Genomic DNA, 57,671 nt, shown 5'->3' with positions numbered 1-57,671 from the left:
TTCAGCACCTTTGGTTACTTCTCCGGTTTCAGTATCTACAACATAGATGTTTCCATTCTTACCTACAGGAGCTTGAGTTAGATAAATTTCGGTTCCGTGTACTACGAAGCCTTGGTATTGGAATAGGTAAAAATCTGCATCGTAAGGAATATCAGTGATTTTCTGTGCTGTTCTCGCCTCTAAATCAACTAAAGCAAAAAATCCTTGAGCTCCAGCCACGCCTTCTGCTGAACTTGCATCTCGATAAGCCACAACAGCTTTTCCATTTGCTGCTGGTCTCCAAGCTAGTATATAAGCATCATCTGTACCTAAAGCATTGTCCAAGCTGAAAACATAAGAATTATCATATTGATTGTCTGCACCGATTTTAAGGATATGAGAACCATTTGGATCTCCCTGATTTGCTTGATAGACGCTACCTTTGTATTCGAAAGAATTGATGCTACGGTAACCATTTGTATTTCCATGGCCTACAGTTGATGAAATTACAGTAGGATTCAATAAAGAAGGATAATCCAAAACAATGGTTTTAGAACCTAAAATCTCAGCATCACCATCACTTTCCACTGTTGCTGGATCCACCTTGCTTAGTCTAGCCCCGATATAAAGTTTATCTCCTGCTGCATTGAGAGTAGGCATATCAATGCGGGAAACATAATAGCCATTTGCCTCTTCTTCTTCACTTAATCGAACCACGCTCTCTTGGAAATCCACGATACTAGAATTGACCAAATCCAGAGTCACCACACCCATAGTCGCTTCTGTACGAATATAAGTGTCATCAGAGGTATCATCTGGAGTACCTTTGTCATCGAATAAATGCTCTGTATTTACGTAAACAGCAGATCCAGTTTTGTCTCCATCAAAAAGTTTGATCCATCTGGGAGCCGAACCTACATATGGTGCAATACTCACAGATGTACCTGATTGAGTGAAAGTTTGTCCTCCTTCGACGGTGTATTTGGAGTAATTTCCTCCAGTATCTCCAGCATAGCTGATATTAAAAATTGTGTTGCCATCTTCAGAAGATTGAAGCCTAGCGGTTCTGTTGGAAGGGACTATAAATCCGTTGTCAAATGGAGCAATAGAAAAGTTTGGATCTTTTGCTTCTTCGCTGGTTAGGGAATAAATTAATGTTCCACCGTTACCATCGCCAGGATTATCTCCCATTTTAGCAGCGGCAACCGTAATCCATCTGGTTTCCTCGACAGGATCTACTGGATCCGGAGTTGGATTTGGATCTGGATTTTCTGTACAAGCGGCCATAAACCCTCCTGCCAAAACGAGCGCAGTCAGTTTTCGGAAATTGATAAAACTTCGTTTCATTGTATTGGTTTTAAAATAAATGGTTAGTAATTGTTGATTCTGTAATTCAGTTTTAGATAAAATGCTCTTCCCGGTTTTTGCACGGATAGGTTATCGTAAACGGGTTTGTCAAAAATGTTTTTGATGTCAAAACTCATCACATGTCGATTGGAAGGAAAGACATAGCTAAGTCCTAAGTCCTGTGCTAGTTGCTGTGGAACTTCAAAAAACTCATCCCCAACAGTATTGGAACCCTGAGGTACCAAATAAGAAAATTCATCGGTGAAATAGAGCGTATAAAAGAGATTCAACCTTGAATCTTTTTGGATCAAATTCTCAAATGAATAGCGTAAACTGCCATTCATTGTGAAAAATGGTGTATTCGGTACATCTATTTCCACTCCTCTATTGACAATTTTCAGATCAAAGCGGGAAACATTGAAGTTGACTCCAAAATTGTTGTTGTATGTATAATCTAACTGAGCTTCAAATCCCTTGGAAGTGCCATTTCCTTGGTTTTCATAGAGAATAATTTCATCATTTACATTCAAAGAAGTCTCGATAGGCAATCCAATTCGGTCTTTGATATTCCTTGTAAAAAGGTTGGTAGAAACCGTGAAATCGTGTTTTTCCAATCGGAAAGTGCCAAATCGAAATCCTAAATTGAAATTATTGCTCAGTTCCGGTCTGATACTTGGATTGGCTACCACATTGTCACCATCGTTTCCAAAGACCTCACTTTCATTAGGTAATCTGATTGCTTTTTCTGCTGAAGTTAAAAGCGTGATGGTTGGTTTTAATGCATAGGAAAGAGTAAATCCATAGCCTTCGTCTTTAGTGCTGGCCTTCGTGATATCATCTATGATTTCATTGGTTTCGGGATCGATTTCTGGGTCGATATTGATAGTCTCCTGTTGGTAGTATTTTCCAAAAACATTGGCTTTGAGCCTTCCATCCAACGCATTGAGTTCATAGGTAAGAGAAAGGATGTTTTTTTGTAAATCCCTGGTTCCCCTAAATGTATTTTCCAAAACTGATCTCAAAACATCACTGTCTACTCGATCTATACTGCTATAGACATGATTAAGTAAAAGTTTGTGATGATTATTCAGAGTATAGGATAAGCCTGATCGTATAGATGCTACATCTCTATTGATGGTGGAAAGGGTCGGACCACCCTCCTGCTGAGATCTCCAAGGATACTGGTATTCATCTCCTCTGAAATCAATAGCTCTTTCACCATTCCAAGCATAGGCCCAGGAAAGAGTATCGCTGAGTATTCGGTTTCTTTTACCGTAAAGTCCATTTACATTGAGATCTAAGCCTTTTACAAACAGATCTCTCTTTTGATAAGTAAGGTTCATCAGTTTGGCATCAGATTCCATAAACCTCCCTTTATAGGGCATAATAGTCATAAAGGCTCCATGCTGAATTTCCTTGTAATCGCTGGATCCGGTAAATCCGATCAAAAATTGATCAGCCCATTTGACATCAGTATAGCCTATCTGAATCATTCCCCCGGTGGATCTATAAGCATCATTGAATCTTCTTGCTTCTATGGGAGTTTGCACCCCTCCCAGACCAGTCACAACCACGCTTCTTCCCGAGACTTTATAGTCATTGTCAGAATAATTATGAAAAAGAGATCCTTTTACCGTAAAACCTGATTCTTTGAAGCGATACTGTCCATTGACACTCGCTTGAAAAGTATTGAAAGAGCCGTAAGATACTGATGCGTTAAAATTCGATTGAGTCGAGTTTTGAAGGACAATATTAATAGCTCCTCCCAAGGCATCATCTGCCAAATGTCCTGGAACCACACCCTTATAGACTTCAATTTCTTTGATCATGGATGGGGGTATACTGTTCAGATTAAATGAATTTCCATAAGCAGAGATTGGAATACCATCAATAAAAATTCGAACTGCATTTCCAGATAGGCCATTCAAACTATAATTGACCTCAGAACCCAATCCACCATTTTGGCGGATTTTAACTCCTACTGTGGTGTTTAAAAGCTCATTTGTTTGAATGTTTCTCAAACTGGCTTCTTGTGTATCAATGACATTGACGGCAAAACCGGACTTTTCTATCTGTGTTTTATAAGATTCGCCATAGACCTGTACTTCCTCGAGATTGGTATCACCAGATCTTTTCAAGATAGTCGTGAGTGACTCGTTGTCAGCTCCTATTTCAACCTCAATTTCTTTTTTCTCGATCTCAATGCTTGAAATCTGAACACTATGTTTTCCAAAGGGAATATTTTGGATTGTATAATTTCCTTTTTCATCTGAAAGGCCATGCATTTTTACAGATTCGATATAGACGGTAGCAAACATGACAGGTTTGCCATCTTCGAATTTGAGTTGGCCAGATAAATTTCCTGTTTGAGAGAAAGAGTCTATAGAAATGCACAATGTCAATCCTAAAAAGCAAAATAGAAACCCCGTTTTCATCTATGTTGGATATTAATTCGATGTTTACGGATGTAAAAGTAAAGTTTATTTGGATTTAGTCTAAATAGTATTTAGAATTTATTTAAATAAGATGGAAATCGCAAAATGTTAGGAGTATTATTAAAAGGAACTAAATTATTGACCCTTAATGAGTTCTTAAGCAAAAAGAAAGGGTGAAAATTTTTAAAATAATTTTCACCCTTTTTGAATTTTTTATGAATCTGGTAAGTAAAACTTAGCAATTACCATCGATATCACAGGAATTATCATTTTTAATTTGGAGGATTTCAATCTCTTTTTCTTTTGAAAATTCATTCCACGCTTTCTCTAAAGTCTGATCAAAAACTTCATCCGCTTGAGCTCCAGAAATTCCGAATTTTCTGTCCAACACAAAGAAAGGAACACCTTGAACCCCAATTTGTCTTGACTCATAAATATCATAAGCTATAGCTTCGTCAAATTGGTCGGAGTTGAAAAGATTTTGAATCTTGATAGGATCTAAACCCACCTCTGAACCAAGTTTCACCAAAGTTTCTTGATCATCTACATTAAGTCCCTCTGTAAAATAAGCCTTCAAAAGACGTTCCTTCATTGCGCCTCCTTTTCCTGATTCCTTTGCGAGATGGATCAATCTGTGGGCATTCTTAGTATTTGCAACCACGGTTTTGTCCAACTGGTATTGAAGGCCTTCAGATTCAGCCATTTCTTCTACCTGCTTGGTGATCTGAATGGTTTGAGGCATTGACCAGCCTTTGGCTTTGGATAAATACTCCAAAGAATTAATGCTTGGATCAGTTTTTTGATCTGGATTCAACTGGAAGCTTTTCCATTCAATTTCTACTTGATCCTTATTTGGGAATTTGTCGAGTGCCTTTTCTAACTTCCTTTTGCCGATGTAGCAAAATGGACAAGCTACATCTGACCATATTTCGATTTTCATAAGATTTTCTTTAATTATGGTTCAAATACGATTTCTAACAAAAGAGTTCCTTCAACTTTGAAAACTAAAGAATGCCCGTCCTGTGCCATGCAAGTTGATGAAAAGGCAAAAGTCTGTCCCATTTGTCAATTTGAATTCCCAAAGCGTTCTCCTTGGATCATCTGGATGGCGATTTTCCTTTTGATAGTCTGGATTGTATCTTACATTTTATAAACCCCTCCAATTATGAAGAAAAGGTCTTTTATCAAATCATTGGCTTTATTAGGATTAAGCTCCCCCTCTATTTTTAATGCAAAAGCAAGTGTAAAGAGTATCCAAGACCTTGATTTTTCTGCTCCTGATATTTGGGATCAAATGCGGGCTGCCTATAAACTGAAACCTGATTACATTAATTTGGAAAATGGGTATTACTGTTTTTTGCCTGAGGAAACCCTTGAAAAGTACATTCAGCACTTACGTGATGTGAATTACCATGCGTCCAGTTACATGAGGACTGTTCAGTGGGATAATAAGGCAAAATCTGCAGCCAAAGTAGCCGAACTTGTAGGTGCAGAACCTGAGGAAGTGGTTTTGACAAGGAATACAACTGAATCGATAGACTTGATCATTTCAGGTTATCCTTGGAAGTCAGGCGATGAAGCCATTGTCTCCAATCAGGATTATGGAAGTCTTCTAAACATGTTTGAGTTGGCCGAAAGACGATATGGGATCAAAGTGAATCGGATAGATATCCCTATGCATCCTGAGAATGACGAAGAAATCGTTTCAGTTTATGAGCAAGCAATTACGCCGAAAACCAAACTGATGATGGTTCCACATATTGTGAATATTACAGGGCATATTTTGCCAGTAAGGAAAATTGCTGACATGGCTCATAGTCATGGAGTGGAAATTATGCTGGACGGAGCCCATGCAGTTGGCCATTTTGACTTTAATATCTCAGAATTGAACTGTGATTATTATGGTTCTAGTCTTCATAAATGGTTGAGTGTGCCTTTAGGTTGTGGAATGCTTTATGTGAAGAAAGGCAAAAGTCAAAACATTAGACCTTTATTGGCTCCTTATGAGTTGGATCAAAAGACGCTTTTGAATTTAAATCACACTGGAACACATCCAGTTTCTACAGATTTAGCTGTGATCGATGCGGTTAATTTCCATAATAAAATGGGAAGTAAGAGAAAAGAAGAGCGATTGAGATATATCCAGAAATATTGGTCAGATCAAGTCCGGGATTTGCCTGGAGTTACAGTGAATACTCCGATAGAGCCACATCGCTCCTGTGGAATAGCAAATGTTGGAGTTGATGCCCTTGAACCTGGGGATATGGCGAAGACTTTAATGGACAAATATAAGATCTATACAGTGGGTATAAATGGCGCAGGAGTCCGCGGTTGTAGGATTTCTCCTAATGTCTATACCTCAGAAAAAGAGATGGATCAATTTGTACGAGCAATAAAAGAGATGTCAGGAAATGCTTGACAAAATTATATTTGGAATGAAAAGTTTATGAGGAATTTTCAAGGGGATTAAATGGGATGGCAGAATAATTGCAATGAAGGCTAAAAAAAATAAAGAATTTACTTGCAATTAGGTTTCAAAGCTTTCAAATTTGCTCCCCGAAACGAATGAACTCAATTTCTCACATAACGCCATCTTCTATCATTGCACTTCCAGTAGCAATCGTAAAGGCTGTTGTGTCTTTTTTCACTCCTTTGAGGAGGTATAGGTTCTTTTTCAGGGTTTAACCCTTATTTGTATACTTCGTTTTCCTCCGTGGAAAACATTCTCGCCTAATTCTTCCTGTTCTATTAATTCCTTCCCCGACCATAATCGGGTAATCCTTCATGCATTCAATCATGGAAAACATATCATTTCAGATCATCATGGCCGAGCCATCCCACAAGAAATATTCTACCATCATTACTGATGAGATGGAAAATTCTGCTAAGGCCCGTGGAACTGGTATAGCCAAAAGATCACCTGCCTACATCGAAACTAAAATGGATGAAGGCAAAGCAGTGATTGCTTTGACCCAAGACGGAACTTGGGCAGGCTTCTGCTATATAGAAGCTTGGGGGCATGGTAAATATGTCGCCAATTCCGGTTTGATCGTAGCTCCTGAGTTTAGAAAGTACGGCTTGGCAAGAAAAATCAAGCAGGAAATCTTCAAATTGAGCCGTAAGAAATATCCAGAATCAAAAATCTTTGGTCTGACAACTGGTGCAGCAGTAATGAAAATCAACTCTGGACTGGGATATATTCCTGTTTCTTATGCTGATTTGACAGATGATAATGAGTTCTGGAAAGGGTGTCAAAGCTGTGTAAACTATGAGATTTTGATGAGTAAGCAGCGTCAAAACTGTCTTTGCACTGCCATGCTTTATGATCCTGAAGCGAAGAAAAATCATGTGGAAGACATCGCACTGAGGCAGGATTTCAAAAAAGAGATAAAATTATTTGACCGATGGGTCAGATTAAAAAAATATGTGATGCTAAAGATCAATAAGTCTAAAGACTCCCTTTCTAGCATCTTTTTATAATATTATTCAAACCGATTTTCTAAAATAGAGATATGAAAAAAATTGTTTTAGCCTATAGCGGTGGTTTGGACACCACATTCTGTGCACTTCACTTGTCCAAAGAGCTTGGATATGAAGTTCATGCTGTATTGGTCAATACAGGTGGTTTTTCCGAAGAAGAATTAGAAACAATCCAGTCCAGAGCCGAAAGCCTAGGAATAGCTTCTTTCAAAGTATTGGATGTGGTAGAGAAATATTATCAGGAAGTGATTAAATACCTGGTTTTCGGGAATGTGTTGAAAAACCAGACCTATCCCCTATCAGTTTCTGCAGAAAGAATTCTTCAGGCAAAATCCCTTGCTGAATACGCTAAACAAATTGGGGCGAAATCTGTGGCTCATGGTTCTACTGGTGCTGGAAATGATCAGGTTCGTTTTGATATGATTTTCCAGACTATCGTTCCGGATATTGAAATCATCACACCTATCCGTGATCTGAAGTTGAGTCGCCAGGAAGAAATCGATTATTTGAAAAAGCATGGAGTTTCGATGAATTTCGAAAAAGCGGCTTATTCTATCAATAAAGGAATCTGGGGAACTTCTGTAGGTGGAAAAGAAACCCTTACCTCCTCAGATTATTTACCAGAATCTGCTTGGCCTACTCAAGTGACTGAAAATGAGCCAAAGGAAATTACTTTGACTTTTGAAAAAGGTGAATTGACCGGTGTTAATGGCAAGTCTTACGAGCATTCTACGGATGCGATTTTAGAAGTTCAGGCTTTGGCAGCTCCTTATGGAATCGGTAGAGATATTCATGTAGGTGACACGATTATTGGTATAAAAGGACGGGTTGGCTTTGAAGCTGCTGCACCTTTGGTGATTATTAAAGGTCACCAGCTTTTGGAAAAGCATACTTTGACCAAATGGCAAATGTTCTGGAAAAACCAGCAGGCTGAATTCTACGGAAATCACCTGCATGAGGGACATTACCTAGATCCTGTGATGAGAAACTTGGAAGCTTTCCTTCAAAGCACTCAGGAATATGTTTCTGGAACCGTAAAAGTTCTTCTCCAGCCTTATAGATTTACCCTTTTGGGAATCATTTCTGATCATGATTTGATGTCCAATAAGTTTGGTAGCTACGGAGAAATGAACAAAGGATATACAGCGGATGATGTGAAAGGATTTACCCGAATTCTAGGCAATCAAACTGCGATCTTCCACAAGGTAAACAGTGAAAATGAATAAGATCAAAACCGCCATCATCGGTGCAGCTGGTTATACTGGAGGGGAATTACTTCGCCTTTTGGTTCATCACCCTGCCTGTGAACTGGTGTATGTGCATAGCAATAGTCAAAAAGGAAAGAAAGTAACAGAAGTACATCCAGATTTGATTGGAGATACTGATTTGGTATTTACAGATGAGGTTACAACGGATGGAATCGATGCGGTTTTTCTAGGTCTTCCCCACGGACAGACAAAATCCTTTTTGGAAGAACATCCATTTCCTTCAGAAACTGTAATTATTGATTTATCCACGGACTTCAGAGATGAATCCAATGGTTTTATCTATGGACTTCCTGAAGTAAACGCAACCAAGATCAAATCAGCAAAACGAATCGCAAATCCAGGTTGTTTTGCCACTGGAATTCAATTGGCTTTGCTTCCTGCGATCGCTAAAGGTTGGGTAAAAAATTCAATTCAGATTTCTGGTATTACCGGAAGTACAGGTGCTGGAAAGAAACTTGCTGAAACTTCGCACTTTAGCTATAGATCTTCAAACATGTCTGTATATAAGCTATTTACGCATCAGCACCTAAAGGAAATTAATCAAACTTTTACCCAGTTGAATTCTGATTTTAAGTTAGACATTCTGTTTGTCCCTTATCGTGGCAACTTCCCAAGAGGAATTTGGATTACAGCTTATTTCCCTTTTGAAGGAACGAAAGAAGAGGCTGTAAAAGCTTACAAGGAATTTTATAAAGATGCTGCATTTACCTTGGTTTCGGATGCTGATATTGATATGAAGCAAGCTGTAAATACCAATAAATGCATTGTTTATGTTCAAAAGGAAGCTGGACAATTGGTGATTTATTCTGCGATCGACAATTTGTTAAAAGGAGCGTCTGGCCAGGCAGTACAGAATTTTAATTTGGCCTTTGGATTAGAGGAGAGGATGGGCTTAAATCTAAAAAGTATAGCATTCTAAGAGATTAGAATCTAGACACAAAACTGAAAAGTAGGATCCATATTATTGTGTGTCTACCATTTCAGCATTCACTATTTCTCAAAACTAGGAATCAATTTACGAAGGACTAGATGATCTCGTAAATCGTATTTCGTAAATCAAATTTCGAAATGAAATTATTCGATGTTTATCCTCTGATCCCAGTTACTCCAGTAAAAGCTGAAGGAGCAAAACTTTGGGATGACCAAGGTCAAGAATATTTAGATTTATATGGTGGCCATGCCGTGATTTCTGTCGGCCACTCCCACCCACATTATGTCAAGAGAGTTCAAGATCAATTAAACCAAATCGGGTTCTATTCCAATTCAGTTCAGATTCCGATTCAGCAGTCATACGCTCAAAAACTTGGTGAATTATCGGGATATCCTGATTACAGCCTGTTTTTGTGTAATTCTGGTGCCGAAGCGAATGAGAATGCCATCAAATTGGCATCCTTTGCTACAGTAAAATCAGGGTTTATTGCTTTCTCTGGTGGTTTCCACGGCAGAACTTCTGCAGCAGTTGCTTTAACAGATAATTCAAAAATCATTGCTCCTTGTAATGCCAGAGAGGATTTCCAAATTCTTCCTTGGGGTGATTTGCAGGCAGTTGAACTTCGGGTAAAAGAAGGAAATATTGCTGGTATCATCATAGAAGGAATCCAAGGAGTTGGAGGGATTCAAGTGCCGTCTCCAGAATTTTTAACCGGTCTGGCGAATATTGCCAAGGACTTTGATGTCAAATTAATTCTAGATGAGGTACAATCAGGTTTTGGTCGTACTGGTAAATTCTTTGCTCATCAATGGGTGAAAGATATCAAGCCAGATATCATCAGCATGGCAAAAGGAATGGGAAATGGATTTCCTATTGGTGGGATTTTGATTTCTCCTGCTTTTGAGGCTAGTTATGGACTTCTAGGAACTACTTTTGGAGGCAATCATTTGGCCTGTGCGGCAGGAATGGGCGTTTTGGAAGTTATCGAGCAAGAAAACCTGATCCAGAATTCTGCTGATCTTGGTGCAAAAGTGATGGAAGAGTTAAAGAGAATTCCTGGAATCATCGATGTTCGTGGTCATGGCCTGATGATAGGCATCGATTTGGATCGTGATGCAGGACCTGTGAGATCAGAGTTGGTGAAGAAATACCATATTTTCACTGGAAGTGCAGCTTCTAAAAACACCATTAGATTGCTTCCTCCTTTAAATATCGAATGGAATCAGCTAAATTCGTTTATAATCGCCTTAAAGGAAATTTTAGCAACATCCCCTATTTTAAAGTAAATGGACTCAAGTTCCCCATTAATCCAACATTTTAGAAAGTTTGAATCGAAGGAAATTGGTCAGAAATTAATAGACCAAGCCATCAGTTATAAAGCCGATCCCAGAATCCATATTCACAAAGGAATGGGTAAAAGGGTCGGTTGTATTTTCCTCAATCCTTCCCTTCGAACTAGAGTTTCCACACAAATTGCCGCATCTAATTTAGGTGTAGAACCGATTGTCCTGAATATGGATAAAGAGGGTTGGGCATTGGAGATGAAAGAAGGTGCGATTATGAATAAAGGCACCGTTGAGCATATCAAGGACGCTGCTGGTGTTCTGGGGACTTATTTCGATCTTTTAGCGATACGAGCATTTCCATCATTGACAAACAAAGAAGAAGACATGAGTGATTTTGTCTTCAGCCAGTTTATCAAATATTCAGGAATTCCGGTAATCAGCCTTGAATCAGCTATTCGCCATCCACTTCAGAGTTTGGCAGATATGATTACGATTCAGGAGCATACCAAAGAAATCAAAAAGCCTAAAGTGGTTTTGACTTGGGGTCCACATATCAAAGCAATTCCGCACGCTGTTGCCAATAGTTTTGCAGAATGGACATTGGGAATGGAGCATGATTTGACCATCACCCACCCTGCAGGATATGAGTTGGATGAGAAATTCACCAAAGGTGCAACGATAGAATATAATCAAAGTAAAGCTCTGGAAGATGCTGATTTTGTGTATGTTAAGAATTGGTCAGGGTTTAATGATTATGGGAAAATCATTACGACTGATTCCAATTGGATGCTAACCGAAAGACATCTCTTGAAAGCACCTAATGCAAAAGTGATGCATTGTCTCCCAGTAAGAAGAAATTTGGAGTTATCGGATGAAATTCTGGATGGTTCCCGCTCTCTTGTACAAAAACAAGCTGAAAACAGGATTTATGCAGCTCAGTCTGTCATAAGCCACTTGATTTAAGCTTATTGCCTATTAAAGCCTAGACCTATGAAAATCAGTATTATCAAAATCGGTGGTAATGTCATCGACTTTCCTGAAAAATTAGACGAATTCCTGAAACTCTTTTCCAAATTTCCAGGTCATAAAATCCTTGTTCATGGAGGTGGAATTATGGCTTCTAGATTTGGAGAATCTTTAGGGGTAATGCCTGAAATGGTGGATGGAAGAAGAATCACCGATAAAGATACTTTGGACGTAGTTACCATGGTTTATGCTGGTCTGATCAATAAGCAAATTGTTGCAAAGCTTCAGGCATTAAAGGTAAACTCTATTGGGATGACAGGTGCAGATGGCAATTTGATCCGGTCCATCAAAAGACCAGTGAAAGACATCGATTATGGCTTCGTTGGAGACATTAAAGAGGTGAATACCAAACTGATAGATCACTTGTTGAAAGGAGATCTGCTTCCTGTTGTCAATGCCATCACACACGATCAAAAAGGACAATTGCTGAATACCAATGCAGATAGTATTGCATCTGCTTTGGCAACTTCTCTTGCTGCTGATCATCAGGTGAATCTTTATTTCTGCTTTAACAAAAGTGGTGTTTTGATTGATGAAAAAAATGAAAATTCAATTATTCCTTTGATCAATGAGGATATTTATCAGGAGCTTAAGAAAGAAAATGTAATTCATTCTGGAATGATTCCTAAGCTTGATAATGCCTTTGAAGCATTGATGAAAGGAGTAAATCACGTTTGGATTGGCAAGGCAGAAAATCTATTGCTGGCAACAAAAGGCAAATTGTCCGGAACAACGATTGAGAGACACCGATACGATCTATATTGATTGAATTAAAGAGATGGAGATCGATCAACTATATCAGGATGCTGTTCAGCTTTTAAAAAAGTTGATTTCAACACCTTCTTTTTCGATAGAAGAAAATACTACTGCTGAAATTATAGCATCATTTTTTGAGGAAAGAGGTATTCCATTTGAAAGATCTGGAAATAATATCTGGGCATTTTCAAAGAATTATGATCCTTCTTTACCCACTATTTGGCTGAATAGCCATCATGATACTGTAAAACCAAATGCTGGTTATACTCTTGACCCATTTACTCCAATTGAAAGAGAGGGGAAATTATTTGGCTTGGGAAGCAATGATGCCGGTGGTCCTTTGGTTAGCTTAATAGCTACATTTTGTCACTTTTATTCTCAGGAGCTTCCATTTAATCTCATTATGATTGCTTCTGCAGAGGAGGAAATTTCAGGTCCAAATGGGATTGCTTCTGTTATTTCAAAGATTCCTGCTTGTGAGCTAGCGATAGTAGGCGAACCCACACTGATGGATCTTGCTGTGGCCGAAAAAGGTTTAATGGTAATCGATGCAAAGTCTTATGGGAAAGCTGGCCATGCTGCACGAGAGGAAGGTGTGAATGCCCTTTATCTAGCTTTAGATGACTTGGTAAAAGTGAGGGATTTTTCTTTTAAGAGAGAATCTGAGTTTTTAGGAAAGACCAAAGTTTCCGCCACGGTAATTCAGGCTGGAAAGCAACATAATGTAGTTCCAGATGTTTGTGAATTCACGCTTGATGTACGAGTTACTGATTCGTATTCTTTAGAAGAAGCATTAGAAGAGTTAAAGTCCTCGTTAAAATCCGAATTGACTCCTAGATCGATGAGATTGCAATCTTCTCATGTTCCCAAAGGGCATTTGATTTTGGAAGTTGCAAAGGAATTGAAGTTAAAAACTTACGGTAGCCCTACCCTTTCTGATCAGGCTTTGATTCCATATCCATCGGTAAAAATAGGCCCTGGGGACTCTGCAAGGTCTCATACGGCTGATGAATTTATTTATTTGAACGAAATTCAAGAAGGGATTTCTGGCTATATCCAATTGCTGGAAACCTATAAAAAATTAGTAAAAAGCGCTTAGTAAACGATCTTATGAAACTTTGGCAAAAAGAAACTGGAAACAAGAAAGAGGTTGAAAACTTCACTATTGGTCGAGATCCGGAATTTGATATAATTCTGGCACCGTTCGATGTTTTAGGTTCTATGGCGCATGCACATATGCTTGCCAAAATGGGATTATTGACCAAGGAGGATAATGAAACTCTTCAGAAAGGGTTGAAAGAAATTTACTTTGAAATAGAAAAAGGACAGTTTCAGATTGCTCCAGGAGTTGAGGATGTACATTCTCAAGTTGAGTTTTTGTTGACAGAACGATATGGTGAAGTTGGTAAGAAGCTTCACAGTGGAAGAAGTAGAAATGACCAGGTTTTAGTGGATCTTAAACTGTATTACAGAGCTGCAATCCGAGAGTTGGTAGAAGAAGCTTCTACCCTATTTCAATTGCTTTTGGAACTATCCGAAAAGCACAAAAAAGACTTGATGCCAGGATACACACATACGCAATTGGCGATGCCTTCTTCCTTTGGTTTATGGTTTGGCTCTTTTGCCGAAAGCATCAGTGAAGATATGGGGCTTTTACAAGCTGCATTTGATTTAGCAAATAAAAACCCATTGGGTTCAGCAGCAGGTTACGGCTCGAGTTTCCCGTTAGATAGAACATATACGACCGAATTATTAGGCTTTGCTGATTTACATCACAATGTAATCAACGCTCAAAACAGCCGAGGAAAAGCAGAAAGAACCATTGCATTTGCTTTGGCAGGAATGGCAGGAACTCTGAATAAACTCGCAAGCGACGTTTGTTTGTTTATGAATCAGCATTTTGGATTTATTTCGTTTCCTGATGACTTGACAACTGGTAGCAGCATTATGCCGCACAAGAAAAACCCCGATGTTTTTGAATTGATGCGTGCAAAAACAAACCAGATTCAATCTGTTCCGAATTCTATCAGCCTAATTCTTACAAATACCACAACAGGTTATCATAGAGATTTGCAATTGCTGAAAGAGGAAATTTTCCCTGCGATTGAAACCATGAAAGACTGTCTTTCGATGTGCACCTTTATGCTCAAATCTATAAAGGTCAAAAAGGACATTCTTCAGGATTCATTTTTCAAGCATGTATTTTCTGTTGAAGTGGTAAATGAGTTGGTTTTGAAAGGACTTCCATTTAGAGATGCCTACAAAAAAGTGGGATTGGATATTGAATCAGACAATTTTGCTCCAGATCAAAGCGTCATAAACCATACCCATGAAGGAAGTATCGGAAATTTATGTTTGGCCGAGATTCAGGAGAAAATGGAAAAAGCCGTCATAGGATTCAATTTTGATAAGATTGATGGGGCGTTTTCCGCTCTTTTAAGATAAAATTTCATTAAAAGAGAAGAACTTAAAATTTTTAAGGCATAAAATGATATTTTAGAGAACAGTATTCCGTACACAACTTTTACAGTTTTCTAATATTTATTTATGACCAACCTATTTGGTGAGAATCTCAAATACGATTTAAAATCCAGTCTTGTGGTTTTTTTAGTGGCATTGCCATTATGCCTCGGGATTGCCATTGCCAGTGGAGCCCCTCCTATGTCCGGATTAATTGCTGGAATTGTAGGAGGTATAGTTGTTGGCGCATTTTCTGGTTCACATGTCAGTGTCAGCGGTCCAGCAGCAGGGCTTACAGTTGTCGTATTGGATTCTATTTCCTCCTTGGGCACATTTGAGCTTTTTTTAGCATGCGTAGTTGTAGCTGGTCTTATTCAATTTGGTTTGGGACTACTCAAAGCTGGAGTATTAGGCTACTATTTTCCTCATTCTGTGATCAAAGGAATGCTGACAGCCATTGGGTTGATTTTGATACTAAAACAGATTCCACATGCTTTAGGCTACGACAAAGATACCATGGGAGATGTAGCTTTTCAGCAAGCCGATTCTCAAAACACTTTTAGTGAAATTTGGAATGCTATTCTAAATTTCAGTCCTGGAGCAATTCCTATTGTCCTTATTGCGCTTGGTTTCATTTTACTTTTTGAGAAGCCGAAAATTAAAAATCATAGGATTTTTGGTTTGGTGCCTGGAGCACTTTTGGCGGTTGTTAGTGGTATTATTATTAATCAGATGTATGGATTATGGATTCCATCGTGGCAATTAAATGGAGATCATTTGGTATCAATTCCAGTTGTAGATCAAATTTCTGATCTAAAAGGATTAATTACATTTCCTGAATTTGGACTTATTATGACTTCTGAATTTTGGATCATTGCTGTCACCATTGCGGTTATAGCAAGCATTGAAACATTACTATGTTTGGATGCAGGAGATAAAATGGATCCATTTAAAAGAATTTCCCCATCATCTAAGGAGTTAATGGCTCAAGGGATTGGTAATACTGTTTCAGGATTAATTGGAGGACTTCCTATTACAGCGGTTATAGTTAGGACTTCCGCTAATATTAATTCGGGAGCCCGAACCAAATTATCAGCAATTCTGCATGGAATATTACTTTTGGTTTTAGTGGTTGGAATAGCGAATATTTTGAATTTAATTCCTTTGAGCTGCCTTGCAGCAGTTCTTTTTGTGGTAGGATATAAATTAGCCAAGCCCAGTTTATTTATTAATGAATACCAAAAAGGTTGGAACCAGTTTATTCCATTTCTTGCAACTGTGCTAGCTATCCTTTTTACAGACTTATTAATAGGTATTGGCATTGGTATGGTGATTGGAATTTTCTTTGTCATTCGAACCAATTATCAAAAGGCTGTTTTGGTTACAGAAATGGGAGGAAATTATTTAGTTAAGCTTCAAAAAGATGTTTCTTTTTTAAATAAAGCGCCATTAATGAAAGAGTTAGCAGAAATACCTTCGGGAAGTACAGTAATACTCAATGCTTTAAAAGTGCGATTTATAGATCATGATATTAGAGAGGTATTAAATGATTTTATAGAATCCGCTGATGAAAAAAATATAACTATAATATTAGAAGGGTTTAATTATAACTTAAAAAGAGTTTTATGAATGCATACGAAAGACTTCAGCTTCAAAATAAAGCTTGGTCAGAAGAGAAGACCGAAATTGATAAGGATTATTTTTTAAGATTAGCTAAGCAACAGAGCCCTAAGTTTTTGTGGATAGGCTGTTCTGATAGTCGTGTGCCTGCCAATGAAATAACTGGGACTGATCCTGGAGAAATTTTTGTTCATCGAAACATCGCCAATATGGTCGTTCATACAGATTTAAACATGTTGAGTGTTCTTCAATATGCAGTAGAAGTGTTGAAGGTGGAGCATATCATTGTTTGTGGTCATTATGGTTGTGGTGGTGTAGTAGCAGCCTTGAGCAATAACAATTTTGGTTTGATCAATAAATGGCTGAGAAATATCAAAGAGGTTTATAAAATGTATAAATCGGAGATAGATGAGCTCGAAGATCTAGAGGCAAAATCAAATCGATTGGTTGAGTTGAATGTCATTGAGCAATGTCAAGACTTAATCAAAACCTCTATTATCCAAAAAGCTTGGAATAGCAGAAACGCACCACATATCTATGGTTGGGTTTATGGTCTTGATAATGGTTTGGTTTCAGAATTGGTGAAAATTGAGCCTGATTTTGAAAATATCAATCCGATTTTCCGATACGATAGAGATCAATTGATATAAAGTCTCTAAAAAATTAAGACTGAATTTGGGTAATCCCTTTGAAAATCCAAATTCGGTCTTTTTATTTGCATCGTCCTTCACTTTTTAAGTGCTAGGATTTATAAAGAAGAGGCGAGAGACAGGCTCATAGACCCTCTGGCAACCTGGAAAGTCCAAGGTGCCAATTCCTGCCAATTGAGATGGTCTCAATTGGAACTATAAATTCTTTGCAGCATGTACTCTGGATTTAATTCAAAAACCTTTACCTCTTTCTTCTTAAACGACACTAGAATGCTGTGCCACATGGTACGGGGTTGGTTTTTTATGCCTGTATTATTTCAAACGATATCTTTTTTGGGTTCCGAACCCTCCCATTTTCAACAATAAACACGAATAGCTATGTCTAATTTACATTTTGAAACTCTCCAGCTGCATGCTGGTCAAGAACCTGATTCCGCAACCAATTCACGCGCGGTACCAATCTACCAAACCACTTCTTATGTCTTCAATAGTGCGGAGCATGGAGCTAATTTATTTGGGCTAAAAGAATTTGGAAACATCTACACAAGGATCATGAATCCTACCACCGATGTTTTTGAAAAAAGAATGGCAGCATTGGAAGGTGGTGTCGCAGCTGTTGCAACCGCTTCTGGCCAGGCAGCTCAGTTTTTGGCTTTGAATAACATTCTTAGTGAAGGAGATAATTTCGTTTCCACTTCATTTTTATACGGAGGTACTTACAATCAATTCAAAGTAGCTTTCAAAAGAATAGGAATTGAAGCAAGGTTTGCCAAAGGCAATGATGCTTCCTCTTTCGAAAGTCTGATTGATGGGAAAACCAAGGCGATTTACTTAGAGACTATCGGAAACCCAGAATTTAATATTCCTGATTTTGAGTCGATTTCTGCTTTGGCCAAAAAACATGACATTCCATTGGTGGTAGATAATACATTTGGTGCAGGGGGATATTTATTTCAGCCAATTGCACATGGGGCAAATATCGTCACTTCTTCTGCTACAAAGTGGATTGGAGGTCATGGAACGTCAATTGGTGGAATTATTATCGATGCAGGTAATTTCAATTGGGGTAATGGAAAATACCCTCAATTCTCAGAGCCTTCAGAAGGATATCATGGATTAAACTTCTGGGAAGTTTTTGGAGACAATAATCCTCTTGGCTTACCAAATATCGCCTTTGCAATCAGAGCACGTGTAGAAGGATTAAGGGATTTTGGCCCAGCCATTTCTCCATTCAACTCATTCCTTTTATTGCAGGGATTAGAGACACTTTCTCTTCGAGTTCAAAGAACTGTTGACAATGCTTTGGAAGTAGCAAAATGGCTAGAAGCACATCCAAAAGTTCAAAAAGTGAATTATCCAGGCCTCACTAGTTCTCCATATCATTCACTTGCCAAAAAATATCTACGAAATGGCTTTGGTGGTGTGTTGAGTTTTGAAATCAAAGGCGAAAAAGAAGACGCTTCAAAGTTTATCAATAGCCTGGAATTAGTATCCCATTTGGCAAATGTCGGTGATGCAAAAACTTTGATAATCCAACCATCTGCTACAACTCACCAGCAATTATCCGATGAGGAGCAATTGGCAGCGGGGGTAACTCCTACTCTATTAAGAATTTCTATTGGAATCGAGCATATAGACGATATCAAAGCTGATTTACAACAAGCGTTTGAAAAATTATAAGTATCAATGAATTTAAAAAGTCAATTCGCAACGATTACCATGTCCCAGGAATTGTTCCATTCGAGTACCCCTTTAGAATTAGAATCAGGTGAAGTCTTGACAGAATTTGATTTGACCTATACCACCTATGGGCAGATTAATGATGAGGGCTCGAATGTAATTTGGGTGATTCATGCACTGACAGGAGATTCAAATGCATCTGACTGGTGGAATGGATTGATTGGAGAAGATAAATTCTTTGACCCTTCCAGGCATTTTATCATCTGTGCCAATTTATTGGGCTCCTGTTATGGATCTACAAATCCCTTGAGTGTCGATCCAAAAACCGGTCAGCTTTTCTATTATGAGTTTCCTGAGTTGACAACTCGAGATCTGGCCAATAGCTTGGAAAGGCTGCGGGAATCGTTGGGAATTGACAAAATACATACCTTGATTGGTGGTTCTCTTGGAGGACAAGTTGGCTTGGAATGGGCTTATTTGCTTGGAAAAAGGTTGTCAAATGCGGTGATTTTAGCGTCAACAGCGAAAAGTAGCCCTTGGGTAATCGGGTTTAATGAAGCTCAAAGAATGGCGATAGAATCAGATCAAACCTGGGGAGAAAAAGATCCCAATGCAGGCATTAAAGGCCTGGAAGCTGCCCGGGCAATGGCCATGTTGAGTTACCGCCATCCCATAGACTTCCAGAAAAAACAATCTGATTTCGATGAAAAATTAGATGGATTTAGAGCTGCTTCTTATATCCGCTATCAGGGAAATAAAATCACTAAAAGGTTTAATGCGCTCTCCTATTGGATATTAAGTAAGACCATGGATAGCCATGATTTAGGTAGAAAAAGAGGTGGTGTTGAGAAAGCTTTAAAAGAAATTTCTGCTAGAGTTTTGGCAATTGGAGTTAATTCTGATTTATTGTTTCTTCCAGAGGAATCAAGGTTTATCAGTCAGCACGCTCAAAAAGGAACTTATAAAGAAATCAATTCTACTGCAGGACACGATGCGTTTTTGATTGAGTTTGAGCAACTCTCCTACTTCCTTCAATCATTTTATCTAGAAAATAAATAAAGCGGGTTTATCCCGCTTATTTTTTGACTTTTGTCCATTCTACTGTTTTGCCTATCCAGGAGAAACCTAAGTATCCTTTTACTTCTAATTTCTCTTGTCCTTTGAGTTTCAATTCACAGGAATAGGTTTTTCCGGAGTTCGGGTCATAAATCTTTCCCCCTTTCCAAACTCCGTTTTGGTAAGTAAGTCCTTCCAGAATAGTAAGCCCCATGACTGGTCTATTTCTTAATTTTTCATTTTCATTTGCTTTGTCTAATACCGGGGCCCCATCTTTGTTGGGATTGTCCAACCAGATAATTTTACCTAAAAGCTCTTCACCAGAATTCATGATTTCTATTTGAGCTGTTTTCTCGGTATTGAACCAAGTCCCAAAAACGAGGGAATCAGATTGTGCTTGAACTGTATTAGATGCCACTAAAAATACAATTAAGGAAATTGAAGCAAAATGTCGGATTTTCATTATTATCTCCTTTTTATTGATGGATTATCCAATAGTTTTAAAATTTATTAAAATAATTATAAGAATAATACATGGAAGTACCAATTTCTCAAATAATCTTTCAGCAAACATTGCTTGTGTTACTAAAAGAAAAGGCCGTTTGGGTTCCCTCTTTACAATCAATCTTTATCGCTGATCTTCATTTTGGGAAAGCTGCCCATTTCAGGAAATCCGGAATACCTATCCCTGAACCCATTCACCAAGTAGATCTATTAAATCTGGATTATTTAATAACCAATTACAGTCCACAAAATGTTTATTTTTTGGGAGACCTTTTTCACAGTGATTGGAATGGGCAATGGAATGTTTTAAATGAGTTTCTTTCAACATTTACGGATGTTACCTTTCACCTGGTTTTGGGTAACCATGATATTTTACCTCCATTACATTACAAGGAAGCTGTTTTTCAAATTCATAAAAGTCCAATAGAAATTGGAAATCTTATTTTATCTCATGAACCATTAGAGGAAATAGCAGAAGATCGGATTAATTTATGCGGTCATATTCATCCGGGCATAAGACTTGTGGGGAAAGCCAGACAGTCGATCAGGCTATCCTGTTTTCATTATAAACCCAATCAATTGATTTTGCCAGCTTTTGGAAGATTTACAGGCTTGGCTTTGGTGAAACCAAAATCAACTGATCAGGTCTTTGGGATCACAAATGAAAAAGTGATTCCAATCCTTTCCTGAATTAGATTGGTTATAATAGATGGGCTGATTATTTTTGACCTGAAAAATTATTTTATGGCAAACCAACCTAGGAAGAAAAAAATACTTGGCCACTTCAAATTTGGAAGTGTTTTATTCAGTACTACCCTTTCCCTTTTTATAGTTGGACTATTTGGAGTGATTTTGATTCAAGCCAAATCTCTTACCAGCATGATCCGTGAAAATATCGAAGTTCAGGTGTTTTTGGACAAGAACCTGGAAGAATCCGAAATTGCCAGTATCAAAGAAAATTTACAGAGCAGGCCATTTATCCTTCAGAAGAATGATACTACAGGTTTACGCTTTATTTCGGATGAAGAAGCTGCAGCTACCTTTATAGAGAGTACGGGTGAGGATTTTACAAAATTCCTCGAAGACAATCCTTTAAGAGATAGTTTCGTTTTGACTATAGCCGAAGAGTTTCAGACTTCTGAGCAGATTGACGCGATTGTGAAGGAATTGCAAGCAATTGATGGGATTTTCGAAGTTTCTTACATGACAGATTTGGTAGATTCCATCAATAAAAACCTGTTAAAGGTCAGCTTGGTTTTGGGAGGATTTATTCTGATTCTGATCATTACAGTGATCATGTTGATCAATAATACCATTCGGTTGGCCTTGTTTTCTCAGCGATTTCTGATCAGATCCATGCAGTTGGTTGGTGCTACGAGGGCATTTATCAGAAAGCCTTTCTTGATGAGAGCTTGGTTCTTCGGAATGCTTGCTGGAGCAATTGCTTCGGTTACTTTGTTTGCCTTGGTAAAATATACCCAAGCAAATATTGAAGGTTTTGGCCTTTTGCATAATGAACAAATGCTCTTCATGCTATTCGCCGTATTGGTAGGTGTAGGTGGAGTTTTATCTGCATTGAGCACTTTGAGAGCAGTAAATAAGTACTTAAACATGTCCTTGGACGAATTATATTAAATACATGAGCAAATCACATTTTCCATTCTCTAAAAAAAATTATCAGCTCATGGCCATTGGCTTCGCGTTGATCGTGGTAGGATTCATTATCATTAGCTTAGAAAGCGCACCTCATGGAGATGGGTTTCTCGGTTTGACTTTAGGTCCTATTATCACCTTATCAGGATTTATTTTTGAGTTTTACGCAATTTTTGCCAAAACCGAGAAAAACTAACAATGGAGATTATTGATGCGATTATCCTTGGAATTATTCAAGGATTGACGGAGTTTTTGCCGGTTTCGTCAAGTGGTCATTTGGAATTGGGAAAAGCAATTCTAGGTGAAAGTAAAATGCCTGCTGAAGGCCTTATGTTTACCGTAGTAGTTCATTTTGCCACAGCTTTGAGTACGATCTTAGTTTTTCGAAAAGACGTTGCAGAAATTCTGAGTGGCTTATTTAAGTTTAAATGGAATGAAGAAACTCAGTTTGCTGTGAAAATCTTTATTTCCATGATCCCAGCCGGTATTGTGGGACTTGCTTTTGAGAAACAACTAGAACAGTTTTTTGGAGGTAGTGCAGTATTTGTAGGCTTTATGTTGATTTTGACTGCCTTACTTCTATTCCTAGCGGATAAAGCAAAAAACACCAATCAACCTGTTACTTTTTTCAAAGCTTTTCAAATTGGTATTGCACAGGCTATTGCTATTCTACCTGGGATTTCCAGATCAGGAGCAACAATTTCAGCATCTGTAATCTTGGGAGTAGATAAATCCAAAGCTGCTCGATTTTCTTTCTTGATGGTTGTCCCATTGATTTTGGGAAAAATCGCCAAAGATATTTTGGATGGAGGACTTTCTTTAGAAACTGAGGGGTTTGGCTATTTATCAGCTGGATTTCTTGCCGCTTTTATCTCAGGAATTTTAGCTTGTACCTGGATGGTGCAATTGGTTAGAAAGAGCAAACTCAGCTATTTCTCTATCTATTGCTTGATTGTGGGTATCATCGCTATCGTATGCGGTTTATATTTGTAACATGCAGGATCAACCATACGGAGAAGTCTTCTTAATCAATAAACCTTTAGAGTGGACCTCTTTTGATGTCGTAAAAAAGGTAAGAAATGCTCTTAAAATCAAAAAAGTAGGCCATGCTGGGACTTTAGATCCCTTGGCCACCGGACTGCTGATTGTCTGTGCTGGAAAAATGACCAAGCAGATTGATGGTTTTATGGGGCAGGAAAAAGAGTACACAGGAACGTTTGTTCTTGGAGCTACCACCGAATCTTTTGATTTGGAAAAACCGGTGGTTCCTGTTGATGATCCCTCCCATTTAACACTTAAGGATGTTCAAGCTGCTGTAGCCGAATTGACAGGAGATATCCAACAGATTCCACCGATGCATTCTGCTATCAAGGTAGATGGTAAGCGGGTTTATGAGTCAGCCAGAAAGGGTATCGACGTCAAAATGGAGCCTAGGTCTGTTCAGGTTCGTGAGTTTGAAATTACAAGATTTGAAAATAACGAAGTGGATTTCAGGATTTCCTGTTCCAAAGGCACCTATATCAGAAGTTTAGCAAGGGACCTTGGAGAAAAGCTGAAAGTCGGAGCATATATGAGTGCCTTGTGTAGGACTAGAATTGGAGATTTTCTTCTTTCTGATGCTAAAGAATTAGATAACTTAATTGTTGAAATCAAAGCGAGGCATCAAACCGAGCAATAAATGATATTATGAGAATCTACGAAGGACTAAGTGATATTCCTCAGATAATCAATCCAGTGGTCACCAGTGGAACCTTTGATGGAGTGCATTTAGGACATCAAAAGATTTTAAAGAGAATCCGAGAAATCGCTCGTGGAATCCAAGGAGAGACGGTTTTGATTACTTTTTGGCCGCATCCTAGATTGGTATTATATCCAGAAGAGCACCAGCTTAGACTATTGTCCACTTTCGAAGAAAAGACCAAACTCCTTAGATCTTTTGGAATTGATCATTTGATAACTATACCCTTTACCAAAGAATTTTCGCAGTTATCCTCCAGAGAATTTATAGAAAAGGTTTTGGTGGAAAAGGTAAAGCCAAGTAAGCTGGTCATTGGTTACGATCACCGATTTGGTAAAAATAGAGAAGGTAGTTTTGAATATTTACAGGAGCATCATTCTGAATTCGGATTCGAGTTAGAGGAGATTTCCCGGCAGGATGTAGATGAAATCGGAGTTTCCAGCACCAAAATAAGAACTGCTTTAGAAACAGGTCATGTGAAAACGGCAACAGATTATTTGGGAAGACCTTACGAACTGAATGGTCTAGTAATCAAAGGGCAACAAATTGGCCGTTCTATCGGATTCCCAACTGCCAACATCCATATTCCAAATGATTATAAACTCATCCCGATGGATGGCGTTTATGCTGTAGAGGCCTCTGTAAATGGTTCTTTATTCAAGGCTATGCTGAATATTGGGAACCGTCCAACTGTCGGTGGAACCAAGAAAACTGTGGAAGCACATTTGTTTGATTTCCAAGGGGATCTTTATGACAAGCAGATCACGATCTATTTGAAGGAATTCCTGCGAGAGGAAAGAAAATTTGAAAACTTGGAAGAGTTGAAAAATCAGCTGGCAATAGATCAAAAGATGGCCAAGACTTTACTTTAAACCCAAAATAATATGATCAACAAAACGGTAAAAGATGCCCATGAAGCTGTGGCGGATATTCCTACCGGAGCTTTTTTGATGATGGGAGGATTTGGACTTTCGGGGATTCCCGAAAATTGCATCTCTGCTCTACTCCAACGTGATATCAAAGATTTAACCATAGTTTCCAACAACGCCGGAGTAGATGATTTCGGAATAGGATTACTTCTGAAAAAACGGATGGTGAAGAAGATGATCTCGAGTTATGTGGGTGAAAACGCTGAGTTCGAGAGACAATTGCTTCAAGGGGAATTGGAAGTGGAGCTAATTCCGCAAGGAACATTGGCAGAAAGAGTTCGTGCTGGTGGAGCTGGAATCCCTGCTTTTTTTACCCCGGCTGGTGTGGGAACAGAAGTCGCTGAAGGCAAGGAAATCCGTGAATTTGATGGAAAGCAATATTTAATGGAAACTGGCCTGAAAGCTGATTTCTCAATAATTAAAGCTTGGAAAGGAGATACTGCAGGGAATTTGATTTTCAAAGGAACGGCAAGAAACTTTAATCCAATCATGGCTGCTGCTGGCAAAATTTGCATTGCTGAAGTGGAAGAACTGGTAGAAATAGGTGAATTGGACCCCAATCAAATTCATACACCTGGAATTTACGTACAGCGTATTTTCGAAGGAAGAAATTACGAGAAGAGAATTGAACAAAGAACTGTTTCTAACTAAACCCAATAGCCATGTTAAGCAAAAATCAAATCGCTCAACGGATCGCCAAAGAGGTGAAAAATGGGCAGTATATCAATCTTGGAATTGGGATCCCTACCCTAGTTGCTAACTACATTCCTGATTCTTTGGAAGTGGTTTTACAATCAGAAAATGGTCTTCTCGGTATTGGTCCTTTTCCAAAAGAAGAGGATGTTGACCCGGATTTAATTAATGCTGGAAAGCAGACGATCACCATGCTAAAAGGCTCAGTATTATTTAATTCCGCTGAGTCATTTGCTATGATCAGAGGAGGGCATGTACACCTGACGATTCTAGGCGCAATGGAAGTATCAGAAAATGGTGACATTGCCAACTGGAAAATTCCGGGAAAAATGGTGAAAGGAATGGGTGGAGCCATGGATTTGGTGGCTTCTGCTGAGAATATCATTGTGGCTATGCAGCATTGCTCCAAAAGTGGGGAATCAAAACTATTAACAGAATGCACTTTGCCAATAACAGGAGTAAGATGTGTCAAAAAAATTGTCAGTGACCTGGCTGTACTTGAAGTATCTCCTTCTGGTGGTTTTATTCTAAAAGAAAGAGCCCCAGGTGTCAGTGTTGAGGAAATAAAGGAGAAAACCTCAGGAAAATTAATCATTGAAGGAGAAGTTCCTGAAATGGTTTTTGATTAAATAACAAACAATTGAACTTGCCAGGGAATCTCGTGGTTTACCTGAAAAATTATTACGAATGAAAAAGTCAGACATTAAATTTCAAATAGAATTAGACGAGAAAAGTCTTCCGAAAGCAATCACTTGGGATGCGTCAGATAAAGAAGGTGAAGGTCTTGAATCCACTAAAAGTATCAGTCTAAACATTTGGGATAACCTGAATCAAAGTACCCTTAGAATTGATCTTTGGACAGAAGATATGTCGGTGGTAGAGATGAAAAGATTCTATATCGATATCCTAGGCGGAATGGGACAGACTATTTTGAACAGCACAGGTGATGAATACATGTCTGAAGAAATAAAAGATCTTTGTGACAGGTTAGTAAGGCATGTCAATGAAGAAAATGGAAAAATCCAATAACTATTATTTAAACACTATTAAAAAGCTCATGATTTCATGAGCTTTTTTTTGCTTGATCTATATCAATAAAAAAAAACTCTTTTTTTTGAATTTTTAAAAAAATCAACTTTAACTCATTTGATCATTAACTATCTATAATATTTTTTCAAATTTTCGCTAGAAATAGGTTTAGTTTCCATTTTAGCCACATTTTCACTTTTCAACTAGTCAATTAAAAAGTTACTCAAATCAATTATTTATTCGCTAATTAGAATAAATTTCGGCTATTAAATAAGCGTAATCACCTTATTTGATTCCCTTAATCACAACAATAAACTCATCTATTATGATCAATTCTACTCATGCTAAAATGCGGGTAGTGTTTCTGCTGTTCTTTCTAGTTTCCATCTGTTCGGCCAGAGTTTTGGCCCAAACAGTAGTTTCTGGAACAATCACAGATACAGATACCAAAGAGACTTTAGTCGGTGTCAACATTCTGGTAAAAGGAAAAGTAATTGGAACAATTTCCGACTTGTCAGGTAAGTATAATCTAAGCGTTCAACAAGAACCTCCATTTGTGTTGGTATTCTCAATGGTTGGCTACAATACCCAGGAAGTTGAAATTACCGGAGGAATCAGCAATCTGGATATCCAAATGTCCGAAACAACTATTCTAGGACAAGAAGTAGTAGTATCTGCATCAAGAGTTGAAGAAAGTGTTCTTCAGTCTCCTGTCTCAGTAGAAAAGCTCGATATTATAGCCATCCGGGATGCGCCACAGGCCAATTTTTATGATGCATTGAATAATATGAAAGGTGTAGAAATGAGCACCCAATCATTGACTTTCAAATCATTTAACACAAGAGGTTTTAATGCTAACGGTAACGTGAGAACGGTCCAGTTGATTGATGGAATGGATAATCAGGCTCCTGGTTTAAATTTCTCAGTAGGTAACATCGTTGGGATTTCTGAACTTGATCTGGAAAGCGTTGAATTGCTTCCGGGTGCATCTTCCGCGCTTTACGGACCAAATGCTATCAACGGTATTTTATTAATGAATTCCAAGAGTCCTTTCTTATATCAAGGCCTTTCTGCAAACGTGAAGACAGGTATCATGGATGAGGGAAATAGATCGAACCCAACTACTGGGTTCTACAATTTCAGTGCACGCTACGCAAAAGCAATAAGTGATAAGTTTGCTTTCAAAGTAAACTTCGAATACCTAAAAGCTGATGATTGGCAAGCAAATGATTTCAGAGATCAATCTCTTTTAAATGGCTCGACCATTGAAACAGGAACTAGTCAGAATAACCCTGCTTATAATGGAGTCAACATCTATGGAGATGAGACCAATGTAAATATGCTTTCTGTAGCTCAATCTATGGTGGATGCTGGTGCTTTACCTTCTGCTGCGCTTCAATTAATTCCAAATACGGCTGTTTCAAGAACTGGATACATGGAGAGAGATTTGGCTGATTACGGGACCAAATCAATCAAAATGAATGCAGCACTTCATTATAGAATTAATGACCGCGTAGAAGCTGTCCTTCAGGGAAATTTAGGATTTGGTACTTCTGTGTATACAGGAGCAGACCGCTATTCTCTAAAGAACTTTAATATGGGACAGTATAAGGCAGAGTTAAGAGGTTCAAATTGGTACTTGAGAGCTTATACCACTCAGGAAAGATCAGGTGATGCATATGCAGTGGGAACGGCAGCACAAGGGATCAATGAAGCTTGGAAAGCAAGTACACAATGGTTCCCAGAATATGTAGGTGCCTATGCTCAGGCAATTCAAGGTGGACTACCAGCAGATCAAGCGCATCAAGCAGCAAGGGCTTTTGCCGATCAAGGTCGATATATGCCTGGAACTTCTGAATTTAACAATGCATTAGCGGATGTTACATCTAGACCAATTCCTGGAAACCAAAATGGTGTGGGTGCAAAATTTGTCGATAGTAGTAACCTGTATCATTTTGAAGGTTCTTACAATTTTGCTGATCATATCAAATTCGCTGAGTTTGTAATGGGAGCGAATTACAGGATATATGACCTTAATTCAAATGGAACCATCTTCGCTTTGGATGAAAATGGTGATGAATTCAAAATCAACGAATACGGTGGTTATATCCAAGGTTCTAAAAAACTATTCAATGATCACTTCAAATTGACTGCTTCTGCACGTTATGATAAGAATGAGAATTTTGCAGGTCAGTGGTCACCAAGAGTATCTGGTGTTTATACTATAGGTGATCATAACTTTAGAGCTTCTTACCAGACAGGTTTCCGTATTCCTACCAATCAAGATCAATACATTGATCTAAACACTCCTCAGGCGAGATTAATTGGTGGATTGCCTCTCTTTGCAGATCGATATAATCTAAATGCAAACCCAGGTTATACACTGGCAAATGTTACAAATTATGGTGGTGCTGTTCTAGCAGATACTCAACCAAATTCTCCAGTTTATCAGCAAAGTATTCAACAGGCAACTCAAATTGCAATTCAGCAAGCTACAGAATTCGTAACTGGACAAGTTCAAGCTGGTATTATTCCTCCAAATGAAGCTCCTGCCGCAATTGCTGCTTTGGCTCCAACTTTGGTTCCTGGAATTGCTGCTCAATTGGTACCAGTGAATGCTGCTGGCGCAAATACCAACTTATTACAACCTTACGAGATCAAAGAATTCAAACCTGAAAGAGTAAAATCTTTTGAAGTTGGATACAAAGGACTTTGGGGCAATAAACTTTTGGTTGATGCCTACGCTTATTTCAATCGATTTGAAAATTTCAACGGTAGCCAAGTTTTGGTTCAAGATGCAACTGATGCTGGATTGGCAGGACCTAATCCAATTACAGGTTTGAATTTGATCGGAGCAATTGCTGGAGCAAGAAATATCTATTCAATGCCTGTCAATAGAACTGAGATTATTAAATCTTGGGGATGGGCAGCAAGTTTAGACTACAAATTGCCTAAAGGCTATGCGATCGGTGGTAATGTTTCTTATAACACATTGTCCAATCTCGACGAATTAGCTGAAACTGGATTCCAGCCAAGCTTCAATACACCTGAATACAGATATGTATTGAATTTTGCGAACAGAGAAGTTGTCGATAACCTAGGATTTGCTTTAGCCTACAGATGGCAAGGAGAATTTGTTTGGCAATCATCTTTTGTGTCCCCTGCAGTTTCTACGCAGCAACTTTCTAAAATGCCAGCCTTTGGAACTTTCGATGCACAAATAAGCTATAAATTGAAAAGCATCAAGTCTATTTTGAAAGTTGGTGGATCCAATTTGTTTAGCAAAGGATACAGACAAGCTTGGGGTAACCCAACTGTTGGTACCATGTATTTTGTCAGCCTGACATTTGACGAGTTCTTGAATTAATAACTCTTCTTTCATGAAATAGCCCTTTTGAGTTTTCAAAAGGGCTATTTTTTTGCTTTGACCTCATGAAAATATTCTCGATCAAAAATCCTGGAATAGATTAATGGAGGGATTTTATCATGATAAGGCAAAAGGTCTTTTAGCGTTTTGCTTTGTGATTCATGTCCTTCAATAACTTCTAGAACCTTTTCGAAATAAGATTGGGTAGAAATTGAAAAATCAGGTTTAGGTAATCCTTTAGAAAGATCATTTGGATAGTTCTCCTGAAAACCTTTTGAAATCTTAAGAGCAAGGTTAATTTGTTTTGGAGAGAGTGTTACCTGAAAAAGCCTCTTTGGAGAAAAAGAAGGTTCCCCTACTCTTTTTAAAAACAGCTCTTCAAGAACGAAACCTGTTAGCTGATGGTCCGGGTGTCCATAAAGTCCTACTTTGGAATCATAACTTATCAAAACCTCCGGCTTGAATTCATCGATGATTTCAGAGGCAATTTTTTTTAATGAGTCTATGCCTATTTTTAGTAACGCGCCATCAGGATAATTAAGGAGCTCTAAATGAGAAGCCCCAATGATTTTAGAAGCATGTTCCATTTCCAATGTTCTGATTTCTGCGAGTATTTCTCTGGAAATTTTCCCTCCAGTATCTGCTGCTTCTCCCCTACTCAAACAAACCAAAATTACTGAATGACCTTGATCGACCATTTTCATTAAAGTTCCAGCTACCGTAACTTCATCATCAGGATGTGGGAAAAATGCCAGAATTGTTTTTTTCTCATTAGACTTTAAAAGAAATTCTTTTTGGGGAATGTCAGAATTATGTAGGATTGACCTTCCAATTAGAACCAATGAGAAAGGGATCACCACTGTAGTGATGATCCCAATCCATAAAATCCATTTCAGGTATTTTCTCATTCCCATTCTTTCGTCAGGGTACTTAGGAAGCTGACTAAGTCTCGAATTTCTCTCTTACTTAGAATCTGCTTCATATCAGGCATACTTGAAGGAGAATTTTTCCTTTCTGCAATGTCACTGTTCAAAATCAAAGTTTCAGGTTTTGAAGCCTCTTTGATTACTATTCCATTGTCTTTTTCTTCGATCAAGGTACCACTTACCGAGTCACCATTTTTCAATGTAAGCTGAACAAATCCATAACCAGGAGCAAGTCGCTTGCTTGGTTCAATCAAAGCCTCTAATAACTGTGTTCTAGAAATTCTATTAGCAACTCCATTCAAATGTGGTCCAGCAGTACCACCCATGTCGTCATAGCCATGGCAACGGATACATTGGGCTGTTTGATTCTGGAAAAATATAAATCTACCAGCTCTAACACTTCCGCCTTCAAGAGCTCCGCTATATAAAGCGACCAAGTCACCATTGGTTCGTTCTTGCTGGATTTGATCATATTTTGTTTTTAAATCTTCTGATCCTGTTTCTTCAATTGCTTCTTCCAGCTCAATCATTACCTCATTCGGTAATTTATTTGCTTTTAAGTCAGCAAGTAATGTGTTCCAAAGCTCAAGATTTGCTGAATTTGGAAGATTTCCCAGACTCAAAAGAGCGGCTTGTCTTTCCTCAATGGTTCTGTTTTGTATCACGTCCTGAAGAAGATTTACCATTAATTCTTCCGAAATATCTGTTTTGGTCAACAAGTCAAGACCAACAACTCTCACAGCCTTTGATTTATCATTCATGGCAATCTCAATTGGTCCTGATATGTTTTCAGGGACGATTTTAGAAAGTGCTAAAATTGCCTCAACTCGTACTGGATCCACTCGATCAGATTTTAGCAATGCTAATAATTTTGGCTCAGCTTCTTTTATTTTCAATTTTCCGATCGCTTTCTCTGCAGCAATTTTGACAGTTTCGTTTTGATCAGATAAGGAATTAATCAAAGTTGTAGCAGCAGCAGCTTGGATTGGAGCAAGCTCTCTTTCAACTGCTCCTCTATTTCTACCATCTACTCTATCTAAAACTGAAGGTTTTGCCCATGTTCCGATAGTGGCAATAGCTTCTGCTTTTAATACAGGAGAAATTCCTGGTTTAGAAATGTAAGTTTTCAGGTTTTCTAAAGCCTTTGGAGTCCCAACTCTTAGATTAGCTCCAATAGCTCTTCTGATCAAAGCCTCATTTTGAAACTTAGTAGTTACCAAAAGATCGCCTAAAGCAGGAAGTGCTGGCTCAATAGAGAAATCATCATTGATAGCTCTAGCAACTTCCGTTACGATGTATTCATCAGAATCTCCAAGGAAAGCTGTAATTCCCGGTTCAGCCATTCTTCTCAAAGCCAGCACAGCGCCTAATCTTACCGCAGGAGAAGGATTTGAAGCCAAAGCAATCAAAGGCTCCTTTTTATTGATCCGAGCCAAAGCAAGGCTTGCTGCATGGCGCAAATAAGCATCTTTATCATTATTGGCTTCTAGAACTGAAATGAGTCCATTTATGGCAGGTTCGTAAGCTATTCTTCCTATTGCCTCTGAAGCAAAGAATTGAACACGAATTTCTGGATCTGTCAAAAGTGGCATCAAGGACTCACCTGCCTTGGCATATTTAATATCTCCAAGCCATTTAGCTGCTTGTGCACGAATCTCTGGATCTGTGTCTTGAAGCAATGGAATTAAGGCATCTGCATATTTCTGGTCTTCCATTCTGGCTAATTGACTGATTCCTACAATTGCATGGATTCTTGCCAGCTGGTTGGATTTTTGGACAATTGCAGATTGGAAAACTTTAAAACCATCTTCTCCTCTTTTTGCTAATTCAAATTGAGCTTTTCGACGGATTCTCATATCCTCATCACTCAAATAACCGCTCAAAGCTTCATCGGTAAGGGTTTTGAAATCAGTCTTCATTACTTGGGCAGTGATCTTTCTTGCTTCCCAATTTTGACCTCCTTCATCATCCAATTTCCAAACCCTACCATAATTCTTAGTATTCCAACCCTGAATCCAGTCTGCAAAATACAAGGATCCATCAGGTCCAAAATCTAATCCTGTTGCCAAAACACCTCCCATTACTTTTTCAGTATGGGACATTTTGAAAGTAGCTCCGTCTGGTTCTAATTTAAATGCATGAATTCCGGATGAAGTAGGATTTCCAACAAATGAAGCCACAAAGAATGTATTCTTCCACTTTTCAGCAAGAGCAGTTCCTGGGTTGAAAACCATTCCAGTTGGTCCATTGATGTAATTTTGAATTGGAGGAGTGATATAAGCAGCCTGACCTTCATGTCTTGGCAGATATAGTTTCTCATCCATCCATACTTTATAAGTATTGTTTTCTGGATCTCTGTATTTTCCAAACTGCCAGTTAGTTCTCCAACCAGTATCGGAACCATTCACCAGATATACTAATCTCTCGCTTTCCCCACCGTGGTCTCCATCGTTGTCCACGGAAATTAAATTGTTGTACTGATCAAAAGTAAATTCATGGGTATTTCTAACGCCCATTGCAAAAATCTCAAAATCACTTCCATCTGGATTTGCCCGTGCAATCACCCCTCTATTTGGATACTTCCATTCTGTTCCATCAGGACCTTTGCCATTAAAACCGATATCTCCGATTCCCCAATAAATTCTTCCATCAGGTCCTAGTTCTAATCCAGACATACCATGGCCACCAAAACCAATATGGATGCCATAGCCATGGGAAATAGATTCTTTTTCATCCATGATCCCATCACCATTGGTATCAGTAAGCCTCCAAACATCCGGGCCAACACCGATAAAGAGGTTGTCTTCCAGTTTTAATAATGCTCCGGCCACATCGGTAGTCACATCATTAAAATCATTGACCATCATCTGAGAATAATCAGCGAACCCATCTCCATCCTTGTCCTCAAGTCTGTAGAGTTCCTCTCTTTCCACTGTCAAATCTCTCCAATCATGTGACCCGTCACCATTAACATCTGCAAGCCAGGTGTTTTTATCTGACATTTCTGGAGAAAGCGTTTTCTGTAAAAATGAGCGCTTCTCATCAATGGTTTGCAGACTGATAGATTCAATCTCCCAATCTTGATGTCCTCTGATATCAAATTCGGAATTCTTCTGTCTGTTTGTTCGTGTGTAATACAAGCTTCCATCATCTGTTACCTGAATGGAAATCGGGTCATAAACCAAAGAGTCCACAGCCCAGAGAGATAATTTTAATCCATCGGCTAAAGTGGGGCTTATTTGACTTTCGGCGGCTTGTGCCATAGCAGAGATTTCCTCTTTGCTAAGATTTTTTTCTCTTAAATCAACAGGTTCTTGTTTGCTACATGAAAAAGCAAAAGGAATTGCTGCTGCCAAGAGATATTTGGCGTAGGTTTTTTTCATCTTGGGTTGAGGCATTTATTTAAATACTAATTGATCAAAAATAGGGAATTTCAATCAGTGATTTTTGCCATTAAAAAAATGATAGGGCTAAAAACAAAAATCCCGATCAAGGATCGGGATTTTGTTCACTTTAACCACTAACAACCATAAAACAAAAATAATTTAGACCAAGCGGTGATTGAGCTTTGGGTCTTGGTAGTCCGTACGGGAATCGAACCCGTGTTTCATCCGTGAAAGGGATGCGTCCTAACCCCTAGACGAACGGACCATGGGGTTAAATTATTTCAATATAAATAGCTAACTAACTGAATTTAAGCTATTTGTAGTCCGTACGGGAATCGAACCCGTGTTTCATCCGTGAAAGGGATGCGTCCTAACCCCTAGACGAACGGACCATTTAAAACGTTTGAAAAACCTCCTTTTTCAAATGGTTGTGCAAATATAGAAGGTTCAATTTACAATACCAATTCAGCCTCCAAAATTTCTTTGGTTTTTTGCTAAAAAGCTGAGTTAAAAGGAATAAAATTTTCTTCGGGTTGAATTCGGTCTTTTGACTAATTTTGAATTCAATAAAAATAAAACCATGACTTCTACCTCAGGAAAACGTATCGCCATTAATGGTTTTGGCAGAATCGGCAGATATACTGCCAAACTTATTTTGGAAAATAAATTACTGAATTTAGTTGCTATCAATGACTTAGCTGACCCAAAAGCAATTGCCCACTTACTCAAATATGATTCAATTCACGGGAAATCAGAAAGCACAATTGAGCTGAAGGATAATGAACTGCTTGTGGAAGGCAAGTCAATCCAACTTTTTAGCTTTTCCAATCCTGAAAACTTACCATGGGCCGATTTGGATATTGATTTGGTTATAGAATGTACAGGTAGATTTACGGATAGAGCAGGATCCGAAAAGCATCTAAAAGCGGGAGCGAAAAAAGTAATTATCTCCGCCCCTTCGCAAGATCCCAGTATCAAGATGATCGTACTGGGTGTGAATAATGATATTCTAACTGGGGAGGAAAAGATAATTTCCAATGCTTCCTGTACTACCAATTGCCTCGCTCCTATGGTAAAAGTTTTGGATGAGAATTTTGGATTGGTGAAAGGATATGCTTCAACTGTTCATTCATACACTAATGATCAAAATCTTCACGATGCTCCTCACCGCGATTTAAGACGAGCAAGAGCCGCGGCATATTCTATCATTCCAACAACAACTAATGCTGGGAAAGCTTTGGATATTGTCCTTCCGGAGCTTGCAGGAAAAGTAGAAGCTTCTGCAATGAGGGTACCGGTTCCAGACGGATCATTGACTGATTTAATTGTGGAATTGAGAGAGGAAGTCACACCTGAACAAATCAATCAAGCTTTCAAAAAAGCCTGTCAGGAAAAATTAAAGGGGTTTGTAGAGGTTGAAGACAGTCCAATTGTCTCCATGGATATCATAGGAAATCCGCATTCCTGCATCATTGACTCCGAGTTAACTTCTACCAAAGGAAACATGGTAAAGGTCGTAGGATGGTATGACAATGAAGCAGGCTATGCGAACCGTCTGTTAGATTTAACTATCAAAATCACGAAAGCCTGATCAGGCCTTTACACGATTTAGGGAAAGCATTTTCACGATAAAATTTGGAAGTGTTTTCCCTTGTTTTCTTTTCTTAAGATCCAGGTACCAGCCCCACTTTTCCATAATAGGAATTTTGTGAGTTTCTACCATTTCTACCAATGTCCCATCCGGGTCTTCGATATAGGCAAAATGTCCAGCTGCTTTGCCCATATCAAAACCATTATTACTGTCTACAGTAAATGGAAATCCTGAGTTTTGAAGATTGGTACGAAGGTTTTTCATGCCACATACATCAAAACACACATGAATAAAGCCCAAATCACCCCAAAGTCTTCCTTCGTAGATTTTGGCTCTTTTTGAATCTTTTACTGCGACTAATTCTACAGTGGTTTGACATAATAATTTTCCAAAAGCACCTGTTCTTTCTCCAGGACTTCTTAAAATCACTCTCGAAAATGATTCTTCATCACCGACTAATGGCGCAAAATCATCCCATACTTTGGTGTCTTGAAAAAGAATTTCAGAATGCTGATAGTGACTTTTATAAAGAGGAATTGATTTTTCCACATCAGTCACTCCTATTACTACTCCAGAAACACCACCTGTTAAATCGGAATTTTTAGAGAACCAAGATTGGTTTTCTTCTATTTCAAAGATATTTCCATATGGATCTTTCAAATAGAAATGTGATACTCCTATTGGGTTCTTAGTCGGTGTACCCAAAAGCTCCACACCTTCAGATTGCATGAATGCATAAGTCTCCTGTATATCTTTGCAACGGATTTTTACAGCAAGAATTCCAAGATCGCCCCAGGCTATTGCTTTTTGAGGTCCAGTTGGGGTTCTGGATGTAAACTGCCAAATTTCAAAGCCTCCTCCGCCTTGCATGTTCATCGCAAGGATAGCGTGTCTCTTCTCTACTTTTCCGGCTGTATATCGGGTCATCAATGCGGCCTCGGCACTATCCTGAAAGATAGGGACATCCATTTTAAAAATTCTCCTATACCACTTCCACGCTTCATTGGCATCCTTTACTCCTATTCCAACTTGCTGAATGCCATTAATGGTTGCTTTATTCATTCCTCTTTAATTACGAAGTCTTTTGCTGTTTTAATAAGTTACAATATAGACTTTTGATCGAATCAGGAGGTATTTTCAATAAAAAAAGTGTGAATGCTGCCAGATTTGCAAACTGCACTATCAGCCAACCATTAACTTCATATTTCCTTGCCGAAACTTTAATTTCTTTCGGAATTACATGAAAATCAGAGATTTTTTTGATTCTCCTTGTGAGATCAAAATCCTCCATAATGGTGAATTTTTCATCAAACCCTCCTAATCTTTCAAAAAGATTTCTTGTAATAAAAAGGGTTTGATCTCCACCTCCAGCAAAAATTCCATTAAAACGTGTAAACCAAGAATTGATTTTTAAGAGAAATCTATCTGAATCAAAGCTATATCTGTAACAACCAGCTTCTTTTCCCAAAAAATAATTTTCAAGGATATCCTTAGAATAATTTATAGCCGGTCTACAATCTGCATGGACAATATAAAATATGCCCCCATTTGCCACCTTTATTCCGCTGTTGATCTGATGGGCTCGTGACTTCTTTTTGCATTGAACTATAACTGCTCCGAATTCCCTTGCAGTTGAAATTGTGGAGTCTGTACTTCCAGCATCAGAAATAATGATCTCCTGAATTAAATCTCCTCCATTTTCCAATAGTGAAGGAAGTAATTCTTTAAGATTTTTGGATTCATTTAAAGTGGGAATGATAATAGAAATTTTAATTTCTTCAGTCATCTGATTTCCTTATCACATAATTTTTGATAGAATTTTCCAGCACTACTTTTTGGAGAACTCCTTGCTCATAGTAGAAAGTATTGGTGTTTCCATTTACTTCAATAGAATAAACACCAGGTTCTTCTTCGGTAACTTTGGTCAGCATTCCGAAATTTTCTGAAATGAGAATATCTCCATCAGAAGGCTCCTCAAAATAAAGTTTGGCTGGACTGCTGTATACTTTTTGACGGATTGGTTCCTTGTTTTCGAATTTGTAGGTATTGGCATCCACTTCATAATGGTCCTGTTGCCATTTTACAAAAGTTTCAAACTCTCCGCGATTGGAATTTGAGTGAGTATATGCGTCAACCAGCTGTTTGTTTTGATAATCTGCTTTCTGGAGAAATTCCACATGAACTTTCCCGAAAAACCAGAAATCCACCAAGCTATTTATTTCATAATTTACCTGATCTGCATTTTCAGTTTTTTCTGCTGTCATTCCACCAATTCTAAATCCAGCTACTACAATATCATATTGGTGATTTGTCTTTTTTGTTTGGCTATAACCGGGAACAATGGAAACAACTTGAAAAATAATGAATATATAAAGTGTTGTATATAAATATTTTAAGGTCATTAGTATAAAGTATCAGGTAATGATTTTTAAATGATTGAATTAAGCTACTCTAGTGTCGCTAAGACTTTGTTTTTTACCAAATCCCAATCCTCCAAAGTATCCACATCGATGAGTGTCGGCAAAAGAGAATAGCTGATATTGTGAAAATCTAATACTTTTTTGCTTAAGCTTAATACTTGATCACTACTCCAAGGAATCTTTTGAAATAGCCCAGGAATAAAAGTTTTCATTCCTAAAAGATAGTAACCTCCATCATTTGCCGGACCGATCACGACCTCATCCTTATCCAATCTTGCAAATGCCTCTTCCAAAATTTCGCTGCTCAATTCAGGACAATCTGTTCCTATGATCAATAGTTTATCAAAGCCAAGTTGAAATTGTTCCTGAAATGCTGAAGCCATTCTTTTCCCTAAATCACCCTCAGATTGGATTAAAAAATGATAGGAATCACTTTCATTAAAATCTGAATCATCCACAAATTCAGTGAAATAAAGAAGCTTTTCGCAGTTCACTTTAGAAATTTGATGATGCGTAATAATGACAAGGTTTTTATAAATCTCAAGGGCTTGATCCTCACCAACACCAGCTGCGAGTCTTGTTTTAACTTTACCCTTTTGGGCATTCTTTTGAAATATTATTACTCCTCTTTTCATCTTCAATTAAGGTTTTACCTTGGGCAAGGTAAATTATGGGTGATATTTCCGGAAAATCTTCCGTTTTGAAATTTTAAGGTACTCATCTATATACGATAAAACTTCAAATATTGGACGATGGTTAAAAAGTTTAACCTGAATTAATAAAAATACAAATTTGGGGAACGTAACTTTATAGGAAACGTTTTTAGACTAGACATTCAATTTTCACAGTTATTTAAACAATTTTCAGAAATGGCATTACGACTAGGAGATGTTGCCCCGAATTTTACGGCAGAAACATCTGAAGGAAAAATCGATTTTTATGAGTACTTAGGAGATGGATGGGGAATATTATTTTCTCACCCAGCTGATTACACCCCGGTTTGTACCACAGAATTGGGAGCTGTAGCAAAGCTTAAAAAGGAATTTGAAAAGCGAAACACGAAGGTGATGGCTTTAAGTGTGGATGGTTTGGAGAGCCATAAAGGGTGGATCTCTGATATCAATGAAACTCAAAACACTGAAGTAAATTTCCCGATCATTGCTGATGAGGATAAAAGAATCGCAAATCTTTATGATATGATTCATCCCAATTCTAATGAGAACTTCACAGTAAGATCAGTATTTGTCATAGGAAATGATAAAAAAATCAAATTGATCATCACTTATCCGGCTAGTACAGGAAGAAACTTTGACGAATTGCTAAGAGTAATTGATTCTCTTCAGTTGACGGCAAACTATTCTGTAGCAACACCGGCCAACTGGAAACATGGGGAAGATGTGGTTATCGCCCCTGCTATTAAAAATGAGGATATTCCGGCTAAATTCCCGAAAGGACATAAGGTGATCAAACCTTATTTGAGAACTACTCCACAACCGGATTTATAAAATTAAAGGGGATGTAAATCCCCTTTTTTTATGCTCTTAAAGATTTTATGAGATCCATAGTGAACTGAATCTTTTTCTTGATTTCTTCAAAATCCCCTTTCTCAACTAAATCTTTTCGGAAAAGCTGTGACCCCATCCCCACGCAGCAAACACCGGCATCAAACCATGACTTCAGGCTTTCCGCTGTTGGTTCAACTCCTCCTGTTGGGATTAATTCAATCGTCGGTAAAACTGCATGCACTGATTTTACAAACTCAGTTCCCAAAATATTGGCTGGATAGATTTTAGCCAATTCCGCACCTAGTTGCTGCGCAAAATATATTTCTGAAACAGTTCCGCAGCCTGGTATCCAGGGGATATCTAATTTCTTGCAATACTCTCCCAATTTAGGGTTCATTACAGGTGCCACGATAAATTCAGCTCCCATATCGAGGAAAGTTTCTGCTTGCTTAGGTTCATAAATAGTTCCTACTCCGAGGTAAAGTCCGGGCATCTGATCTGCAGCTTTTCTCAATGCTGGAAAAATAGATTTTGCTTCTTTACCTCTATCTACCATTTCAATCACTCTAATTCCTCCCTCATAAGCTACTTCAAGCATTTTTAAGCACTTCTTTTCATCGGGATTAAAAAATATAGGCATCACTCCTGCTGCATACATTCTTTTAATAAATGGACTTGGGTTTCTCATTTTATCGTTTGATTTTTCCTATTGATTCACCTAAAACTAATTCTTGTATCTCCTCCTCAGAGCAAAGCAAAACGTCTCCAGGTACGCTATGTTTCAAGGCTCCTGCTGCCATTCCAAATTCCACTGCTTTCTGAGGATCTTTATTTAACAGTCCATGAATAAGGCCTCCTGCAAAAGCATCTCCAGTTCCTACTCGATCTACGATATGGCTTAGGTCATATTCGCGGGATGCATAAACCTTATCTTTGGAATAGATTTTTGCAGATATTTTATTGTGAGAGGAGCTGATAGATTCTCTTTTGGTAGTGGTGATGTATTCCAATTGCTTAAATCGGCTAAAAAGATCTGATCTAGCAGCTTCAAAACCGGAATATTCCTGATCTAGACAATTGTTGAAATCCCGGGTTCCAGCGATCATGACATTCGTATATGCCATTAAATCAGGCATGATTTCATTTGGTTTTTTACCATACTTCCAAAGGTTGCTTCTATAATTTAAGTCCCCAAAAACCAGAATACTTCTTTTATGTGCTTCTTTCAAAGCACGCAAAGCAAAATCAGCACACTGTTGGGATAATGCCGGTGTGATTCCCGACCAATGAAGTGCATCTGCATCTTCCAAAATTTCATTCCAGTCAAAATCGTTTTCATCAATCTTTGTGAATACCGAATCAGCGCGATCATAAATGATTTTAGAGCTCCGCTGCATTGCGCCTTGCTCTAAAAAATAAACACCTATTCTTCCCTCAGTATGTTTGATATACTTGGTGTCAATTCCATTTCTTCGAAGGGTAGCACTTGCAGAAAGCCCAATTTCACTGGTAGGAAATGCTGTCAAATGAATCACATGATTTCCCCAAAAAGCCAATGCAGCCCCGACGTTTGCTTCTGATCCTCCAAATTCAATATCTAGCTGCCTGGTTTGAAAAAACCGCTCATTGGATGGCGGCGAAAGGCGAAGCATTACCTCGCCAAGAGAAATAATTTTTTTCATTGGAGAATATATTTTCTATAATTTCAAAGCTGAAAACTAAGTTAAGAAATTTAAGAGATGATAAACAAAGCACTTTGTTTAGACCCTAGTGATAATGTTGGGGTAGCACTTACAGATCTTTCGGTAGGTGAAATTTTTGAATTGAATGGTTATAAAGGCAATATAATCAGCGATGTAGCAGCCAAACATAAATTTGCTTTGAAGGATTTTTCCGTTGGTGAGGACATTTTGATGTATGGTACTATTGTAGGTGAAACGACAAAAAATATCCAGTTGGGAGAAGCTATTACTTTGGCAAATATCAAGCATAAAATCAGAGATTTCAAGGAGTTAGGTGCCGTTTATGAATGGAATAAACCTAATGTAGAACACCTTGAAAACAAAACATTTTTGGGTTATCAAAGAGCTGATGGTCAAGTAGGTACAGCTAATTATTGGTTGGTATTACCGATGGTTTTTTGTGAAAATACCAATGTAAAATTACTACAGGATGCATTCGAAAAAGCATTGGGTTTTGCTGTTCAAAACCCTTACGAAAATGAAGTCCGGAATCTTGTAGCCGCTTATCAAAATGAAAAATTTACGGAATCGCTTTCGGAACCTGCAATTTCTACTGGTTCGAAGGTATTTGAAAATATAGATGGAATTCGATTCTTGACCCATGAAGGAGGTTGCGGAGGTACCAGAGGAGATTCTGATACGCTTTGTGCATTATTGGCTGGTTATATAAATCACCCAAATGTAGCAGGTGCAACTATCCTGAGTTTGGGTTGTCAACATGCCCAAGTTTCTATTTTGCAGGACCGATTGGATAAGATTCAAAAGGGAGCTAAAAAACCACTTGTTATTTGTGAACAACAGACTGAAGGAACTACCGAACATTTGATTAAGAAAGCCATCAGAGAAACGTTCCAGGGTTTGGTTGAAGCAAATAAATTTACAAGAACACCTTCCCCTATTTCAAAATTGGTGATAGGATTAGAATGTGGTGGTTCGGATGGCTTTTCTGGAATTTCGGCAAACCCAACTTTAGGAAGAATTTCTGATTTGGTGGTTGCCTCAGGTGGATCTGCAATTCTTTCTGAGTTTCCGGAATTATGTGGAGCTGAGCAACCGATCATTGATAGATGTTCCAGTGAAGAGGTTTCAGAGAAATTTATCCGTTTGATGGATGCTTATGCCAAGGCAGCTGAAAATGTTGGTAGTGGTTTTGATATGAATCCAAGTCCAGGAAACATTAAAGATGGCCTTTTGACAGATGCGATTAAATCCTGTGGTGCAGCTAAAAAAGGTGGCTCAGCTCCTGTTGCAGATGTGTTGGATTATACTGAATATCTGAAAACTCCGGGATTGAATTTACTATGCACTCCTGGGAATGATGTTGAAAGTACCACTGGTTTAGCTGGTAGTGGTGCAAATATTATACTTTTCTCTACTGGCTTAGGTACACCAACCGGTAATCCGGTTTGCCCTGTGATTAAGGTGGCTACAAACGATAAGCTAACTTCTAGAATGCCCGATATTATTGATTTCAATACCGGTGGCATTATTTCAGGAGAAGAAACCATTGAAACCTGTGGAGAAAGACTCTTAGATCTAATTATTGAAGTAGCATCTGGAAGAATTAAAACAAAAGCTGAAGAAAAGAAGAATTTTGATTTTATTCCCTGGAAAAGAGGAGTTTCCCTATAAAAAAAGAGCGGCAATTATGCCGCTCTTTTACTATTAAACTAAGGGTGATTAAAAATCTATTCTACCTTGTATGGTACTCATTCCTTCTCCGCTCAAAGGGTTAAAATAGCCCTCAACAACTGCTGTACCTGATGCATTTTTGAATTTTCCTGTTCCTCCGATAATTTCTACATCTGCCTGAAAGTCCATTCTGGTATCTGAAGTTGGAGTTACATTATTTTCGATATTCTTGAACCAAACTGAATTTCCTTTGCCATCAGTAGTCAAGGAACTAACTTCTTCTGGAAGTTTTGTTAAGCCCATTGCTGCTAACTCCTTAGAAAAAAACTGAGAAACAGGAGCTCCAACTGTTCCCAATCCTTTAGGACCAAAAGAAGCATACTGGTTCAAAAAGGAATATGCTTTTCCCATATGAGTAGAATTTCCTTCTCCAAAGCCTGGGAAATAAGCGGGGATTTCTTTTGTTTGATTACCAAATTCATCTAAAGAAATAATTTGGTTTGAAAACCTTTCAAAATAATTTCTCTTTGCTGATTTTCTTGCATTCAAGTCGACGGAGGACTCTAGACTGCTTGCTTGTTCTTGAATAACTGATTGTTCGACAATCGTAGGTTCTTCTGTAAATGATGTACAGGAAGCTAATAAAATAGAGCCAGCAAGACTCATTGATCCAATTTTGGACCACATTGATTTTTTCATATTTTTTTTAAAGATTGGTAGTGGGTGTAAACATTATTTTATTAGAATTACAGAGAATCAATCTGGGTGAAATTGTATTAAATCAATTCTTGTAATTACTAATATGCAATTAACACCAATAAAAATGCCAATTTTTAAGATTCGATAATAAAAAAGTTTCCTTTGGCAGCTTTCATTCGGATTTCTCTAGCTTTTGTGTACTTCTCAGAATAATACCATTTTTCTGCAGTTTCTTTATCTTTAAACTCCAGCATTACAAACCTATCATGATTCCAATCTCCTTCTAGCACATGGACAGGGTTTCCTCTAAGCACAAACTTTCCTCCGTATTCAGCAATAGATTCTGGGGTTAATTTTTTGTACTCCTCATAGATTTCTGGTGAATGGATATCAATCTCAACAATAACAAAGGCAGGCATAATATTTTGTATCTAGTTGATTATTAATCAAATCCCAAGCCAGCGGCATAGCGGGATTTTGCAAATGCAATTTTTCTTTTCGAAAGTAACTCATTTAAAGTGAGCTTGGAAGAGAATACTGACACTTCTCTGGCATTGACCAAAAACAGGCTGCTCTCTCCTATTTCAAACCTTCTCACTTCTCCTTGAAGTAGGGTTTCTAGGCTTAATACGTTTTGCCTAAAAGTCAGAATTTGTCTGTTCAGGTTTTCAAAATAATTCAATTCACTTTCCAGTTTTGTTCGTAATTGAATTTCTTTCAAATCCCTTGAATTTTCTTTCATATTAATCTTTGCTTTGGTCAGGCCAAGTGCTCCTCGCGACTTTCTCCAAAGCAAAGGGGTATAAACAGAAAGTCCCCATTTGTAATTATTCTCAAAAAATCCAGCATTATCAAACTCGCTGAGATTTTCCGTCAGGAAATTATACTTCAATTTCACTACAGGAATAATCTGTTGGGCTTTTAACCTCCTCTCCACATCTAGGCTGGCAAGATCATAATCGACTAGTTGCAATTCGGGATGACTGGCAATTAAGGTTCTTAATTCTTCTTTATTCAAGATGGTAATAGAATCTTCCTTTAAGTCTTCAGGAACTATGGATTCATTAATAAGGATGGGGTTTCCTTCTTCATCCCACAAATAAGTATTCAATTCTTGTGTGACAGAAAAAAGAATGTTCTCTGCTTCCTGCATTTTGTATTGGCGGTTCAAAACCTGGGAGAATGCTTCCACTGTATCGATAGCCGCTACATCTCCGAATTCAAAGCTGGATTTAACCGCCTCATAGCGAGTTTGAGCTAAATCAACACCTTCACTTAGTAATTTAAGATTGGTATGCGCCAAGGACCATCTCCAATACATATCTGTAGCTTGTAAGTACAAGGAATTGAGCATTTGCCTTTTTTGGGACTCAGTGGACTGCTGATAGATCTGAGCCTGACGAAGCGAAGCTCTTCTTTGATCCAGAATCAGACCTTGTCCTAAATTTACAGATGCCCCTGCTGCTATCAATCCATCAGAAGGCACGGTATACTCTGGGTTTAGGTACTTTCCTGTGTTCTGCTCAAAGCTTCCATTCAATTCAATTCCTGCCCAAGTGGGAATGCTGATTCCTGCTTCTCTTTTATCGTAATAAAGAGTTTCGTTGTAGGACTTCTTATCCAGATTTCCATAAATCAATGGGTCAAAACCACCTCTAGCCGTTCTCACTTCCATTTGTCCCATTACTATGTTAATATCAGCCTGAGTAGCAATAGGATGATAATCTACTACCCATTGCATAAATGAGTCATAGTTTAATGTATCCGAAACCTGTGAATTGGCTTTGAAAATCAAGAGGAAAAAAAGCAATGTAAAGGTTGAAGATTTCATCATTTCTTTTTCGCTGCTTCTGCTTCTTTTTGATCTCTTGTATAATAATCTGCAGGGAATCCATTTAATTGTCTCCAGAGTTCATACCACACTGGTACGTCGTTTAGCAAGGCAATCCCGTCTGCACCTGATCCCATTCTTAGCATTTCTGGCCAAGGTTCCTCTTCAGGATCTTGGGCTACCAAAACCCTGTATTGGTTATTGGTGCTGGAAACCTGATCGATGGCAACTACTACTCCTCCAAATGTACCGTTGGAAATTCTTGGCCATCCCGAAAAGACAATAGCTGGCCAACCGTCAAAAATGAACCGGACTTTATTCCCAAGTTTAATCAATGGCAAATCAACTGGCTGAACATACATTTCCACTGCCAAATCAGCGTCAGATGGAATGATATTTAGAATCTGATCTCCTTCTTTGATTGTTTCTCCAATACCTACTTGAATAGCTTTAGCGAGATATCCATTTTGAGGCGCGAGAATATATCTAAATCCAGTTCTTGCCTCATAATTGGAATACTGATTTTCCAATTTAGTTGTGGTAGCTTCTGCATCGTATTGCGATGACATCGCAGTGAAAATCTCTGATCTTGTTTTAGCTATCTTATCCCTGAATTCATTATCGACCGTGTTCAACTCGATTCTAGCAGAAATCATCTCATTTTGACTGATTAAATAGTCGTTTTCTACAGATAAAAGCTTTGCCTGGACATCCTGAAACTTTAATCTTCTTGATTCTAAATCAGTCAAGGATCTCAAACCTTCTTTGTATAATTGCTCTGCTCGATCCAACTGCTGTTTACCAATATCATAATTCACCTTTGCCTGTTGAAACTTGATGCTGTCGGATTGTACTTTCAATTCAGCCATTTTTAGCTTATTCTCAGCTTGCTGTATTTTAAGCACATTGTTTTCCCTTAAAGCTTGTAGCTGGGATTGAAGTGCATCGACTTTTTCTTTGTAGGCTTCTGCAGAGAGTGTTTTGGCATTTACTTGCATCTGCGTCCTAGGCAAAAGCAAAGAATCAAAATACTCGTCTTTTATTTCTGAAATTCGGAGAATTGTATCTCCTCTGCTGACAAAAGCGCCTTCAGCGACATACCACTTTTCAATTCTACCAGCGATGATAGAATGAATGGTTTGTGCACGTTGCTCAGGTTTCAGCGCAGTGACATAACCTTTGGAACGAATGCTTTGAGTCCAAGGAAGAAACAGTGAGATAAATAGAATTGCAATGATCCATGCAAGAAGCCTGATTCTTTTCTGACTTTCTTTGTCAGGTAAAGTCATCACCAGACTTTTTACGCCACTGAAAGGGATCCTATCTTTTATTTTATTGCCTGAAATATTCAGCATAGCTTATGAATTCTTTCTTGAGTATTGTAAATAATCTTCGTATGAGCCTTGAACTCCCACTTTTCCAGCATCCATAACGATGATTTCATCTGCTTTTTGCAGGATAACCGGGTCATCAGTTACCATCGCCAAAGTCCAATCTCCACTCATTAAATAATCCGCAATCTTAGGTTTCAATTCCGGATTAATATTCCTCAGCGCATTTTCCATAATGATTGCTTTTGGGTTTCCGACCAGACTTCGGGCAATCAAAATGCTTTGCGCAATTGCCCTCGATAAGCCCTTGCCTTCCGGTTGCAATTCTGTTTCCAAATCAGCTGGCATTTGATAAATATAATCCTTGAGTCCCACCAAATCGAGAATCAATTCAAACTGCTCTGGAAGCACATCTCTTCCTAATAAAATATTTTCTTTGATTGTACCCTGAAAGAGTTCACCGAATTCAAGACAATCACCCACCATCGCTCTGTATTTTTCAAGCTGGATCATATCAATTGATAAATCGTTGACTAAAACCTTTCCTTTAAAATCCTCATAAAGACCAGCGAATAAAGCAAGCAAAGCACTTTTACCACTTCCACTTTTGCCTGTAATAGCAACTTTTCTACCCGGCTTGATAAGTAAGTTGACTCCATTTAAAATTGGCTTATTAGCATCTCTTGGCTGGAAAACCACATCCTGCATACCGAATTTTAGACCTTCTGGCTTTGAGACCACCAATTTGTCAGTGTCTTCACTTCTCTCGAGTTCCAGATCCATCACTGTGCCGAGCTTCTCTACTGCCACCAAGGTATCGTAAACTGTTTCCAAAGACAGAATTACTTTTTCCACAGAATTTATAACCAATACAATTACCACTTCTGCAGCCACAAACTGACCGATACTGATTTGCTCATTAATTAACAAAACGCTGCCTGCTACCAAAAGACTGGTTACAATCAGTACTTTAAAACCAACCATGATTTTGTATTGCAGGATCAGGACAGCAAAATGCTTGGATCTAAAATCCACATATCGCTGAATCAATCTGTCAGCTCTTAGAATTGGTAAATTGGTAGACCCCACCAATTTGAATGTATTTAATGTTCTACCAATTTCCTGCAGCCAGTAAGCTGTTTGATATTTATAAGATGATTCTTTTAACGCCGTTTCCATCCCTTTGGGACTCGTATAATAAAAAATCAAGATCAAGATCGTAATTAATCCAGCTCCGAATACAATGAATGTAGGATGGTAAAATGACAATAATAGCAAGCCAAAAACCATCTGAAGGACGGCTGTTGTAAAGTCCACCAAAAGTTTTGAAATGCCTTTCTGAAGATTGATGGTATCAAAAAATCTATTCACTACTTCTGGACCATATTTGCCATGAAGGATTTCTGCTTTTACTCTAGGAAGTCTATATGCTATAGAAAGACCAGCTTTTGAGAAAATTCTTTGCTGCAATTTTTCCGTTATCTGTAATTGGGAAATCTGTAAATAGCCTCCAAAAGCCACTCCAATTGCGACCACTATCACCAATAGAACCCAAGATGTTGTGATTCTACCTCCAAGGATAAAATTCAGAATTGCCTGAATCCCCAATGGCAAAGAAAGTGCTACCAAACCATTGATGATTGCATAAAAGTAAATTCCGTAAACTTGATTCTTTTCCTCTTTTAGAAGATTGAAAAACCTCTTAAGGGGTTTCATCGCTGCCGTACTATTCATGAATGATGGTTTTAGCTACCAATTGTTTAAAGAATTGAAGTCTTCCTTCTCTATCTAGACTGGATTCAGTCATACCTGGAAGATGCTTTGTATTGAAAGATTGCAAAATACTTGATTCTAAAACTGTAGAAGCCAATGTTTTAGGATACTTGTATTCAGGATTTATTTCACTGATAATATTGGCAATCCGCTCCCCAAAAGTATAAAGCTGTGTAAAGACGCCACTTTCGTGCTCCAGATCAACGCTTTTAGTTAAATAGCCTTTCAATGATTCGTTAATAACAATATTACGGATATCTCTTGGGTTTAAATAGTCATTCTCAGTGACAATTGGTCCTTCCACAAGAAGTTTAATGGCAATTGCTAGTCTTTCTTTTGGATCCACTAAGTTAGCAGTTCCAAAGACCAAATTATGCTCCATCCATGCCCAGTGCCATGCTGTGAGATATAAAAGAAATTTATGCTTATTCTCAAAGTAACGATAAATGGCAGGCTCAGTCCCTCCTATTTCCTGCGCCAATTTCTTAAAAGTAAAATGTTCCATGCCCAATTTTAAAATTAAACTCGCCCCAACTTTTACTATGGCAGTACCTAATTCCGAACTGAAGGGATCTTTTAAGTAAAGTTTTTCATTCACCTCAACCTTGAGTTTTTTGAGAATGTTTTCCATTATTTAAGAATTTTAGAAAGTAAACGGAACTCAATTAAAATTGTTAAGTAAAACATCGGTTTTTGTTAGTAATATTCACAAATAGTTTGTGAGACAAATCAAGGCACTTTATATTATTCCTAAGATCTAAGCAAAATCAGGTAAATACATTGAGTTAAATTATACTCTCAAAAGATTCAATCGTGAATTTCATGCATTTCAGATTCCTTATTGTTTGAACTTCTCCTTGAATATTCCTTCTAAAAATCCATTAACTTGCTTCTAATGGGAAAAAGAAATTCGTTTTTTAAATTAAATATTCGCAATTGGGTCTTTTGGCCATCTTTTATTCTTCTTATCCTAGCTGTTTTATTTAGCTTGGTTTTGCCTTCAGGATTCATTGCCTTTTTGAAAACTATTCAATCACTTATCCTCCATAATTTCAGTTTAGGCTTTAGTTGGCTTTCTTTTGGAATGACAGCTTTATGTCTTTTTATTTTCATTTCACCTCTTGGCAATAAAAGAATTGGAGGAAAAAATGCCAAACCTAGACTAACACGTCTAAGTTGGTTTGCCATCGTTTTATGCACCACCATTGCCGTGGGTATATTGTTTTGGGGAAGCGCAGAGCCACTTTCCCATTTTCTTTATCCTCCTTCTTTCAAAGAATTAGAAGCCAAATCAGTAGTTGCCACAGAATTTTCCTTGGGAGCCTTGTTTTTTCACTGGGGTTATACGCCCTATGCTATTTATGTGGTACCTGCTCTTTCTTTCGCTTTGTTTTATTATCAAGGTTTAAATAAACCTACTATTAGTCTAGCAGTAAGTCCATTGTTAGGCTCTAAACCAAAGTCTGCATGGAGTAATTTATTAGATAGCATCAGCCTTTTTGCATTGGTGACAGGAATGGCCGGAGCTTTAGGAGCTGGCGTTTTAAGTCTTACAGGAGGATTCTTAAAACTATTTCCGACCTGGGATATGCCTATTCTTTCAGGCTTTATCACCTTAGCAATCTTGTTAACTTTTGTGATTTCTTCTTCAACGGGAATAGAAAAAGGCATCAAAAATCTTTCACTAATCAATCTTTTTTTCTTTTTCCTGATCGCTATACTTTTTGTAATGCTCGGAAATAGCGTGAAAATCTTTGATTCAGTAATTGCTGGATTCCAGGAGTATGGAAAGAATTTCTTGGATTTAAGTCTTCAATTAAGCGGTAGCGGAAATGAATGGACTTATGATTGGTCAGTATTTAATTTTGCCATGTGGATGGCCTGGGCTCCGGTAACTGCTCTTTTTTTAGGGAAAATAGCTTATGGAAGGTCAGTTAGGGAATTTTTACTATTTAACTGGTTATTGCCAGCCACATTCTGCTTGATATGGATGGGAATTTTCGGAGGAACAACTTTGGACTTTGCCCTACTCAATCCTGATGGATATCAAAATCTTTTTGAGACGGCTGGACCTGAATCAATCATTTACCAGGTTTTTGAAGATATGGGATATTTCAAATTATTTGCCCGCCTATTCATCTTAGCTATTTTTATATCCTATGTAACGGCTGCGGATTCAAGTACAGATGCCTTGGCAAGTTTAAGTATGAAAAAATTCGGAAAAGATCCATTTCAAACTGATACCAATCTGAAAATCATTTGGGGAACATTGATCGCTTTTATGGCTTGGATCATGGTGATGTTTTCAGGAATAGATGGAGTAAGAATTCTTTCTGTTATCGGAGGCTTACCGGCTTTATTTTACCTTTTATTGGTTTTTGTCAGTTTGATTCTGATCAGTCTGAAACCTTCCAGATATCTTAAAGATTAATCACCCCTGTATTTTAATTTCCCAAGTCCATAGAGATAAAGAACTTTTGAATAGCGAAGCATCGCAGGAAAAAGCAAAAGGTTTCCAACTAGGACAGTTGAAAGATACATCCAAAGTTCCGGTTCTTCGATCAAAATATTAATGGCAGTAAGCGCTGTTATCACCAATGCCACAGAAAATGCATAACTGATATACATGGCACCATAATAAAAATCCGGTTCGGGATTTAAGTTGGCCTGGCAATGTGGACAAGTGGAATTGATTGCAGATATTTTTTTAAAACTGAAAGGTGAAACAGGAAAAAGTCTTCCAGTTCTACATTGTGGGCATTTTGCTCCGAGGATAGCCCCAATTGCGCTTTTTTTACTCATTATTTAAATTTTCCCGAAAGTTAGAAAGCTCGATGAAAGATATTGTATCAAAAATCACAAAGTGAAAATTACTTCAGGTTATCTGATTTCATCAAGATCGTAATCCTTCCCTTTGCCCCATTGAAGCAATTCAAAAATGGTGTAATATTCTAGAGTATCTAAATCCTTTACTTTGAAGTTATCACCGCTTAAACGGTCAATGATTTCCAACTTCCTGACCTCTCCCTGATTGGTCATTTGGTAAACCCTCCCTACTCGTAAATTATCTAAAGCTATCGCCATTCTTAAGCTTTCTCTTTAATTTTCACTCCTACTGCTTCAAATGTAATTTCCTTTTTAGGTTCAGTTATTTGAGCGATTTCTTCTTCTGAAGCTCCGGCATCTTTAGCATAATGTTGCAAAGTCTCTACGTCAGTCTCACTGAGAGTTGCGATTCCTTCCAGAATAATCGGAAAACCCTGGGAGTTTTTAGGGACAAAAAAACCATAATCTTTAAAAGTTACCCGCATACTGTTCCCATTTGGAAGATCCATTTTCAGCCAACAGCCTTTGTTGCTACAAACTTCTTTGATCTCACCGGAAATTTTACCTTCGAAAGTTCCGCTTTGTTCCACTGTTTGGACCATTTCGGAAGTAGGTGTGATTTCCAGTTCCTTCACCTCTTGGCCATAATTCCCGGCTACAGTGTCCAAAGGAGACTTTTCTGTCTCAACTGCTGTTGGAGATGAGCAAGCAATGCTAAGTCCAAAAGCACAAAATGTCAGCAAACTGAATAATCTGTTCATAGTTCCGAATTTAATTTCTTTCCAAAAATACAGGTTTATAGCTTCGTTTAAAAGATTTAAGATTTCATTTCGAAAAATATCTACATTCAAAATCGGATTTCATTTTTAAAAAGTATTGCCAAAAAAGTTAGAAGTAAATCTTATAGAAACAATTTATTCAATAAAGCTTCGATAATTTTAACAATACTGTAATTTTACTGCCTGATTCAAAAATCGACCCTGCTCATGCCTCAAACCAAAAAATTTATCATTGATTTTGACAGTACTTTCACGCAAGTGGAAGCTTTGGACATCTTAGGTGAAATAAGCCTAGAAAAGGATCCAGAAAGAGAAAGTAAATTACAAGCCATCAAAGACATCACTGATCTGGGAATGGAAGGCTCTTTGACCTTCAGAGATAGCTTGATCCAGCGATTGGAAATCCTTAATGCCAGCAAGCCGCAGATTGAGGATTTAATAGATGCCTTAAAGCAAAAGGTTTCCAAATCATTTGAGAGAAATAAGGAATTTCTTCAGGACAATGCGGAAGATATTTACATTATTTCCAATGGATTCAAGGATTTTATCATCCCAATCGTAGGTGATTATGGCATCAAAAAAGAGAATGTTTTTGCCAATGAATTCGTTTATGACGAAAATGGAAACATTATTGATTTCAATAGAGAAAACCCTCTTTCCTCCAATAACGGAAAGGCAGAAACTATCAAAAGAATCAATCTGGAAGGTGATATCTACGTAATCGGCGATGGATACACAGATTATGAAATCAAGGCCTCTGGCCTAGCAAATAAATTTTATGCCTTTACCGAGAATGTGTCACGCCCAAGGGTAACTAGCCAGGCAGATCACATAGCTCCAAGTTTAGACGAGATCTTATATATCAATAAGTTGAATACTAAATTTTCTTATCCAAAAAGCAGAATCAAGGTTTTGCTATTGGAAAATGTCCATCCAATCGGTGTAGACCTTCTGAAAGAAGAAGGCTATGAAGTAGAAGTGATCAGCTCTGCAATGAGCGAAGAAGAGCTTTGTGAAAAGATCAAGAACGTTTCTATTATCGGAATCCGCTCTAAGACCAATATCACTAAAAAAGTATTGGAGAATGCCAATCGATTGATTGCTATCGGAGCATTTTGTATCGGAACAAACCAGATAGACCTGGAAACTTGTCAGGAAAAAGGAATTGCGGTTTTCAACGCTCCATTCAGTAATACCAGATCTGTTGTGGAAATGGCAATTGCTGAAATCATTTTCTTGATGAGAAACTTTGCTGATAAATCAGTAGCAATGCATCAAGGTAAGTGGGACAAATCTGCAAGTGGTAGCTTCGAAATTAGAGGTAAAAAATTGGGTATCGTAGGTTATGGAAACATCGGAGCGCAGCTTTCTGTCTTGGCAGAAAACATGGGGATGAATGTATTCTATTACGATGTGATTGAAAGACTTGCCTTAGGTAATGCCACTAAGCTAGATTCTTTGGATGAATTGCTAAGTACCTGTGACATGATTTCCCTCCATGTAGATGGCAGAAAGGAAAACAAAAACCTGATCGATCAGGCAAAAATTACCAAGATGAAGAAAGGTGCAATTTTGGTCAACCTGAGCCGTGGGCATGTGGTGGAAATTGCTGCATTGAAAGATGCGATTCTTTCAGGTCATTTAGCAGGTTGTGCTGTGGACGTTTTCCCTGAAGAACCTAAAAATAACTCAGAGCCATTTGTTTCTGAATTGATCGGTTTGCCAAATACCATTCTAACTCCTCATATTGGAGGTAGTACATTGGAAGCTCAGGAAAACATCGCTCGTTTTGTGCCTGGCAAAATCATGGAGTATATCAACACTGGAAATACTTATAATTCAGTCAACTTCCCGAATATCCAATTACCATTTTTGCAGGATGCGCATCGTTTGATTCATATTCACCTGAACGAACCTGGAGTTTTGGCTAAGATAAATCAAGTTCTGGCTAACTACGAAATCAATATTGTAGGTCAGTATTTGAAGACTAATGAAAAAATCGGTTATGTAATCACAGACATTGACAAGGCTTACTCACCAGATGCCATTGATGCGCTGAAGACAATACCGGGAACAATTAGGTTCCGAACTCTTTACTAAAATAAAAAGCTCCGAAAATTCGGAGCTTTTTTCTTTTTAAGGATAATCCTTGGTTTTAAAACAGGGAAATCATTTTTCAATGAAATTAGATTATCCTCTACTCAGTTAAAATTCTATGGATGCAATAACCTTCTATGGTAATTGATTTGTCCTAAATGGTAATTAAAATGACCATACAGATGGATCAGGAAATATTCATTGGTCATGGGTTTCCCAAAAACCTCTTTTGGATAGTCTTTTTCCACTAAGCTTTCATCCATACCTTCAAGACTGGATATCATGATTCTTTTCAGATTACTGATGGAAGATAAAAGATCGGATTTGGGGACATTTTTTCCGGCAAATTCAAATTCTCTGTCCCTAGTATATTCAAATCCTCCAAGTTCGTAACCTACAAAAGCCTGTAAGTTTCCCAAAAGATGTAAACATAAATTCCCAGCAGAATTGCTGATATGATGATTGGTTTCCCAGAGGATTTTTTCAACAGAATAGGCCTCAATCTCCGCGTATAGGCGATCGATGTCTCTTTCAAATAACTTTATTAATTCACTAAATAACATATACTTGGGTTTTTAACTCGAAAATTTATCAAAGGCGGCTGCCAATTTAATATCGTACTTATTCTGTGCAAATCCCGAACCATTATAGCACCTGGCAAATTTTGCCCAATCTTTAACTTGCAGGTGCTTCAAGCAACCATATTTTTTGATATACTTTCCAAATGCCTCTAAATGATTCCTCTCATGAAGGTACATTTGATCCACAAAATTAGAAACAGATCCATACCCTAAGGGAATGGCATGATATCCCATAATCTGGAAACAACCCCATGAAGCAGAAGCCAAAGCTGCTTCTTTGATCTTAGGATCTGTACCGATTTCCATCGCTTTTTCTAAACGCTCGTACTCCTTAGTTCCAGAAGAGTAATGTTTCTTAGTCCAGGATTTATATAGAATGTTCTCATTTTCAGGTTTAGAAAATGAAAGAGGATCAAACCCTCGTTCCTTTAATTGCTGCCAGAAAACATGCCCCTCAAAAAGTATCTTAGGCTTCCCATTTATCAAAAATCCTTTTCCACTACTTTCCACTTCATTTACAGCTTTTACCACACCTAGTTCCAGCGAATAATCCTTGGAAAAATTGATTAGGTCTTGCTCCCCTAAAAATTTGTCGCCAAATGCTAAAAACGGTTTCGCTACATCAAGAAGTATCGTCCAGGTTTTGATCCCAACTTCACCGTCCACCACCAAATGATGTTTACCTTGAAAATCCTTTACAGCCTGATCTGTTGCCAAATCAAAATATCCTGAAGAACTGACAGTATAACCGAGCTTGCCTAGAATTTCCTGCAAAAATGAAACAGATGAACCTCTAGACTTGTATTTTATGTATTGCATATACAAGCATTAAAAATAAAAAGTACTTCAATTTAGCTGAAGTACTTTGGAATTACAATTAAAATAATGTTTCAATTAAGGTTCTATTACATTCTTTCTATTTCCGAATTTGCTTGATCCAGATGAGTTTGAAATATTACTTGAATTAGATTCAGAATTTTGAGATTGCTTATTTTTAGTTTTATCCTCCTTTGGTTTTTCTTGATGTGCCTCAGGATTTTGAACTGGTTTTTGCCTTGGAGGAAACTTCTTTTTCCCTTTTGATTTAGGCTTACTTCCTGCTTTCTTTTCATGGGCAGCGGGCTTTCTGTTGCTTTTGAAAGAATCTCCCTGGTATACCGGTCCTCTCTCAAAATCATCCGGAAGAGGATTTTGGGTAATGCTCATTCCGATAAGTTTCTCGATTCTGGCAAACTTGGGTTGATCCTTTGGATTCACAAAAGTGATCGCCTCCCCTTCTTTATCTGCTCTTGCTGTTCTTCCTACACGGTGAACATAGTCTTCTGGATCACTTGGTGTATCAAAATTAATCACGAGCTCTATACCGACCACATCAATTCCTCTTGAAATAATATCTGTACCGATTAGGATCTTGACTGCCTTGTTTTTAAAGGCCGACATGATCTTTTCACGATCTATTTGCTCCAGATCCGAATGGAAAGCTTCTACATCAAAATGCTTCTTTAAAACCTTGTATAAGCCTTTTACTTTTTCTTTGGTCGAAGCAAAAATGATCACAGCTTCGTAGCTCTTTTGAGAAAGAATATGCTTCACCAAATTTTCTTTCTGCGTGTCATATACGGAGTACATAGACTGAGTAACTCCTTCAGCTGTTTTACCGATAGCTATGGAAATCTCCTCTGGCTGATTCAATATTTTCATACTGAACTGCCTGATCTTAGATGGCATAGTCGCTGAAAACAGAATGGTTTGACGCTTTTTGGGAAGGTAATTCACGATTTTCAATATATCGTCAGAAAAACCCATATCCATCATCCGATCCGCTTCATCTAGAATCAAATGCTCCAAAGAACTTAAATCCATCTTTCCACCGGCAAGCAAGGCAATCAATCTACCTGGTGTAGCAACAACAATCTCTGCTCCTGTTTCCAAAGCTTTCTTTTGCTGCTCCCAAACTAGGCCATCTCCGCCTCCATAAATCGGAATTGAGCTAATTCCAAGGAAATAAGAAAAGCCCTGAATCTGTTGATCAATTTGTATAGCAAGCTCTCTGGTAGGCGCCAAAACCAAGGTATTGAGCTTATCAGAACCAGACTTTGAGATTTTGTTAAGTACGGGTAAAATAAAGGCAGCTGTTTTTCCTGTACCTGTTTGTGCGCAGGCTATCAAGTCTTTATTATTTAGAATGACAGGAATTGCTTTTTCTTGTATGGGTGTGGGTTGATCAAAACCCATTGCGTCAAGACCCTCCTGTAAGGAAGATTCAAAATTAAATGAAGAGAAATCCAATGGTTGGTGTGATTTTCAAAGTGTAAAAAACTGGAAAACAATCAGTTCGATTGCTCCAAATATAAGCCTTTATCAAGCATAATCGCAAAATAGGAGGATATCCTGAATTTCTATTAATAATATTTTAAATATTCGAAGTATCCAGCTTCAAAATGGAATGATTACATCATTTTAGGTTATATTACTATACTAACGTGAAAAAGCCCAAACTATGATTACTAAGAAATTTCATCGGTCTTCCTGGTTGTTTATCCTGGCTTTTGTGGCATTGAGTGGATTCGAATCATTTGCACAAACTTTTCAAATTACCGGCAGAATCTTGGATTTAGACACTAAAGAATATCTTGATGGGGTAAGTGTAACCTTAACCGGAACC

53 protein-coding genes, 2 tRNA genes and 1 riboswitch (2 of these 56 cut by a window edge) are annotated in these 57,671 nt (G+C 38.0%); of the genes, 29 read left to right on the top strand and 26 right to left on the bottom strand.

All coding sequences use genetic code 11. The features are described from left to right. The 3 genes from FHS59_RS19650 to FHS59_RS19640 form a co-directional block, all read right to left on the bottom strand. Nucleotides 1-1,326, bottom strand: partial view of a hypothetical protein gene (locus FHS59_RS19650; RefSeq protein ID WP_184497279.1) — the 5' portion only. It extends 42 nt beyond the left edge of the window; the window shows 1,326 of its 1,368 coding nt (coding positions 1-1,326); it begins with the start codon at nt 1,324-1,326; the stop codon falls past the left edge of the window. Nucleotides 1,327-1,349: 23 nt separating this feature from the next. Beyond that, nucleotides 1,350-3,761 (bottom strand): TonB-dependent receptor, encoded by a 2,412-nt coding sequence (locus tag FHS59_RS19645; protein ID WP_184497277.1) that lies wholly within the window; start codon nt 3,759-3,761, stop codon nt 1,350-1,352. 235 nt (nt 3,762-3,996) lie between these two features. Beyond that, on the bottom strand, nt 3,997-4,701 hold the full coding sequence (locus FHS59_RS19640) for a DsbA family oxidoreductase (RefSeq protein WP_184497275.1): 705 nt from the start codon (nt 4,699-4,701) through the stop codon (nt 3,997-3,999). A gap of 225 nt (nt 4,702-4,926) precedes the next feature. Here FHS59_RS19640 and FHS59_RS19635 point away from each other — a divergent pair, with 225 nt between their 5' ends. The 13 genes from FHS59_RS19635 to FHS59_RS19575 all read left to right on the top strand — a co-directional run bounded on the left by FHS59_RS19635 (nt 4,927) and on the right by FHS59_RS19575 (nt 19,977). Further along, entirely contained in the window at nt 4,927-6,180 is a 1,254-nt protein-coding gene (locus tag FHS59_RS19635) for an aminotransferase class V-fold PLP-dependent enzyme (protein ID WP_184497273.1), read from the top strand. A 377-nt stretch (nt 6,181-6,557) separates the two neighbouring features. Next, nucleotides 6,558-7,241, top strand: coding sequence for a GNAT family N-acetyltransferase (locus FHS59_RS19630; protein ID WP_184497272.1), 684 nt, complete (start codon nt 6,558-6,560; stop codon nt 7,239-7,241). A gap of 32 nt (nt 7,242-7,273) precedes the next feature. Then, nucleotides 7,274-8,467: an argininosuccinate synthase gene (locus tag FHS59_RS19625; protein WP_184497270.1), complete on the top strand. Its 1,194-nt coding sequence runs from the start codon at nt 7,274-7,276 to the stop codon at nt 8,465-8,467. Beyond that, a complete protein-coding gene (gene argC / locus FHS59_RS19620; RefSeq protein ID WP_184497268.1) occupies nt 8,460-9,428 on the top strand; it encodes an N-acetyl-gamma-glutamyl-phosphate reductase in 969 nt (322 codons plus the stop codon). The genes FHS59_RS19625 and argC overlap by 8 nt, the downstream gene beginning before the upstream one ends. A 149-nt stretch (nt 9,429-9,577) precedes the next feature. Next, the gene (locus tag FHS59_RS19615) at nt 9,578-10,726 is read left to right on the top strand and encodes an aspartate aminotransferase family protein (RefSeq protein WP_184497266.1); all 1,149 of its coding nucleotides are present in this window, start codon (nt 9,578-9,580) and stop codon (nt 10,724-10,726) included. Next, nucleotides 10,727-11,689 carry a Rossmann-fold NAD(P)-binding domain-containing protein gene (locus tag FHS59_RS19610; RefSeq protein ID WP_221444542.1) on the top strand — a complete coding sequence of 321 codons (963 nt, stop codon included), beginning with the start codon at nt 10,727-10,729 and terminating at the stop codon, nt 11,687-11,689. It begins immediately after the preceding gene. A gap of 27 nt (nt 11,690-11,716) precedes the next feature. Continuing rightward, nucleotides 11,717-12,517 (top strand): acetylglutamate kinase, encoded by an 801-nt coding sequence (gene argB / locus FHS59_RS19605; protein WP_184497264.1) that lies wholly within the window; start codon nt 11,717-11,719, stop codon nt 12,515-12,517. A gap of 13 nt (nt 12,518-12,530) precedes the next feature. After that, the gene (locus FHS59_RS19600) at nt 12,531-13,607 is read left to right on the top strand and encodes a M20 family metallo-hydrolase (protein WP_184497262.1); all 1,077 of its coding nucleotides are present in this window, start codon (nt 12,531-12,533) and stop codon (nt 13,605-13,607) included. Nucleotides 13,608-13,618: 11 nt separating this feature from the next. Further along, nucleotides 13,619-14,953, top strand: coding sequence for an argininosuccinate lyase (gene argH / locus FHS59_RS19595; RefSeq protein WP_184497260.1), 1,335 nt, complete (start codon nt 13,619-13,621; stop codon nt 14,951-14,953). Between the two features lie 102 nt (nt 14,954-15,055). Continuing rightward, a complete protein-coding gene (locus FHS59_RS19590; protein WP_184497258.1) occupies nt 15,056-16,597 on the top strand; it encodes a SulP family inorganic anion transporter in 1,542 nt (513 codons plus the stop codon). Next, complete coding sequence (locus FHS59_RS19585) at nt 16,594-17,238, top strand: carbonic anhydrase (RefSeq protein ID WP_184497257.1); 645 nt, start codon at nt 16,594-16,596, stop codon at nt 17,236-17,238. Before FHS59_RS19590 ends, FHS59_RS19585 begins: the two co-directional genes overlap by 4 nt. Before the next feature lie 95 nt (nt 17,239-17,333). After that, nucleotides 17,334-17,442, top strand: a riboswitch (SAM riboswitch). A gap of 174 nt (nt 17,443-17,616) precedes the next feature. Further along, nucleotides 17,617-18,918 carry an O-acetylhomoserine aminocarboxypropyltransferase/cysteine synthase family protein gene (locus FHS59_RS19580; protein WP_184497255.1) on the top strand — a complete coding sequence of 434 codons (1,302 nt, stop codon included), beginning with the start codon at nt 17,617-17,619 and terminating at the stop codon, nt 18,916-18,918. Nucleotides 18,919-18,924: 6 nt separating this feature from the next. Continuing rightward, nucleotides 18,925-19,977 (top strand): homoserine O-acetyltransferase family protein, encoded by a 1,053-nt coding sequence (locus FHS59_RS19575; protein ID WP_184497253.1) that lies wholly within the window; start codon nt 18,925-18,927, stop codon nt 19,975-19,977. Between the two features lie 16 nt (nt 19,978-19,993). On the opposite strand, the gene FHS59_RS19570 is transcribed toward FHS59_RS19575, so the two are convergent. Further along, on the bottom strand, nt 19,994-20,437 hold the full coding sequence (locus tag FHS59_RS19570; protein WP_184497251.1) for a DUF2147 domain-containing protein: 444 nt from the start codon (nt 20,435-20,437) through the stop codon (nt 19,994-19,996). A gap of 71 nt (nt 20,438-20,508) precedes the next feature. On the opposite strand from FHS59_RS19570, the gene pdeM reads away from it, so the two are divergent. The 10 genes from pdeM to FHS59_RS19520 all read left to right on the top strand — a co-directional run bounded on the left by pdeM (nt 20,509) and on the right by FHS59_RS19520 (nt 29,887). Beyond that, on the top strand, nt 20,509-21,168 hold the full coding sequence (gene pdeM, locus FHS59_RS19565) for a ligase-associated DNA damage response endonuclease PdeM (RefSeq protein WP_184497250.1): 660 nt from the start codon (nt 20,509-20,511) through the stop codon (nt 21,166-21,168). A 54-nt stretch (nt 21,169-21,222) separates the two neighbouring features. Next, nucleotides 21,223-22,113, top strand: coding sequence for a cell division protein FtsX (locus tag FHS59_RS19560; RefSeq protein ID WP_184497248.1), 891 nt, complete (start codon nt 21,223-21,225; stop codon nt 22,111-22,113). A 4-nt stretch (nt 22,114-22,117) separates the two neighbouring features. Further along, nucleotides 22,118-22,327, top strand: a complete 210-nt coding sequence (locus tag FHS59_RS19555; protein ID WP_184497246.1) for a DUF3098 domain-containing protein — start codon at nt 22,118-22,120, stop codon at nt 22,325-22,327. A gap of 2 nt (nt 22,328-22,329) precedes the next feature. Next, on the top strand, nt 22,330-23,124 hold the full coding sequence (locus FHS59_RS19550) for an undecaprenyl-diphosphate phosphatase (protein ID WP_184497244.1): 795 nt from the start codon (nt 22,330-22,332) through the stop codon (nt 23,122-23,124). 1 nt (nt 23,125) lies between these two features. Then, nucleotides 23,126-23,809, top strand: a complete 684-nt coding sequence (truB, locus tag FHS59_RS19545) for a tRNA pseudouridine(55) synthase TruB (RefSeq protein WP_184497242.1) — start codon at nt 23,126-23,128, stop codon at nt 23,807-23,809. An 8-nt stretch (nt 23,810-23,817) separates the two neighbouring features. Beyond that, the gene (locus FHS59_RS19540; RefSeq protein WP_184497240.1) at nt 23,818-24,741 is read left to right on the top strand and encodes a bifunctional riboflavin kinase/FAD synthetase; all 924 of its coding nucleotides are present in this window, start codon (nt 23,818-23,820) and stop codon (nt 24,739-24,741) included. 12 nt (nt 24,742-24,753) lie between these two features. Next, a complete protein-coding gene (locus tag FHS59_RS19535; RefSeq protein WP_184497238.1) occupies nt 24,754-25,449 on the top strand; it encodes a CoA transferase subunit A in 696 nt (231 codons plus the stop codon). 11 nt (nt 25,450-25,460) lie between these two features. Continuing rightward, nucleotides 25,461-26,120 (top strand): 3-oxoacid CoA-transferase subunit B, encoded by a 660-nt coding sequence (locus FHS59_RS19530; protein ID WP_184497236.1) that lies wholly within the window; start codon nt 25,461-25,463, stop codon nt 26,118-26,120. 58 nt (nt 26,121-26,178) lie between these two features. Beyond that, nucleotides 26,179-26,520, top strand: coding sequence for a gliding motility protein GldC (gene gldC, locus FHS59_RS19525; protein ID WP_184497234.1), 342 nt, complete (start codon nt 26,179-26,181; stop codon nt 26,518-26,520). A 325-nt stretch (nt 26,521-26,845) separates the two neighbouring features. Then, on the top strand, nt 26,846-29,887 hold the full coding sequence (locus FHS59_RS19520; protein ID WP_184497232.1) for a TonB-dependent receptor: 3,042 nt from the start codon (nt 26,846-26,848) through the stop codon (nt 29,885-29,887). Between the two features lie 44 nt (nt 29,888-29,931). On the opposite strand, the gene FHS59_RS19515 is transcribed toward FHS59_RS19520, so the two are convergent. The 4 genes from FHS59_RS19515 to FHS59_RS19500 all read right to left on the bottom strand — a co-directional run bounded on the left by FHS59_RS19515 (nt 29,932) and on the right by FHS59_RS19500 (nt 34,591). After that, nucleotides 29,932-30,795 carry a PIG-L deacetylase family protein gene (locus FHS59_RS19515; protein ID WP_184497229.1) on the bottom strand — a complete coding sequence of 288 codons (864 nt, stop codon included), beginning with the start codon at nt 30,793-30,795 and terminating at the stop codon, nt 29,932-29,934. Continuing rightward, the gene (locus FHS59_RS19510) at nt 30,792-34,196 is read right to left on the bottom strand and encodes a HEAT repeat domain-containing protein (protein WP_184497227.1); all 3,405 of its coding nucleotides are present in this window, start codon (nt 34,194-34,196) and stop codon (nt 30,792-30,794) included. The genes FHS59_RS19515 and FHS59_RS19510 overlap by 4 nt, the downstream gene beginning before the upstream one ends. Before the next feature lie 193 nt (nt 34,197-34,389). Next, nucleotides 34,390-34,464: transfer RNA gene (locus FHS59_RS19505), tRNA-Glu, on the bottom strand. A gap of 55 nt (nt 34,465-34,519) precedes the next feature. Continuing rightward, nucleotides 34,520-34,591 (bottom strand) — tRNA-Glu (locus FHS59_RS19500). Nucleotides 34,592-34,779: 188 nt separating this feature from the next. Between FHS59_RS19500 and gap the strand changes: the two genes are divergently transcribed. Then, complete coding sequence (gene gap / locus FHS59_RS19495) at nt 34,780-35,790, top strand: type I glyceraldehyde-3-phosphate dehydrogenase (protein ID WP_184497225.1); 1,011 nt, start codon at nt 34,780-34,782, stop codon at nt 35,788-35,790. Here the strand turns inward: gap and FHS59_RS19490 are convergent, their stop codons facing one another. The 4 genes from FHS59_RS19490 to FHS59_RS19475 are packed head-to-tail and all read right to left on the bottom strand — an operon-like array spanning nt 35,791 to nt 38,845. After that, nucleotides 35,791-36,852, bottom strand: a complete 1,062-nt coding sequence (locus tag FHS59_RS19490; RefSeq protein WP_184497219.1) for a VOC family protein — start codon at nt 36,850-36,852, stop codon at nt 35,791-35,793. A 10-nt stretch (nt 36,853-36,862) separates the two neighbouring features. After that, a complete protein-coding gene (locus FHS59_RS19485) occupies nt 36,863-37,576 on the bottom strand; it encodes a TIGR04283 family arsenosugar biosynthesis glycosyltransferase (protein WP_221444541.1) in 714 nt (237 codons plus the stop codon). Further along, nucleotides 37,569-38,192 (bottom strand): DUF6134 family protein, encoded by a 624-nt coding sequence (locus FHS59_RS19480; RefSeq protein WP_317168215.1) that lies wholly within the window; start codon nt 38,190-38,192, stop codon nt 37,569-37,571. Before FHS59_RS19480 ends, FHS59_RS19485 begins: the two co-directional genes overlap by 8 nt. A 44-nt stretch (nt 38,193-38,236) precedes the next feature. Beyond that, nucleotides 38,237-38,845, bottom strand: coding sequence for a TIGR04282 family arsenosugar biosynthesis glycosyltransferase (locus FHS59_RS19475; protein ID WP_184497214.1), 609 nt, complete (start codon nt 38,843-38,845; stop codon nt 38,237-38,239). A gap of 234 nt (nt 38,846-39,079) precedes the next feature. Here FHS59_RS19475 and FHS59_RS19470 point away from each other — a divergent pair, with 234 nt between their 5' ends. Further along, nucleotides 39,080-39,715, top strand: coding sequence for a peroxiredoxin (locus FHS59_RS19470; protein WP_184497212.1), 636 nt, complete (start codon nt 39,080-39,082; stop codon nt 39,713-39,715). A 28-nt stretch (nt 39,716-39,743) separates the two neighbouring features. Here FHS59_RS19470 and FHS59_RS19465 read toward each other — a convergent pair whose 3' ends face one another. Both FHS59_RS19465 and FHS59_RS19460 read right to left on the bottom strand, forming a co-directional pair. Next, complete coding sequence (locus tag FHS59_RS19465) at nt 39,744-40,403, bottom strand: beta/alpha barrel domain-containing protein (protein ID WP_184497210.1); 660 nt, start codon at nt 40,401-40,403, stop codon at nt 39,744-39,746. A gap of 1 nt (nt 40,404) precedes the next feature. Then, nucleotides 40,405-41,397 (bottom strand): sugar kinase, encoded by a 993-nt coding sequence (locus FHS59_RS19460; RefSeq protein WP_184497208.1) that lies wholly within the window; start codon nt 41,395-41,397, stop codon nt 40,405-40,407. Nucleotides 41,398-41,454: 57 nt separating this feature from the next. Between FHS59_RS19460 and FHS59_RS19455 the strand changes: the two genes are divergently transcribed. Beyond that, entirely contained in the window at nt 41,455-43,089 is a 1,635-nt protein-coding gene (locus FHS59_RS19455) for a UxaA family hydrolase (RefSeq protein ID WP_184497206.1), read from the top strand. 48 nt (nt 43,090-43,137) lie between these two features. Here the strand turns inward: FHS59_RS19455 and FHS59_RS19450 are convergent, their stop codons facing one another. From FHS59_RS19450 to FHS59_RS19425, 6 genes are all read right to left on the bottom strand, one after another. Then, nucleotides 43,138-43,788, bottom strand: coding sequence for a hypothetical protein (locus FHS59_RS19450; RefSeq protein WP_184497204.1), 651 nt, complete (start codon nt 43,786-43,788; stop codon nt 43,138-43,140). A 134-nt stretch (nt 43,789-43,922) separates the two neighbouring features. Continuing rightward, a complete protein-coding gene (locus tag FHS59_RS19445) occupies nt 43,923-44,207 on the bottom strand; it encodes a DUF1330 domain-containing protein (protein ID WP_184497202.1) in 285 nt (94 codons plus the stop codon). 23 nt (nt 44,208-44,230) lie between these two features. Continuing rightward, nucleotides 44,231-45,622: a TolC family protein gene (locus FHS59_RS19440; RefSeq protein ID WP_246388518.1), complete on the bottom strand. Its 1,392-nt coding sequence runs from the start codon at nt 45,620-45,622 to the stop codon at nt 44,231-44,233. Further along, nucleotides 45,619-46,974 (bottom strand): HlyD family secretion protein, encoded by a 1,356-nt coding sequence (locus tag FHS59_RS19435; RefSeq protein ID WP_184497200.1) that lies wholly within the window; start codon nt 46,972-46,974, stop codon nt 45,619-45,621. Before FHS59_RS19435 ends, FHS59_RS19440 begins: the two co-directional genes overlap by 4 nt. A gap of 3 nt (nt 46,975-46,977) precedes the next feature. Further along, nucleotides 46,978-48,684: a peptidase domain-containing ABC transporter gene (locus tag FHS59_RS19430; protein WP_184497198.1), complete on the bottom strand. Its 1,707-nt coding sequence runs from the start codon at nt 48,682-48,684 to the stop codon at nt 46,978-46,980. Next, a complete protein-coding gene (locus FHS59_RS19425; RefSeq protein ID WP_184497190.1) occupies nt 48,677-49,354 on the bottom strand; it encodes a TetR/AcrR family transcriptional regulator in 678 nt (225 codons plus the stop codon). Before FHS59_RS19425 ends, FHS59_RS19430 begins: the two co-directional genes overlap by 8 nt. Nucleotides 49,355-49,618: 264 nt before the next feature. On the opposite strand from FHS59_RS19425, the gene FHS59_RS19420 reads away from it, so the two are divergent. Next, nucleotides 49,619-51,154: a BCCT family transporter gene (locus tag FHS59_RS19420; protein WP_184497188.1), complete on the top strand. Its 1,536-nt coding sequence runs from the start codon at nt 49,619-49,621 to the stop codon at nt 51,152-51,154. On the opposite strand, the gene FHS59_RS19415 is transcribed toward FHS59_RS19420, so the two are convergent. The 3 genes from FHS59_RS19415 to FHS59_RS19405 form a co-directional block, all read right to left on the bottom strand. Continuing rightward, the gene (locus FHS59_RS19415; RefSeq protein WP_184497186.1) at nt 51,151-51,525 is read right to left on the bottom strand and encodes a DUF983 domain-containing protein; all 375 of its coding nucleotides are present in this window, start codon (nt 51,523-51,525) and stop codon (nt 51,151-51,153) included. The two genes, FHS59_RS19420 and FHS59_RS19415, sit on opposite strands and share 4 nt — an antisense overlap. 78 nt (nt 51,526-51,603) lie before the next feature. Continuing rightward, the gene (locus tag FHS59_RS19410) at nt 51,604-51,807 is read right to left on the bottom strand and encodes a hypothetical protein (RefSeq protein WP_184497184.1); all 204 of its coding nucleotides are present in this window, start codon (nt 51,805-51,807) and stop codon (nt 51,604-51,606) included. 2 nt (nt 51,808-51,809) lie between these two features. Beyond that, nucleotides 51,810-52,310 (bottom strand): DUF4920 domain-containing protein, encoded by a 501-nt coding sequence (locus tag FHS59_RS19405; protein ID WP_184497182.1) that lies wholly within the window; start codon nt 52,308-52,310, stop codon nt 51,810-51,812. 225 nt (nt 52,311-52,535) lie between these two features. Between FHS59_RS19405 and serA the strand changes: the two genes are divergently transcribed. Continuing rightward, nucleotides 52,536-54,428, top strand: coding sequence for a phosphoglycerate dehydrogenase (serA, locus tag FHS59_RS19400; protein WP_184497180.1), 1,893 nt, complete (start codon nt 52,536-52,538; stop codon nt 54,426-54,428). Nucleotides 54,429-54,541: 113 nt separating this feature from the next. Here the strand turns inward: serA and FHS59_RS19395 are convergent, their stop codons facing one another. The 3 genes from FHS59_RS19395 to FHS59_RS19385 form a co-directional block, all read right to left on the bottom strand. Continuing rightward, the gene (locus FHS59_RS19395) at nt 54,542-54,988 is read right to left on the bottom strand and encodes a DUF1572 family protein (RefSeq protein WP_184497178.1); all 447 of its coding nucleotides are present in this window, start codon (nt 54,986-54,988) and stop codon (nt 54,542-54,544) included. A 12-nt stretch (nt 54,989-55,000) separates the two neighbouring features. Further along, on the bottom strand, nt 55,001-55,825 hold the full coding sequence (locus tag FHS59_RS19390; RefSeq protein WP_184497176.1) for an N-acetylmuramidase domain-containing protein: 825 nt from the start codon (nt 55,823-55,825) through the stop codon (nt 55,001-55,003). A gap of 75 nt (nt 55,826-55,900) precedes the next feature. After that, complete coding sequence (locus FHS59_RS19385) at nt 55,901-57,295, bottom strand: DEAD/DEAH box helicase (RefSeq protein ID WP_184497174.1); 1,395 nt, start codon at nt 57,293-57,295, stop codon at nt 55,901-55,903. 211 nt (nt 57,296-57,506) lie between these two features. Between FHS59_RS19385 and FHS59_RS19380 the strand changes: the two genes are divergently transcribed. Next, nucleotides 57,507-57,671, top strand: the 5' end (the start) of a protein-coding gene (locus tag FHS59_RS19380) for a carboxypeptidase-like regulatory domain-containing protein (RefSeq protein ID WP_184497172.1). It continues 906 nt past the right edge of the window; 165 of the gene's 1,071 nt are visible here — the first part of the coding sequence; it begins with the start codon at nt 57,507-57,509; its stop codon lies off the right edge, out of view.

It is taken from the genome of Algoriphagus iocasae (assembly GCF_014206875.1).
Classification (GTDB): domain Bacteria; phylum Bacteroidota; class Bacteroidia; order Cytophagales; family Cyclobacteriaceae; genus Algoriphagus; species Algoriphagus iocasae.
Note: the sequence above shows the minus strand (reverse complement) of the source record. Positions and strands in the feature narration are given on the sequence as shown.

Bases quoted from the DNA above. Each gene is read 5' to 3' on its own strand.
- FHS59_RS19645 (WP_184497277.1), bottom strand. From the start codon at position 3,761: ATGAAAACGGGGTTTCTATTTTGCTTTTTAGGATTGACATTGTGCATT.
- FHS59_RS19640 (WP_184497275.1), bottom strand. From the start codon at position 4,701: ATGAAAATCGAAATATGGTCAGATGTAGCTTGTCCATTTTGCTACATC.
- FHS59_RS19635 (WP_184497273.1), top strand. From the start codon at position 4,927: ATGAAGAAAAGGTCTTTTATCAAATCATTGGCTTTATTAGGATTAAGC.
- FHS59_RS19630 (WP_184497272.1), top strand. From the start codon at position 6,558: ATGGAAAACATATCATTTCAGATCATCATGGCCGAGCCATCCCACAAG.
- FHS59_RS19625 (WP_184497270.1), top strand. From the start codon at position 7,274: ATGAAAAAAATTGTTTTAGCCTATAGCGGTGGTTTGGACACCACATTC.
- argC (WP_184497268.1), top strand. From the start codon at position 8,460: ATGAATAAGATCAAAACCGCCATCATCGGTGCAGCTGGTTATACTGGA.
- FHS59_RS19615 (WP_184497266.1), top strand. From the start codon at position 9,578: ATGAAATTATTCGATGTTTATCCTCTGATCCCAGTTACTCCAGTAAAA.
- FHS59_RS19610 (WP_221444542.1), top strand. From the start codon at position 10,727: ATGGACTCAAGTTCCCCATTAATCCAACATTTTAGAAAGTTTGAATCG.
- argB (WP_184497264.1), top strand. From the start codon at position 11,717: ATGAAAATCAGTATTATCAAAATCGGTGGTAATGTCATCGACTTTCCT.
- FHS59_RS19600 (WP_184497262.1), top strand. From the start codon at position 12,531: ATGGAGATCGATCAACTATATCAGGATGCTGTTCAGCTTTTAAAAAAG.
- argH (WP_184497260.1), top strand. From the start codon at position 13,619: ATGAAACTTTGGCAAAAAGAAACTGGAAACAAGAAAGAGGTTGAAAAC.
- FHS59_RS19590 (WP_184497258.1), top strand. From the start codon at position 15,056: ATGACCAACCTATTTGGTGAGAATCTCAAATACGATTTAAAATCCAGT.
- FHS59_RS19585 (WP_184497257.1), top strand. From the start codon at position 16,594: ATGAATGCATACGAAAGACTTCAGCTTCAAAATAAAGCTTGGTCAGAA.
- FHS59_RS19580 (WP_184497255.1), top strand. From the start codon at position 17,617: ATGTCTAATTTACATTTTGAAACTCTCCAGCTGCATGCTGGTCAAGAA.
- FHS59_RS19575 (WP_184497253.1), top strand. From the start codon at position 18,925: ATGAATTTAAAAAGTCAATTCGCAACGATTACCATGTCCCAGGAATTG.
- FHS59_RS19570 (WP_184497251.1), bottom strand. From the start codon at position 20,437: ATGAAAATCCGACATTTTGCTTCAATTTCCTTAATTGTATTTTTAGTG.
- pdeM (WP_184497250.1), top strand. From the start codon at position 20,509: ATGGAAGTACCAATTTCTCAAATAATCTTTCAGCAAACATTGCTTGTG.
- FHS59_RS19560 (WP_184497248.1), top strand. From the start codon at position 21,223: ATGGCAAACCAACCTAGGAAGAAAAAAATACTTGGCCACTTCAAATTT.
- FHS59_RS19555 (WP_184497246.1), top strand. From the start codon at position 22,118: ATGAGCAAATCACATTTTCCATTCTCTAAAAAAAATTATCAGCTCATG.
- FHS59_RS19550 (WP_184497244.1), top strand. From the start codon at position 22,330: ATGGAGATTATTGATGCGATTATCCTTGGAATTATTCAAGGATTGACG.
- truB (WP_184497242.1), top strand. From the start codon at position 23,126: ATGCAGGATCAACCATACGGAGAAGTCTTCTTAATCAATAAACCTTTA.
- FHS59_RS19540 (WP_184497240.1), top strand. From the start codon at position 23,818: ATGAGAATCTACGAAGGACTAAGTGATATTCCTCAGATAATCAATCCA.
- FHS59_RS19535 (WP_184497238.1), top strand. From the start codon at position 24,754: ATGATCAACAAAACGGTAAAAGATGCCCATGAAGCTGTGGCGGATATT.
- FHS59_RS19530 (WP_184497236.1), top strand. From the start codon at position 25,461: ATGTTAAGCAAAAATCAAATCGCTCAACGGATCGCCAAAGAGGTGAAA.
- gldC (WP_184497234.1), top strand. From the start codon at position 26,179: ATGAAAAAGTCAGACATTAAATTTCAAATAGAATTAGACGAGAAAAGT.
- FHS59_RS19520 (WP_184497232.1), top strand. From the start codon at position 26,846: ATGATCAATTCTACTCATGCTAAAATGCGGGTAGTGTTTCTGCTGTTC.
- FHS59_RS19515 (WP_184497229.1), bottom strand. From the start codon at position 30,795: ATGAGAAAATACCTGAAATGGATTTTATGGATTGGGATCATCACTACA.
- FHS59_RS19510 (WP_184497227.1), bottom strand. From the start codon at position 34,196: ATGAAAAAAACCTACGCCAAATATCTCTTGGCAGCAGCAATTCCTTTT.
- gap (WP_184497225.1), top strand. From the start codon at position 34,780: ATGACTTCTACCTCAGGAAAACGTATCGCCATTAATGGTTTTGGCAGA.
- FHS59_RS19490 (WP_184497219.1), bottom strand. From the start codon at position 36,852: ATGAATAAAGCAACCATTAATGGCATTCAGCAAGTTGGAATAGGAGTA.
- FHS59_RS19485 (WP_221444541.1), bottom strand. From the start codon at position 37,576: ATGACTGAAGAAATTAAAATTTCTATTATCATTCCCACTTTAAATGAA.
- FHS59_RS19480 (WP_317168215.1), bottom strand. From the start codon at position 38,192: ATGACCTTAAAATATTTATATACAACACTTTATATATTCATTATTTTT.
- FHS59_RS19475 (WP_184497214.1), bottom strand. From the start codon at position 38,845: ATGAAAAGAGGAGTAATAATATTTCAAAAGAATGCCCAAAAGGGTAAA.
- FHS59_RS19470 (WP_184497212.1), top strand. From the start codon at position 39,080: ATGGCATTACGACTAGGAGATGTTGCCCCGAATTTTACGGCAGAAACA.
- FHS59_RS19465 (WP_184497210.1), bottom strand. From the start codon at position 40,403: ATGAGAAACCCAAGTCCATTTATTAAAAGAATGTATGCAGCAGGAGTG.
- FHS59_RS19460 (WP_184497208.1), bottom strand. From the start codon at position 41,397: ATGAAAAAAATTATTTCTCTTGGCGAGGTAATGCTTCGCCTTTCGCCG.
- FHS59_RS19455 (WP_184497206.1), top strand. From the start codon at position 41,455: ATGATAAACAAAGCACTTTGTTTAGACCCTAGTGATAATGTTGGGGTA.
- FHS59_RS19450 (WP_184497204.1), bottom strand. From the start codon at position 43,788: ATGAAAAAATCAATGTGGTCCAAAATTGGATCAATGAGTCTTGCTGGC.
- FHS59_RS19445 (WP_184497202.1), bottom strand. From the start codon at position 44,207: ATGCCTGCCTTTGTTATTGTTGAGATTGATATCCATTCACCAGAAATC.
- FHS59_RS19440 (WP_246388518.1), bottom strand. From the start codon at position 45,622: ATGATGAAATCTTCAACCTTTACATTGCTTTTTTTCCTCTTGATTTTC.
- FHS59_RS19435 (WP_184497200.1), bottom strand. From the start codon at position 46,974: ATGCTGAATATTTCAGGCAATAAAATAAAAGATAGGATCCCTTTCAGT.
- FHS59_RS19430 (WP_184497198.1), bottom strand. From the start codon at position 48,684: ATGAATAGTACGGCAGCGATGAAACCCCTTAAGAGGTTTTTCAATCTT.
- FHS59_RS19425 (WP_184497190.1), bottom strand. From the start codon at position 49,354: ATGGAAAACATTCTCAAAAAACTCAAGGTTGAGGTGAATGAAAAACTT.
- FHS59_RS19420 (WP_184497188.1), top strand. From the start codon at position 49,619: ATGGGAAAAAGAAATTCGTTTTTTAAATTAAATATTCGCAATTGGGTC.
- FHS59_RS19415 (WP_184497186.1), bottom strand. From the start codon at position 51,525: ATGAGTAAAAAAAGCGCAATTGGGGCTATCCTCGGAGCAAAATGCCCA.
- FHS59_RS19410 (WP_184497184.1), bottom strand. From the start codon at position 51,807: ATGGCGATAGCTTTAGATAATTTACGAGTAGGGAGGGTTTACCAAATG.
- FHS59_RS19405 (WP_184497182.1), bottom strand. From the start codon at position 52,310: ATGAACAGATTATTCAGTTTGCTGACATTTTGTGCTTTTGGACTTAGC.
- serA (WP_184497180.1), top strand. From the start codon at position 52,536: ATGCCTCAAACCAAAAAATTTATCATTGATTTTGACAGTACTTTCACG.
- FHS59_RS19395 (WP_184497178.1), bottom strand. From the start codon at position 54,988: ATGTTATTTAGTGAATTAATAAAGTTATTTGAAAGAGACATCGATCGC.
- FHS59_RS19390 (WP_184497176.1), bottom strand. From the start codon at position 55,825: ATGCAATACATAAAATACAAGTCTAGAGGTTCATCTGTTTCATTTTTG.